Source organism: Variovorax sp. J31P207 (assembly GCF_030316965.1).
Taxonomy (GTDB): domain Bacteria; phylum Pseudomonadota; class Gammaproteobacteria; order Burkholderiales; family Burkholderiaceae_C; genus Variovorax; species Variovorax ginsengisoli_B.
This window is the reverse complement of the sequence record NZ_JASZYN010000004.1, coordinates 553,800-608,161: the sequence shown is the minus strand read 5'-3', so window position 1 is coordinate 608,161 and position 54,362 is coordinate 553,800. Positions and strand designations below refer to the sequence as shown.

The following is a 54,362-nucleotide window of genomic DNA, read 5'->3' as shown; positions in this document are numbered from 1 at the left end:
GTGCTCATTTTCGTGTCAGTTGACGCGCGGCAAGAGGGGCGGACTACATAAGCTTTCCCAACATGCGTCAGCGCTCGATCAACTTGCAAATCCGCTCACTCCCTGCGCAATCTTGCCTAGAATACCCGCTGGATATGCCGCGTTGCGGTGTACAAAGCGACGCTTCTATGAGAGATTCTTCTCAAGAATCTCCCAGCGAAGCGCCTAGTTTTTTGAATGACCGCGGTTTCCCGTCCACTCCGCCAGATCGAAGCCCTTGTGAGTCAATGACTTACAAGGGCTTTTCTCTTTCTGGCGCCGCGAGCGCTCACAGCGCCTTCAGCCGCAAGCGTCCATCCGCCGTCTCGAAGGTATCGGCGCCGGTCCTGTTGACGCTGGCGCCCGTCGTCAGCCGGTATTCGGTTTCGGCCTGTTCCATCCGCTCGCGCTCCGCGCTCGCGGCGCCAGGGTCGACGAGATCGACATATTTCACGACGACGTGCCGCTTCCCGACCTGGTCGGTGACCGAGATGCGTTCCGCCGGCGTCTTCTTCCTGCTCGGCATGGGGGCCTCCTTTGCTGCGATGCAGCAATTTTGGCGAGAAATCGTGACGCCGTGTGTAGGCAAAGCGCGCAGCGCGCATCCCTAGGCCTGGGGAGACGCGGAGGGTGCAACTGTCTCGTGGTTGAAGCACAATGATCAGATGACGTGCGTGCGCACTATCGATGCCGTGGCGGAGGCGTTGGACCGGGGTCCCGGTGCGGCGCTCGCGTACCTCAATGACGGCGTACCTCATCGCTTCAGCGCCGTCTACCGGTTTGCCGGGCCGCTGCTCCACAACGTCCTGCTGCACGACAAGGCGGGTCGGATCCGGCCGGAGTTCCTGGCCGTCGTTCCGTTCAGCCGCAGCTACTGCCAGTACGTGGTCAGGGAAGCCGCCTTCCGAACCGACAACTCGCTCGCCGACCCCCGCCTGTTCGGCCATGCGCTGAGAGGCATCGTGGTCTCGTATCACAGCGTGCCCATGCTCGACCCCGTGTCCGGCCACCTGTGGGGGACGTTGTCCCATTTCGACATGCGCAGCCTGCCACTCGCCGACGAGGAGTTCGAACTCCTCCAGCAGGCGGCCACGGTGCTTGCGCCGGTGGTGACTGCACTCTGACGGGTCTTCTCGAGAGTTCGCGCTCGGGCCGATCAGCCTGTGCGCGGTGGCGATCACGCCTGAGCCGCGGATCAGCCGGCCCGTGCATTCTCGTGGTGCGCGGCCAGGTGGGCCCGGTCGTCGAGTGTCGAGAAGACGAGTGCGAAGGCAATGCCCACCAATGCGCCGAGCATCGTGTCGAGGACGCGCGCCATCGGCATGCCGGCGCTGGCGGATGGCGCCGCGAGCGAGGTCATGAGCAGGGCCATCGGCGTGACGCAGATCAGGCCGAAGACATAGTTGAAGCCGATCACCAGTTCGGTGATGAACTGCAGCACGATCACGGCCGCCAGCAATGGCCAGAACGTTGGCTCGCTCGCAAGAATCCCCCACGCCAGGGCGGCGCCGATCACGGTGCCGACCGTGCGCTGCACCGCGCGATGCATCGTGATGTGCAGGTGGCTGCCTTGCAGCACCGCCGTGGCGCCGATCGCCGCCCACGCAGGATGCGGCCAGCCGGCGGCCAGGGCCAGTAGCGCGGCGCTGGCCGCGCAGAGCGCGATGCGCCCGGCTGCGTTCCATTGATGCAGCAGCGGCCGCTCGCTGCCCGGGGCCGCGGCCATCGGCGCGTCGGAACGCAGCCGGTCGGTCGCACGGCAGATGCACCATGCGACGGCGGCGCCCGCTGCCGTGAAAAGCACGCGCTCGACGACGGTTCGCCACGCATCCACGGGCCCGACCGCGGCGCAGGCCGCGAACACGAAGATCACCGCGCCGGGGCCGCCGAGCCGCCAGTGGTTCGTCAACCAGGTCAGCGCGCCGGCGAGCAGCGCCAGGCAGATCAGCATCGTCGCCGGTGTGGCGCCGGCGATCGAGGCCAACGACAGCACGCCGACCGACGCGGTAAGGAGCAGGCCCGAGAGCAGCACGACGGACATCCGTCGGCCGGCGGGTGCGAAGCGCCCGAAGAGCGCCGCCAGGGCACCCAGCGCGGGAAAGCCTTCCATGTGCGCCCATGGCGACTGGTGGGTGGCCGCCACGGCGATCAGCACCGCCAGGGAGGTCTGCATGCCGGCCACCGCGGCGTTGCGCAACGAGGGCGGCCTCGCGACCGCGAAGCTCTCGCGCAGGCGCGCCGGTGCCAACAGGCGGCGCAGCGATGCGCGGCGCGTGCGGACGAAGTCGTGAGGTGCGTGCATGGGCTGTCTCAGTTCATGGCGGCGATGCGGACCTCGATCTGTTCGAACACCCGCAGCACGACCTGCGCATCCTGCGCGTCGACGTCGGCCAGCAATTCGGATTCGATGGCATGCAGCCGCTTGCGGATCGATGCCACGGTGCGTCGACCGGCGGGGGTCAGGTGGACCCGCTTCACGCGGCGGTCGACCGCGTGCGGACGACGCTCGATCAGCGCCTGTTCGACCAGGATGTCCAGCAGGCGCACCAGGCTGGAGCCGTCGAGGCCGACCGCGGCGGCGAGGTCGCTTTGAGAGATGCCGCTGCCCAGTTCGTGCAGATGCATCAGCGGCGCCCAGGTGGCATCGGTCAATCCGACCGCCGACAGCCGGGAATCGAGCGCCTGACGCCAGCGCCGCGCCAAGCCGACCAGGCGGATGCCGATGCGCTGGTGCGGGTCGGAGGTGCTTTCGTTCTTCATGGAAAGCATTCTATTAAAAAGCATTTGAATTCAAACGAATTGGCGAGGCAATGCTCGGGACATCATCGGCAGCGCGCGGCTGATGACGTCACGCGACCTGCTAGCCGCCGGCGGCGACAAGCTTGAGCACCTGCAGGAATGCGCCGGCCGCCGGCGACAGCGATCGCTCCCGCCGGAAATGAACACCGATCACCCGCTCGATGGTGGGCCGGATGAGCCGCTGCGTCACCAGCTTTGACTCGCGCGCCACGATGGATGGAGGCACCACGACCACGCCGAGGCCGTTCGCCGCCAACGCCACGGCCGTTGCGAGCAGGGAGACCTCATGCGCAATCTTGAGCTCGACCCCGGCTTCCTGCGCGGCGGCCTCGATACGGCCCCTGATGCCGTAGCCCGAGCGGACCGTCACCAAGGGCAGCGCGCTCAGTTGCTTCCATGTCATCGGGATACCGCCGGGGAACGAAGCCGAGGGGAGGGCGGCGGCGACCAGGGTCTCGCGGATCAGCACCTCCTCACGCAGACTGGATCCGGATCCCTCGAGCGTTCCCACACCGAAGTCCACATGATTGGCCTCGATGGCGCTGGCAAAGTCCGCCGGCCCGACTTCGTCGATCTCCAGGCTCACGCCCGGGTGCTGGTCCAGAAACTTGCGCATCGCCGGAGGCAGCAAGGCCTGGGCGACGGCGGCGGTGGCCACCACGCGAACCCGGCCTGCATGAAGGCCGGCCAGTTCGCTCATCGAGGTCGACAGACCTTCCATTTCCGCCAGCGCCCTCTGGGCATAGCCGATGGCGTGGCTCGCGGCATCGGTCCGATGTACCGCCCGGGTGTGGCGATCGAACAGACTCACGCCGAGCTTGGTCTCCAGTTCGCGCAGCAGCATGGTGACTGCGGGTTGCGTGAGAGAAAGCTCCTGCGCCGCGGCAGAGACGCTGCCGGTGTGATACACGGCCACGAAGGCACGCAGCTGCCGGACGGAAGGAAAGGAGGATAAGGGTTGCTTATGAATCGCCATAGAAGGATTCATTTTCCAACGAAAGGCCGTTGGACTTTAATTGATGGCCCTTGCTGACGACCAATCGGCAGTTCCCGGCATCGACCGTCGGCCTGCAACAGAGACATTTTCATGAACAGACGCAAAGCAATCATCCGACTGGCAGGCTCCGTCGCCGCAGCCACGGCGGCGGCCAACGTATGGGCCCAGGGAGACAAGCCGATCACGCTCGTGGTGCCCTATGCCCCGGGCGGCACGACCGACTTGCTCGGGCGCATCCTGGCCAAGGAGATGGCTCCTCTTCTGGGCACCACCATCATCGTCGAGAACAAGCCGGGCGCGGGCAGTGGCCTGGGGGCGACCTATGTCGCACGCGCCCCGGCGGATGGCCGCACCCTGCTCGTGGCGACAAGCACCACGCTGGCGATCAATCCGTGGCTCTACAAGCGCCTGGGCTACGACCCGGTCAAGGATTTCGCGCCCATCGGCATGATCGGCTCCGTACCGCTGGTCGCGGTGGTGAACGCGTCGGTGCCGGTTGGATCGATCGCGGAACTGATCGCCCTGTCGAAAGCCCAGGCGGGCAAGTTGAGCTATGGGTCGGCCGGAAGCGGCAGTCCTCAGCACCTCGCCGTCGAGATGTTCAAGTCTGCCACCGGCGCCGATCTGACCCACGTTCCCTATCGCGGCAGCGCGCTCGCGATGACCGACCTGCTCGGGGGGCAGATCCAGTTGATGTTCAGCGACATCCCACCGGCGCTTGCGCATGTGCGCGGGGATCGTCTGCGGGCGTTGGGCGTCACCTCGCCCAAGCGGCAGATCGCGATGCCCGAGGTGCCGACGATCGCAGAGTCTGGCGCTGCCGGCACCAAGGACTTCCAGGCAGTCGCCTGGCAAAGCCTCGTTGCACCGACGGGAACGCCGCCGGAGCTGATCGCAAGGTTCGCGGCCGCCCTCGAGAAAGTCATGAAGCAGCCGCAGGTCCAGGAGCGCCTTGCCGCCGAGGGTGTCGAGGCGGCAACGCTGCCGCCGCAGCAACTCGCCGTGTACGTGAAGTCCGAGACCACGCGTTGGGGCGCGGTCGTGAAGGCGTCCGGCGCGACGATGGACTAAAGCACCGTGAGAATCCTCTCGATCTCGGCCGGCGTGCCGATGCTGATGCGAACCCAATCGGCCAAGCCGTAGGCCGTGACCGGGCGCACGATCAGGCCTTGCTGCTCCAGCTTGGTGGCGAACGCGGCCCCGCCGCCGACGTCGGCCAGGATGAAGTTGGTGTGAGACCCGATGCATCGATACCCCTTCGCGCCCAGGCCGCCGATGAGCGCGCTGCGGCCCTGGTCGGTCATCGCAACGGTCTGTTCGATGAACTCGACATCGTCGAGCGCCGCTATCGCGGCCACCTGCGCGGCGTCGGAAATCGTGAACGGCGACCGGACCCTGCGCATCACATCCGAGAGGCCCGATTGAGCGATTCCATAGCCGATGCGCAATCCCGCGAGGCCATAGGCCTTGGAGAACGTCCGAGTGACCACGAGATTGGGATGCCGGCGCACCCACGCCACCGAATCGCCACGAAGATCGGCAGGCATGAACTCGAAGTACGCCTCGTCCAGCAGCACGACGACGTGTGCGGGTACGCGGTCCAGGAATGCCGCGAGCGCGTCGGGATCGACCACGGTGCCGGTCGGATTGCCGGGATTGGCGATGTAGACAAGGGCCGTCGATGGCTGGATCGCGTCGGCGAGGCCCTCGAGGTCGACGCGGAAATCGGGCGATGGCACCACGGTCGACGTTGCCCCCAGTTTATGTGCGGCGTTCACATAGGCCTGGAACGAATACTGCGAGTACGCCGTCGAGCGCCCGGGCTGCAGCAAGGTCGAGGCCAGGTTGCCGAGTACGCTCTCGGAACCGGCGCCCACCACGATCCAGTCGCGGGGAACATCATGGAACGCGGCGATCGCGTCGGAAAGCGCTGCACAGTCGCTGTCCGGATAGCGGGAAAGATCGATCGCGGCGTGCGACAGCGCGGCCAGCGCCTTCGGACTGGCGCCCAGGGGGTTCTCGTTCGATGCGAGCTTGACGATGCGGTCCTGTGCGATGCCCGAGCGAGCCGCTACCGCGGAAATCGGAAGACCTGGAACGTAGGGCTTGAGCGCGGCGACGTGCGCCGGATAGGAAATCGGTGAGTTCATCGTGCAATGGTCTTTCAGATCGATATACATTGGCTAGCGCACCTCGCGCTTCGCGATCGCCTTTGGCGATCAGGATCCACGACCTACCCTAGTGCCATGCGACTGCAGCAACTTCGCGATCTTCTGGCCGTGGTGTCCCACGGCGGCTACCGGGCGGCGGCTCGTGCCCTGGACGTCTCGCAGGCCGGCCTGACCAAGAGCGTCGCGAAACTGGAAGAGGAGCACGACATCGTCCTGATCGAGCGCACCTCGCAAGGCGTCGCGCTGAGCGCCGCGGGCGAGGAGTTCGTCTCCTACGCGCGTGCCGTCCTCCAGGAGGCGGACCGGGCGGAGGCGTGGCTCAACCGCGACAGGCGGCCGGTGCCCAAGCAGGTCAAGGTCGGCGCTTCGGTCGAGCCTTCGCTCAGGCTCGTGCCTTCGGTGTTGAAGGACTTCCGCAATGCATTTCCGAAGACGACCATCCACCTGACGCAGCGCTCTTCGAGCGAGCTCGTTGCGGCCGTGCTCGACAACCGGCTGGATTTCGCGGTGATGAGGCTCCCGCAGGACGTGGTCCCGGACGACCTGCAGGTACAGCCGCTCTACTCGACCGCCGCAGCCATCATGGCGCGCCGCGGGCATCCCCTCCGGGACGCCACGACCGTGAGCGAATTGGTGGATTCGCACTGGATCGTGGTTGGCGATCCTGCGCGCCCCGGGCATCAGGACGAGAGCATCCAGGAACTCTTCCTGCAGCATCGTCTGGGTCGGCCCCGATTTGCCGCCGTTTCCGATTCGGTGTTCGGTGCCATTTCGATGCTGCTCGAGTCGGACTGCGTCGCGCGGCTGCCCGCGCAATTGCTGCGGCATCCGCTCACTGCGGGCAGCCTGATCGAGATCCCGGTGCGCGAGCAGTCGATGCTGGTCTACCAGATCGGCATCGTGTCGAAGGCGACCCGCCGGCTCAGCCCGGAGGCGGCCCAGCTGGTCGCGATGCTGCGTTCCTACGCTCGCCTGACAGGGGTCCTCGAACTGGACGGCGTCAGTCGGGCTTGAAGCCGGAATCCCTCACCACAGGCGCCCACTGCTGAAGCTCGGCGGCCTGCAGCCGGGTGAAGTCCGCCGAGTCGAGGTAGGCGGTCTGGAGCACCAGCTTGTTGAGCTTTTCCTTCACCTCCGGGTTGGCCATCGCCTTCGCCATCGCCTGGTCGATCCGGGCGACCACCGGCGCCGGCGTCTTCGCGGGCAGGAAGGCGCCGAACCAGCCTTCGACCGGGGCCATCCTGATGCCTTGCTCGGCAAGCGTCGGAATATCCGGTGCCAGCGCGTAGCGCTTGTCGCTGAAGATGCCGAGCACGCGGATCTTGCCGCCACGCTGTTGCTCGATCTGGTCGACGAGTGCGTCGATCGCCACCGGCAGATGGCCGCCGATCAGATCGGTGACCAGGGGTGCGCCGCCCTTGTAGGCAATGTGCGTCCACTCGATGCCCGTCGTCTTGCCGAATTCCAGCCCGGCGAAGTGCGCGAGACCGCCGGCGCCCGAGGTTCCGTAGTTCGCTTCCTTCGAGCCCTTCATCGCCGCGACGAGCTGGGGTGCTGTCTTGAACGGGCTCGTGGCGGGCACCGCGAGGCCCATCGGAAAGCTCGACAGGCGCGACAAGGGGATGAAGTCTTCCATCACCTTGTAGTCGAGCTGCCCCTCGTACACGAGTGACTGGATGGTGGTCAGAGCATTGGGCGCGATGAGGATCACGCTGCCGTCCGCGGGCGATCGCTTGAGCTGCGACGCCGCGATCCGGCCTCCGGCGCCCGGCCTGTTGTCGACGACCACCGTGGCCTTCAGTTGCTCCTGCAGCGGCTGCGCGATGAGACGCGCAAGTGTATCGGCGCTTCCGCCCGGCGGGTACGGAACGACGAGCTTGATCGTCGGGGGAAGCGCCTGGGCATGCGACACGCCAGCCAGGGCGACGAGGGAGAGACCACAGGCAAGCAGAGCGCGCCGAGCAGAGTTGGGCATGACGACTTTCATTGAGTTGAACCTTCGAGATGCTGTCGGCAACCGGCGCAAACGCCTAACCGATATCCCGAATCGCGATTCCTTTTGGTGATCGGATTTCGAGTGCGGACTACTTTTGCGGCTGCTTGGGCAGGCCGGCGATCACGGTTGCCCAGCGCCTGGACTCCGCCTTGATGAAGGTCTCGAAGGGCTTGGGCCCGAGGTAGGCCGGCTCCGCCGACAGGTTCAGGATCTGGGCCTGCACCTCGGGCTTCTCCAACACCGTCTGGATGCCCTTCGCGAGCTTGTCGCTGACATCGGCCGGCAGTCCGTGCGGGGCAAACATGCCCATCCAGGCAGGCGCGGCGTAGCCGGGGACGGACTCGGAGATGCTTGGAATGTCCGGCGCCAGCTTCGAGCGGTTCGGGCTCGTGACGCCCAGTGCCTTCACGGTGCCCGACTTCAGATGCCCGGCGACGGAGGTGAGGTCGACCATGGCAACCGGAACCTGTCCGCCAATGACATCGGTCACTGCCGGCGCGCTGCCGCGGTACGGAACCGCGGGCAGCCTGGTCTGCGTGGTGCTCGCGAGCAGTTCGGCCGAAAGGTGGTGTGCGGTGTACTGGCCCGCGTTGCCCAGGGGTACCTCGGTGGTCTTCGCTGCGTTGAGCAACGACTGCAGGTTGCTGTAGCCTGAATTCGCGCCCGAGACGAGCACCAGCGGAATGTCGGCGAGCTTCGCCAGTGGCTGAAGCTGCTTTTCCGGATTCAGGGGTGGCGCATCGGGCAGGTGCGGACCGATGACGATCGCTCCCGTGGCACCCATGCCGATGGTGTAGCCGTCCGGATTTGCCTTGGCGACCAGAAGCAGGCCGGTTGCGCCACCGGCGCCGGGCCTGTTGTCGACGATGACCGACTGGCCGAGCACCTGCCCCAACTCGCGTGCCACCACCCGCGCAATGCCATCGGCCGATCCACCCGCCGCGAAGGGCGCGATGATCGTGACCGGTCTGGAAGGGAAGCCTTGTGCGTGTGCGCCAAGGACCACGGTGGCCAGGCCGATCGCACACAGAAATTGTCGGGCAAGGGAAGGGGGCACGGTTGTCTCCGTTGATTGTTGGAATGGGGGATCGGTCAGAACGAGATGCCGGCGCGCCTGAGCATCGTGTCGAAGATGACGCGGTGGACTTCGCCCTTGCCGGCGACGCGGGTCTCGGGCACGGTGCGCAGGATGGCCTCGGGGATCGACCGGTTCGGTCCGCTCGCGGCATCCGACGCGAGCTGGATCTCGCAGGCGCGCTGCAGGACCCACAGGCGGTTGAAGGTGGTCGGTATGTCCGGGCCGACCACCAGCAGGCCGTGGTTGCGCAGGATCAGGTGATTGCGCTTGCCCAGCGACTTGACGAGGCGCGGCTGCTCCTCGAGATTGGTCGTCACGCCCTCGTAGTCGTGATAGGCCACGTCGTCGTACAGCATGGCGCTGTAGAAGTTGTCGTGGCGCAGTCCCGATTCCTTGGAAGCCACCGCGCAACCCGCCGTCGTGTGGACGTGCATGATGCAGTGCGCATCGTCGCGCGCGGAATGGATCGCGCTGTGGATGACGAAGCCGGCGCGGTTCACCTGTCCGGTGCTCCCGGCACGCGGCGCACCATCGACATCGATGCGCACGAGGTTGTCGGGCGTGACTTCGGCGTAGTGCAGGCCGAACGGATTGATCAGGTACTCGGGCTTTTCCCCCGGCGGCGTGGGCACGCGCACCGTGATGTGGTTGAAGATCAATTCCGTCCAGCCGAGCCAGTCGAACAACCGGTAACAGGCGGCGAGGTCTTTGCGGATCTTGGCTTCTGATTCCATCGTGAGCTTTCGTGGTGACTACGACTTGAGTCCGCCGAGGCAGGCTGCGTGGGCGTCGGGCGGGTCGGTGAAGCAGCCGCGCACGCGGTCGACAAGGGCGAGGGCGTCCTCCGGCGCGCGGTCGCCGCGCCATGCGACATGCTGGTCCGGCCGCGAAAGCACCAGCGCGTGGCGATAGGCGTCGGGCACCTCGTCGCACCGCACATCGAGCACGGTCAGCGGCAGGCCCCTGCGGGCAGCGGCCTCCTGAAGCGGACGGACATCGGCCGTCGCGTCGAAGCGCAGCAGCGTGTATTCCGGCCCCATGGCGTCGTAGAGCGATCGACCGTCGGCCAGCCAGAAGTGCGGCGTGCGGCATCCCGGCGCGGTGGATGGCGTGAACTGGTCCATCGCATACGAGGGCGCAGCCTCGCCGTCGTAGGCGATCAGCGGCGACGCGTCGTAGTAGTAGCCGAAGTTGAGGCCAGCGCAGCAATACTGCTTGACGTTGAGGTCGTACAGCGCCCGTCCGGCGACGCTGCGGGCTGCCTCGCCGGCGGGGCCGGGTGCCTCGATGCCGGCCGGCACACCTTCACGCTCCTTCTGGAGTGCGATGGCGTGATTCATCGCGAACCTGGACACCTGCTCGGTGATCGGCTGGCGCTCGGCTTCGTAGGCGCTGAGCACGCCTTCTTCGGCCCATCCGTTCAGGCGCGCAGCCAATTGCCACGACAGGTTCATCGCGTCGGCAATGCCGGCATTCATGCCGTAGCCCGCCATCGGCACCCACAGGTGCGATGCGTCCCCACAGATGAAGACGCGGCGATCGCGGAACTTGTCGGCGACGAGACGGCGGCCGATCCAGTCTTCCTTGGAGAGGATCTCGTACTTGAAGTCCTCACCCACGCCGAGGATGGTGCGAATCGCCCAGTCGCGGTCGACGGAGTCGAACTCCAGTTCGTCGGAGCGCAGGTAGTTGTGCAGCAGGAAGGTCTCGCGGCCGTCGATCGCGTAGACATTGCCGCTGCGGCGCGGATTGAGCGAGAAAGTGGCCCAGGCCGGCGTGTTCCCGGTGCGCGACAGCAGATCGGGTGCGCGGAAGTAGGTCGACTGCACACGGCCCACGACATCGGTGCCGGAGAGCTTGGCGCCGATCGCCTTGCGTACCGCGGAGCGGCCGCCGTCGCAGCCGATCATGTACTGGCTGAAGATCCGGACTTCTTCCCCGGAATCGAGGTCGACGCCCTTGGCGTTCACGCCGTGCTCGTCCTGCGTGAACGCGTCGATGCGCGTGCGGCTGAGGATCGTGACGCCCTGGGTGGCCTCGGCGTGGGCGAACAGCACCGGCTCCAGGTAGATCTGGTTGATGCGGTGCGGTGGTTCCGCGGTGGGCCACCAGCCGTCCGGGCCGCTCTTGTCGGTGTAGCGGCTCGCGCGCGAAGGGATGTGGATGCGTGAGAGTTCTTCGCCCGTGAAGGTCGTGCGGTACGACACGTCGTTGGCATGATCGGCAGGCAGGCCCGACTCGCGCATGGCCTTCGAGACGCCCAGGCGGCGGAAGATCTCCATGGTGCGCGACGAGACGTGATTGCACTTGACGCTTGGCGCCTCGCCGCGGTGCCGTGTCTCGGCCACGATGACGGAAATGCCTCGCTGCGCCAGGTCGGTGGCCAGCGTCAAGCCGACCGGCCCGCCTCCGACGATCAGTACTTGCGTCTCGATGTTCTTGGTCATGCTCTGTTCCGGATGGGGGGTGGTATTTCCGTGATTAGAGTCAAAGCAGCGTCGAAAGAAAAATCAATCTTTCACAGGCGATTCATCAGAAGGTCTTATTCACCCGGGCTCCAGCTATTGCTTCACCAACTCCACCATCTCCTCGCAGTGCACGAGTTCTTCCTCGCCGCTCTCGGGAAGGCGCAGTTGCAGCCAGATGCCGTCGCCGATGTTGTCGACGACCTCGGCCACCGTGCCGTTCTTCAGGCGGATGCTTTGTCCGACCTGGACGTTCATGAGATTGAGCATGTCGAGGTCCTCGCTCAGAAGAAGATGCTGAGGTTCTTCGCCAGAAGAACGTTCTGGTGGATGCGGATCTCGCGCTGGCAGAGCTTCCAGCCCTCGGCGGTCCGGCGCATGCGATCCTTGCGGTCGCCGACGAAGAAGTACTGCTCGTACTCGCAACGGTTCTGGTAGGTGAGGAAGCGGCTGGAGACATCCACTTCGAACTCGCCGTCGTCGTTGGTGCGCATGGCCGTGAGCTGGACGTTGCTCACGAGGCGGCTGACGCGCGACAGCGGCTCCTCGGCCCAATGCACGCCGGTCAGGATCTGCTCGGCGCGCTTGGTCAGGGTCCACTTGCCCTCGTTGAACCAGCTCATCTGCTTTTCGCGCGTCGTGAGTTCGCGGCTGGCGTGCTCGCCGAACTTGACGTTGTATTCCATCGGCATGAAGTACTCGAGGTCGTCGGCCAGCGTGTCCAGCCATTCCTTGAACTGCCGGTCGTCCAGCAAGTTCGCCTCGTCGTAGAGGAACTCCTCGATTTCGCGCTTGACTTCGTGGTACTTGGCATCGCGCGGAAGACGGGCCTGCGCGACGAGGGGTTCTGCGAGTTCAGACATGATTTCTCCTGGATGTGGGGCTCAATGCGTGGGGGAATGAGAAGGGACCGGGCCGCCCTGGTGGGCGAAGCACCCGACGTCGATGACGGTCCCCGAGATGGCGGCGGCGTCGTCGGACAGCAGGAACGCGACGGCGTTGGCAAGATCGCGCCCGGTGGCGGGCCGGCCGGCCACGGTGCCCGGCGCCGGCCTGCTCTTGAAGACATCGACATCGCCGCCTGTGCGGCCGACGCTCATGCCGGAGACGATGCCGCCGCCACCGGGAATCGCCACGTTCACGCGCACGTGGTCGTGGAAGTGGTCGTAGGCCATCGCGGTGCTGAGCGCGACGATCGCCCCCTTGCTGGCGCTGTAGATCGCCATGTTCGGCTTGCCGTAGCCGGCGCCGGAACCGATGTTGACGATCGAGCCGCCACCCGCCTTGATCATGTGCGGCAACGCGGCGCGCGACATCAGGTACGTGCCTTTCAGGTTCACGTCCACGATGCGGTCGAAGGTCTTCTCATCGGTGCTCAGGATCGTGCCCAGCGGACCGATGGCCGCGTTGTTGACCAGCCCGTCGATCACGCCGTACTTGCCGGCGGTGTGCTCGACGACGCGCTGCACATCGGCGGCGTCGGAGACGTCGGCTTCGAGCACGTCGGCCTTGCAGCCTGCGGCTTCGAGCTCTGCGAGCAGGCTGTCGAAGCCCTGTGCGGTGCTGGAGACCTGGGGTTGGGCGAGGCCGAGGGCCACGACCCGATGCCCGCGGCGGGCCAGTTCGACGGTGATCGACTGGCCCAGGCCGAAGGTGCCGCCGGTGACGATGACGACACCCATGCTCATGCGGCGAAGCTCGCCGGCTCCTTGTCCTTGCGTCCGAGCAACGTGTCCCAATCGGCGCCGTTCATGTAGTCGCGCCAGCGGCGGTAGAACTGGCGGGGGTTCTCCTCGCTCACCTGCAGGCTCACGTTGCCGGCCACCGGCCCGCTGGTCTGGACCTTGCCGAGCGATTGCTGGTAGTTGTAGGGGTAGCGCTTGGCGATGACGCCGCGGCTGCCGGCGGTGGCGTAGTTCCAGTTCTCCATGTCGTCCTGCTCGGTCATGCCAGCGGGGCCCGAGTAGCGCATGTAGTAGGTGCGCAGGAAGTCCTTCACTTCCTGCGGCGCGTCCGCATCCACGAGGAAGAAGCGCCAGGCCTCGGTCGACTCCGGGCCGTGCGGATGCCACACGCACAGGTTGCGCGGCTGGTTGCCGTGAAAGGAGACGTTCGGATAGATGGTGCCGACGAAGGGCACGAGCCGGTGCCGCTCGTCGCCCAGCCGTTCCTTGCGCCTGGCATGCGCCTCGCGGAAGTATTCCGCGATGACCGGGTTGTTCTGATAGGTGTCCAGGAACTCCCAGGTCTCCGGCATGATGGCGCTGTGCACGCCGTGGCCGGCCGGGAAGTTCACCCACAGATGCCTGGCCTTCTCCAGCTCGTTGTCGCGCCGTCCCTTGGCGCCCGCTTCGGCTGACGGGCCGATGCCGATCATGTCGACCGAGCGGTGGCTCACGTTGTGATAGGTGTCGCCGAGGAAGTTCTCCGCCGCGAATTTCCAGTTGCACGGGATGATCCACTTGTGCACGCCGATGAGCACTTCAGAGCCGCCTTCGCGGCCGTCGCGGCAATCGAGCGCAAGGTCCAGATGCAGCTTCGCGTCGCCGAGGTAGGTCATGAGGTCGGGCGCATCCTTGTCCCAGCTGGCCCAGACGGTGCCCTTGTAGATCTCCATCTTGGGCACTTCGATCAGCGACCAGTCGTCCTTGTCCAGGCAGCCCTCGTAGAGGTTCTTGAACTGCGGCACGCCGAAGAGCTTGCCCTCGGTGGTGTAGCTCCAGCTGTGGTACGGGCAGGTGAAGAGCTGGGTGTTGCCGTGGTCGTACTGGCACACCTTCATGCCGCGATGGCGGCACGAGTTGAGGAAGACGTGGACCTTTTTCTTCTTGTCTCGCGCGAGGATGACCGACTCGGCCCCCATCCGCGAGGTGAAGAAGTCGCCGGGGTTCGGGACCTGGCTTTCGTGGCCCACGAAGAGCCAGGCGCGCGTGAAGACCTTTTCCAGTTCCTCCTCGAAGACTTCCTTGCTGGAGAAGATCTCGCGACTGATCTCGCCCTTGCGCAGGTTGATCATCGCGTTGTATCGGGATTCGGTAGTGATCGGAATCATGGGGTCTCTCGGTTGAGGGTTGAGCGAGGGCGGGGAATTCAGGCGAAGCGTTCGCAGAGCACGTCGTGGCGGGGCAGACCGGCCGCTTCCGCGGCCTTGCGGCCGGCTTCGACCATGGGGGGCGGTCCGCACAGGTACACGCGAGTGGTCGGGTCGAGGCCGAGATCGGCGATCAGGTCGGTCGCGTAGCCGTGGTGGCATTGGGCGTCGGCATCCTGCTCCACCGCGAGCTTGACCTGCACATTCGGCGAGGCCTGGCGAAGGGCGTGGAGCTCGTCGAGCGCGAACAGATGGCCGGGCGTGCGGGCGCCAATCAGGAAAGTGGTCGGATGCGCGCGTGCCTTCTCGCTCATGCTGCGCAGCATCGAGAGAAAAGGCGCTACGCCGGTTCCGCCAGCGACGAAAAGGCGAGGGCGCTCTTCGTCGCGCAGGAAGAAGGTGCCATGGGGGACGCTCAGTTCGACCTTGTCACCCGCCCCGGCAGAGGCCAGCCAGTTGGAGAACGCGCCATCCGGCACCAGCCGGATGAAGAACTCGAGGTGGTTGCTGCCAGGCACATTGGCCATCGAGTACGAGCGGGAAATGTCCGTGCCCTCGGGCTGGATGCGCACGTACTGGCCGGGCTCGAACTGAACGCCGTCGGGGATCGAGACTTCGAGCAGCATGGTTTCGCTCGCGACCTGGCGCACCGCGACGACCTCGCCGGGAATCGGCGGCGCCTCTTCCGCGAGCGCTTCGGTGGACTCATAAGGGAACTCCACCGCACATGCACCCGTCACGCGGCACACGCAGGGCAGCACGGCGCCCGAGTCCCTGTCATCGTCCGGAAGGACGGAAGCGTCGTAGTCCTCCATCTCGACCGTGCCCGACAGCAGCTGCGCGGTGCAGGTACCGCACTGGCCGTTGGAGCAATCGGTCAGGAGATTCAGGCCGGCTTCGCTCGCCGCCTCGACGATCTTCTTGCCGCAGGGCACGTCCAGGCGGTGCGCGACACCATCGGAAAACAGCAGCGTCACGGGGATGGTTGAACTCATCGTGGTCTCCAAGTGGTGTCCATTGAGTGGACCATGAATCCATTCTATGGACTTCAATTGATTTGAGTCAACCTGTCCGTGTAGTGGACAATCGGGCCTCGACCCTTTGCAAGCTTTTGGAGACGTTCCCTTGGCAACCACAGAGAAAAACGACAACGTGCGCGCCGTCGGTCGCGCGCTGGAGATCCTGCTGGCCTTCACGCCGCAGGATTTCGAACTGACGCCGTCCGAGCTGCTCAAGCGCGTGGACCTTTCGCGCCCGACGCTCTACCGGCTGCTCTACACCCTGGAAGAAAACGGCTTCCTCGTGTCGGTCGGCGAGCCGCAGCGGTTCCGCCTCGGGCCTGCCGTGGCGAGGCTGGCCCATGTGTGGACATCGAGCCTCGATCTCGCGGCGCTAGCCGAACCGGTGCTGCGCCGCATCTGGCAGACGACGAACGAGACGGTCGCCATGTTCCTGCCGCAACGCGAACTGCGCCTGTGCGTCGCCGAGTTGCCGAGCCCGCAGCCGCTGAACTTCAAGCGGGGCGTGGGCTACACCGAGCGCATCGTCCGTGGCGCCACCGGGCGCGCGATCCTCGCGTACATGGGATCGAGCGATGACGAACTGCGCGCCTTCGCGCAAGGCACCAACATCAACGTGAAGGAGTTGCAGAACGAACTCGCGCAGACACGCAAGCGTGGCTATGCGAGCAGTCACAGCGAACTCATTCCCGGTGCCGTGGCGGTGGCGGTGCCCTTCTTCGACCGGCATGCCGCGGTGGCCGGCTCGCTCGGTGTATTCGGTCCGGAAGTCCGGCTGGATGCTCCGCGGCTGAAGCACATCGCCAAGCTGCTCCAGGAAGAGTCGAAGAATCTTTCGGCGATGCTGGGCTACGGAAGCGCCGACATGCCTGCCAAGTAGGCTCGATCGGCGGATCGCTGGATTGTCCGCCAGACGGACTCAATGATCAAAATTTGACGCGGATCAAAGGTTGTCCATAAAATGGACTCGTGATCCGAGGTGTGGACTCGGATCGCAGCCACGTCGAACCCACCGACCGATCACGGAGACACCGCCCATGCACACGCCATCGGCCCGCTCGCGCAGGTTCGCCCTGCGCGCACTCAGCGCCGCCTTCGCCGCCACCCTCATCTCGTTCGCGCCCCAGCACGCTTCTGCGCAGGACTACCCTGACAAGCCCGTCAAGATCGTTGTCGGATTCGCGCCCGGCGGCACCAACGACATCCTCGCGCGCCTGCTGGCTGCCAAGCTGCAGGACAAGCTGAAGCAGACCTTCATCGTGGAGAACAAGGCCGGCGCGAACTCCGCGATCGGCAACGACTTCGTCGCCAAGGCGCAGCCCGACGGCTACACGCTGCTCGTGTCGTCCAGCGGCGGACTGACCACCAATCCGATCCTGATGAAGAACCTGCCGTACGACCCGGTGAAGGACTACGAGCCGATCGCGCTGCTGGGCTCGTTCCCGCTCGTCGTGACGGTTTCGTCTTCGCTGCCCGTGAAGAACTTTGCCAACCTCGTGGCGTTCTCCAGGACGACGAAGGACGGCAAGCTGGACAACGGCACGCCGACGACTTCGTTCGTGCTCGTGGCGGAGACGATCTCCGCCGTCTCGGGCGTGAAGTTCAATCACATCCTCTACCGCGGCTCCGGTCCAGTGGTCTCCGGCGTGCTTGGCGGCGAGATCCAGACGGGTGTGCTCGACAGCCCCGCGGTGATCCAGCAGGTCAAGGGCGGCAAGCTCAAGGCACTGGCGGTGACCACGGCCAAGCGCTCCGCCGCGCTGCCCGATGTGCCCACCATCGCCGAACTGGGCTACCCGGGCTACGACGCGCCGATCTGGACCGCGTTGATGGCGCCCAAGGGCACGCCCGCGCCGGTGCTCGGCAAGCTGCGCAGCGCGGTCGGCGAGATCCTGAAAGACAAGGACATGATCGAGAAGATGCATGCGCTCGGCATGGATCCGGGCGACGCCGATGCCGCCGCGCTGTCCAGGCGCATCGCAACCGACATCGCCCGCTGGGGGCAGGTCGCGAAGGCCGCGAACATCCAGTCCGAATAATGGCCGGGGACACTGTCATGACCAGACGGAACGCAGCCGCAATGGCAATGGGACTTCTGCTGGGATCCACCCTCGCATCGAGCGTAGGTGCCGAGGAGTGGGCCCCGACCAGGCCCATCAAGATCGTGGTGCCGATCGTCGGCAGCACCAACGATGCGTTGGCGCGCCTCCTCGCGCCGAAGCTGCAGGAGGCCCTGGGCCAGCCTGTGGTGGTCGAGAACAAGCCAGGTGCAGGCGGCAATATCGGCGCCGACTTCGTCGCCAAGGCGCCGCCTGACGGGCACACGCTTCTGGTCGGCTACAACGGACCGTTGGCGATCAACAAGTCGTTGTTCGACAACATGCCTTTCGATCCTCAGAAGGATCTGGCGCCGATCACCCTCGCGGTGAAGTCACCCCAGTATCTCGTAGCGGGTCCGGCGGCGGACTTCAGCACCGCGAAGGAGTTCATCGCCATGGCCAAGGCGAATCCGGCCAGGTACTCCTATGCCTCGGTCTCGATGGGCAGCGCATCGCACCTGACGATGGAAATGTTCAAGGCCGCCGCGAACATCAAGGTCACGCATGTGCCGTACAAGGGTGCGACGCCGGCGATCACCGATCTGCTCGGCGGCAATGTGCACATCGCGTTCATGGTGCCGGGGAACGTCCAGCAGTTCGTGGCCCAGGGTAGGTTGAAGCTTCTTGCCACCACCGGTGACAAGCGGTTCCCGAGCGCACCTGCCGTTCCGACGCTCATCGAACTCGGCTATCCGACCATGGAAGCGACCGGCTGGGTCGGCCTGCTCGCGCCGGCTGCAACGCCCAAACCGATCATCGAGCGCTATCACCGCGAGCTGGTGAAGATTCTGAAATCGCCGGACATCACGTCCCGCCTGCGCGACATGGAGTTCGAAGTGGTGGCGAGCACGCCGGAGCAGTTCCGTGACTGGATCGCCGCCGAGTCCGGCAAATGGGGAGCGGCGGTCAAGGCCACTGGCGCCAAGGCTGAATAGTCTTGGGGGGCAGCGAAATGGGTGCTGACCGTGGGCACCTCGCGCCATGAAAAAAGCCCGCTCGAGGCGGGCTTTCAGGAATGTGGCCGTGGGCACTTACGCGGCCCACGTTACGGCAAATGTTCACTTGCGGAAGTCACCTGTAGTTTTTCTCGTCGTGGTGGCTTCGACGCGCCGGCGTGAGATGCGGCTTGCCTGCGCAGGCAACCGAAAGAGGCCAGGGCATTTCGGGGAGGGCGGATTATAGCAGAGTCGGCTTGGGGTTAAGCTCGGGCTTCGATCAATGGCCGGAGGTGCGGGTGAAAGAGGGCAGGCAGGACAGCGAGGACGGGCCGCTGGGCCACTCCCGGGGCGAGTCCGGACGGCTGCTGAAGCTGCTCTGGCTGGCCGCCGGCTGGCTGAGCCTGGCGGTCGGTTTCATCGGCATCTTCCTGCCGCTGCTGCCAACCGTTCCCTTCGTCCTGCTCGCGGCCTTCTGCTTTTCGCGCGGCAGTGCGCGCTGCGAGCGCTGGTTGCTCGGGCATCCGCGCTTCGGGCCCTGGATCGAGGACTGGCGCGCGCACCGCGCGGTGCCGCTGCGCGCCAAGCAGTTGGCCACCGCGATGATGGCCGTCGGCTCGGTGGTGGCCGGTATCCAGTTGCCGCCGGCCTGGTGCTGGGTACCGGCGGCGTGCTGCGCGGCGGTCGCAGCCTGGCTCTGGCGGCTGCCGACCAAGGGCGCGACCGCTCCCACAGACGCTGCAAAGCCACCCTGACAGCGGAAAAAAGGCGCATTTCCAGGGGGAATGAGGAGAAGGCGCATGGAGTCCAAGTAGAGGGGCTTGTAACCAAAAGTGTTATTAGTCATAATGCCTTACATGCACTCCACCCGCTCATCCCAATTGCAATGGTCCACCAAGGGACTGCTGGGCATTCTCCGGGCCACCCGGGGGGCGCCCGCGCCGCGTTCCGCCCGAACGGTGGAAGATCCGCCGGAGCCCTTGAGTGCCGAGGAGTTGAGCGAGGTCGCCAAGAACTGGCGCAGCCGCTCAGGCCAGGACGAGGGTCGGGCGGACACCGTCGCCCAGGCGCTCGAATCGTTGGCGGAGCAGCGCCGGGCGGCCGCCGCACGCAGCCGCGCCCAGATCGTCGGCCAGCGTATCTCCGCGTTCATGAAGATCTGACCCGAAGGGGTCAGCCCATTCCTTTGCTCTTCCTGCCTGGCCACGCCGCGTGAACCAACGCCGGCGCAAATAAGAAGTCCTCCTCACTGTAGTTTTCCGTTCGACGGTCGATATCCAGTTGCAACCCTGGATATCGAGCGCCGACGTGGCGTCCGGTCCTCGGGCTGTGCGGGGTGGAAGCGTTCCTCCTCGCAGAACCGTGCAACGAGGAGTAGAAGATGCGCTGCAGATCACGGGCGGAATCGCCGTGGAGCGCGGCCGCCATGCTGGCGGTCGCCATGTCCCTGTCCGCCTGCGGTGGTGGCGGTGGCGGGGGCGGTGGCGGCATCGCGATGCCGGTCGCGGCCGCGCCGCCCGCGAAGCCCGCGGATGGCGCACCGGTTTCGACCTCCTGCAGTTCCTGCAGCCAAGTGGAAGTCGCCACCTTTTCAGGTTCGGGGACCAGCATCTGGCAAGGCGTCAACAAGTCGCAGGTCTCGGCGGACGTGCCGGTGTCGATTTCGGGCCTCGACGGCCAGACCGTGACGCTGGTGCTGACCAACGAGAGTGCGGCCGACCAGTCGATGAGCGGCCTGGTCGTGCGATCGAACAGCGAACGCAGCAGCGTGGCCAGCAAGGCGGTCGTGCAGGCTGACGATGGCGCCGAAGCGCAGAACATGGCGATCGGCGAGTTCAATCGGGCCGGCTTCGACAAGCTGCTCGGTGCGCCGTCGAAGGACTCGATGGCGCTGTCGAAGTCGGTGGCGGCTTCCCCGCCCTTTGCCGTCGCCGACCAGCGCCTGATCTACCTGTACGACCATTCGCAGCGAACCGTGAAGCTGGTGACCCAGCGCAGCGCGAGCGACGGCACCATGGTCAACCTCTGGGTCGAGGTCAGCGAACTGAGCTCGTCGCGCATCACGGCCGAGCTGGCCCAGCGCATGGAAGACAAGTTCGCCGCGCCGGGCGGCATCTACGACCTGCTGGTGCGCACCGGTGGTCCGCTGTGGGGGGAGCATCCCTATGGCGAGCTGATCGCGGGCAGCGGCCAGCCGGTGGACATCTTCCTGGTCAACTTCGACGGCAACGGCAAGCCCTACGGCACCATCGGCTATTTCTGGGGCATGAACAACTTCAAGAAGGACGCCGGCGACCGGACCTGGAGCAATGAATCGCTGAGCCTCTACCTCGATACCGAGTCGCTCTATCTCGACGGTGAAGCCGGCGTGAAGCAGATCGCGACGACGATGGCACACGAGGGCATGCACATGCAGAACTTCTATCGCCGCAGCGTGAAGATGGGTTCGAAATACGCCTTCGCCACCTGGCTGGAAGAAATGTCGGCACTGATGATGGAGGATTGGGCCAGCTTCAATATCGACCCCAGCCACAACGCGATTCGCGACTCGCGCTTTCCGTACTACCTGGCCTACAACGGCGCCGGCAGCTACAACTGCATGCTGTCCGAGTGGACGCCGATGGGCGCCAACTGCGAGAGCTATGCGCTGACCGGCTCGTTCGGCGGTTTCCTGAATCGCCAGCTGGGCCTCGACTTCTACAAGTCGCTGCTCAACAGCACGGGCATCGAGGACTCGACCGCCATCCTCGAGGCCGCCATCAAGTCGAAGCGTCCGGACTCGGGCACGGGGCAGGAACTGCGCCGGTTCTCGGCCACCGCGGCCGGTGTCATTCCGCTCGGCGCGGGCCTGGCCGAGTACAGCATGCCGGCTCGCAGCGAAGGCGGCTTCAGCCTGCCGGCGATCGACCCGTCGAGCCTCGGCCGCGACAAGCGGGCCCTGCCGCAGGCGGTGCCGGACTGGTTGCGCAAGACGGGCAGCTTTCCGGTGGCGCGCCCCAACGTCAAGGGCACCTACACCGAGACGGTGCGCGTGCCGGCCGGAACCACGCTGTCGGTGGTGGTCAACTAGGGGGACGCCGGGCGCGGGTCAGATCGCGGCCCCGACCCGGACCGGCCGGCCCCAGCCGCGCGGCAGCGCATGCAGCACCGCCCGCGCATCCAGCGAGGCGATCGCCACCCCGGTGTCGGCCGGGATCCGGCCCTGGGCCAGCAGCGCTTCATAACGAAGCGCGCAGACCCGCAGGAAGGACGCGAAGTTGCCGACTTCGCCGCGCGCGGCGACCAGCTCGTCGTAGAGCTTCTCGATCAGCTGCACCACGCCCATGCCGTCGCGCCCGGCGATCTCCTCGAGCACCTGCCAGAACAGGTTCTCGAGCCGGATGCTGGTGACCACGCCGTGCAGGCGGATCGAGCGGGTGCGGCTGTCGTAGCTTTGCGGGTCGGCGCTGATGAACACTTCGCACATGGCCATCTCCTGGTGGTGCGGGTATCGACTGTAGTGCCCTCAGCCCTCGATGCGGGTGCCGAGCACCCGAAGGAACTGGGCGATCCAGGCCGGATGCGCGGGCCAGGCGGGCGCGCTGACCAGGTTGCGATCGGTCACGGCCTGGTCGACCGGGATGTTCATGTACTCGGCACCGGCGAGTTCGACCTCGGGCTGGCAGGCCGGATAGGCCGAGACCTTGCGGCCCTTCAGCAGTCCGGTGACCGCCAGCAGCTGGGCGCCGTGGCAGACCGAAGCCACTGGCTTGTCGGTGGCCAGGAAGTGCCGCGCGATCTCGACCACGCGGGCGTTCAGGCGCAGGTATTCGGGGGCGCGGCCGCCGGGGATCACCAGGGCGTCGTAGGCCTCGGGCCGGACGTCCGAGAAATTCGCATTGAGCGTGAAGCGGTGGCCCGGCTTCTCGCTGTAGGTCTGGGCGCCCTCGAAGTCGTGGATCGCGGTGTGGACCCAGTCGCCGGCCTTCTTGTCGGGCGCGACGGCGTGCACCGTGTGGCCCACCGCCTGCAGCGCCTGGAACGGCACCATGGTTTCGTAGTCCTCGGCGTAGTCGCCGCAGAGCATGAGGATCTTGCGCGTCATCGTTTGTCTCCATCAGGGATTCTGGAGACGCCATTGTTGGGAAGGTCAGGCTGCCGGTGGTAGCAATCGGCTGTGATCCTGCGGTCGGGCGCTACGAACCCAGCAGGTTGCGGCGCACGTGCAGCAGGTGGTCCCGGGTGCAGGCCACGGCCCGCGCCAGGTCGCGGTCGGTCAGCGCACCGACCAGCTGGCGGTGTTCGACCTGGTAGGAGCGGCGCCGCTCCGGCGTCAGGCTGTGGCGCTTGAGCGCACCCCAGTCGTCCTGGGCGCGCGCCTGGTTGATCAGCTGGAAGATGTGGGTGACGAGCGAGTTGTGGGCGGCCAGTGCGATGGTTTCGTGCAGTTGACCGTCCCAGAGCTCGAACGCTTCCATGCTGTCCGCGGCCTCCGCCATGTCGCAGCAATGCGTCATCTTCGCGAAGTCGCTCTGGGAGGCGTTGCGGATGATCATCTCGACGATGCTCGGCTCGATGGCGAGCCGGGCCTCCATGAGTTCGGCGGGGCTGACCGAACCCGAAGCGTTCGCCAGGGTCGCGGCCGCTTCAAGGGGCGAACCGTGGCCCAGGCTGTCCGGCGCGAAGTCTTCGCTGACGTAGGTGCCGCTGCCGACGGTCTGGGTGATGAGCCCCGCCGCCTTGAGCTGCGCCAGCACGCGGCGCACGGTCGAGCGGCCGATCCCGAATGATTCGCTGAGCTGGCGCTCGGTGTCGATCCGGTGCCCCTGGCGCCATTCGCCGGACTTGAGCTTGCCCAGGATTGCGTCCCTCAATACCGCCGCGTGGTCCATCGTTGTTCCCTTGAATCGGCGAAATCATACCAATTACGCCCAATTATTTGAGTGTCTTATCAATGAATCTCGTCGAAATGTAAGACCAATTTGGTTCTAAAATCAACCAATCGAGTCGAATTGGGTCGACTCACTGAACCAATTGGAGTGTCATGAAAATCGGACGTGTTTCCCATCAGGGTCGGGTGCGGATGGTGGTGGTCGACGAGGCGAACCGCCAGGTCGCGTTCATCGGCGGCAGCTTGTCGAACCACCCGAATCCGGTCCAGGCCGTGATCGAGCGCCGCATCACGGCGAGCGAACTCGACGCGCTCAAGGAGGGCGAGGCCTCGTTCTCGGAAGTCGGCTTTCTGGCGCCGATCTCGGTGCCGGTGCGCAACATCTTCGCGGTCGGCAAGAACTACACCGAGCATGCGGCCGAGTTCGACAAGAGCGGCTTCAACGCCACCAACAGCGGCGCCGCCGCCGTGCCGGCCTTTCCGCAGATCTTCACCAAGGCGACCACCTCGCTGGCCGGCCCGACCGACGACATCCGCTTCGACCCGGCCCACACGGCGTCGGTCGACTACGAGGGCGAGATCGGCGTCGTGATCGGCGCCGAGTGCCGCAACGTCGCGCCGGCCGATGCGCTCGGCAAGGTCTTCGGCTTCATCGCCCTCAACGACGTGACGGCGCGCGACCTGCAGAAGAACCATGCGCAATGGTTCCTGGGCAAGTCGCTCGACACCTTCTGCCCCCTGGGGCCATGGATCTCGACCGCGGACGAATCGCCGGTCGAATCGCTCGAAGTCCGCACCTGGGTGAACGGCGAACTGCGCCAGACCGGCGTGCTGACCGACCTGATCTTCGACGTCCCGACCTTGATCGCGACCTTGTCGAAGGCGATGACGCTGCTGCCGGGCGACATCATCGCCACCGGCACGCCGGTCGGGGTGGGTATCGGCCACACGCCGCCCAAGTTCCTGCAGGACGGCGACCTGGTGCGGGTGGCGGTCAGCGGACTGGGTGAGCTGAACAACCGCGTGCGCACCCGCTGAGTGGCGGATTCCAAGAAGAACGGAGACAACCGATGACCGATTGCAAAACGCCCTGGGGGCTGCTCGCCCTGGCGGCGGCGGCACTGCTGGCGGCCGCGCCGGCCGGCGCCCAGGACGCCTATCCCGCCAAACCGATCACGATGATCGTGCCCTTTCCGCCTGGTGGCGCCGCCGACATCGCGGCGCGGCCGGTGGCGGAAGCCATGGGGCGTTACCTGAAGCAGCCGATCGTGATCGAGAACAAGGCCGGCGCGGGCGGCGGCATCGGCATGGCGCAGGTCGCCAAGGCCAGGCCCGACGGCTACACCGTGCTGATGGCCCTGTCCTCGATCGTGGTGCTGCCCGAGGCCGACGCCATCCTCCAGCGGCGGCCGATGTTCGAGCTGTCGCAGTTGCGGCCGGTGGCGCGCTTTACTGCGGACCCGGTGGTGCTGGTGGTCCAGGCCGACAGCCCCTGGAAGGACTTCAAGCAATTCACGGCCGCCCTGCGGCAGAAACCGGGCGGCTACACCTTCGGCTCGTCCGGCAACTACGGCACCATGCATGTGCCGGTCGAGCAGATGAAGGCCGCCACCCAGACCTCCATGCTGCACATCCCCTACACCGGCGCCGGTCCGGCGGTGGTGGCGCTGCTCGGCGGGCAGGTGGATGCGGTGGCGACAGGGCCGTCGACGGTGGCGGCCCACATCCAGGCCGGCAAGCTCCGTCCGTTGGCGCAGTGGGGCGAAGGGCGCATCCCGACACTGCCCGACGTACCCAGCCTCAAGGAGCTGGGGGTGCCGGTGAGCTACTCGCAATGGACGGGTGTGTTCGTTCCCGCGTCGACGCCGGATGCCGTGGTGGCCAGGCTGCGGGAGGCGGCGAAGTTCGCTGCCGGCGATGCGCGTGCGGCGCAGTCGCTGCAAGCCGCCGGGACCTACTTTCAGTACCTCGATGCGCCCGAATTCGAGCCCTTCGTGACCCGGGACGCGCAGTCGATGGCCAAGGTCGTCCAGCGGATCGGCAGGGTCGAGTAGGGGCCGATCTCGGCGCCCCGTCGGCCGCTGCCTATTGCGCGGAGGCGAGCGAGGTCGTGCCGCCGGTCGGCGTGGTCGGCGCCGTGGCGTCCGCCACGGCGGTCACGGCCTCGACCAGGCGAAGCTCGCCTTTGGCGGCCTCACCGCTGACGATGCCTGCCGCCGATGCCAGGGTCACTGCCCCGGCCAAGATGAAGTTCCATGTCGTGTTCATTGCTGCCTCTGTAGGCATCGATTGTGCGACTGACAATAGGCGCTGAAACGGCACAAAGAGAACAGCAGTGTTCGCTCGATAGAAACAATGACAGGGTGACGCGGCGGCTCACTCGGTCGGCACCGCCAGCTTGGCGCAGGTGTACCCCGGCTCGACCGAGCGGAAGCGCTCGACCACCATCTGCTCGCGCGCCGGTCCTTCCATGGCTTCTCGGACCTCGAGCCGGCCGTCGAAATTGACCAGCAGCGGGGCCGCGGGCTCCGGGCGCCATGCGAGGTAGCTGCGCTGCAGAGCGGCCGCGTCCGCCGTCATCGCCAGCGGCCAGCGCTGGCCGCTGGCGCAATCGGTGAACAGGGCGGCATCCGCGAAGTAGACCAGGTCGCCGCGCCAGTGCGCGGGTTCGGCATGCAGGCTCGCCGCCAGCGACAGGAGGGCGCCGGCGGTCCAGGCCGCGATCGGGTGGGGTCGGGTCATCCGGATCTGCCTTTCTGGTTGCGTGCGCAAGGTTTTGCGCGAACAGCGCAATTTACCCCCGAGCGCGGACACCGGCGATGCGCGGGAAAATTCGACGGCGCGCCGTTGTTGCGGCGCGCCGTCAGGCGGATGATGCCGTTCGAAGGAGCCCAGGCGATGAGACATGGATGGGACCACAGTGCGGCGCCCCGCGCGCCGTCGAGCAGGCCATGAGCGCGGCGGCTGGCGATCTCGGGGGGCTCGATGCGCCCGACCCGACCGATCGCGCTCGTGCGCTCGCCACGCTGGTGGTCGCCGGCCGGGCGTCGACGGCGGTGCTGCTCGACGCGCTTCGAAGCGGCGATGCCCGGGTGCGCGAGAAGGCGGCGCAGGGCCTCGCCGAGATCGCCGACCCGCGGGGCGCCGACGCCCTGCGCGCCGCGCTGGCCGATAGCGATCCGCTGGTGCGCGGTCGCGCCGCCCAGGCGCTGGCCGCGATCGGTACGCCCGATTCGCTCGACGCGCTGGCCCGGACCTTCGACGACCATCCCGACGAACTGCGGACCCCGCACACGCTCGCCACCTACGTGCTGATGGCGCGCGGCGCCGATGCGCTGCCGGTGATCGCCCCGCTGCTGGATGCGCCAGCGCCGCTGACCCGCCAGCGCGCCTTCGCGGTGCTGCAGGCGGTGGTCCCCATGCTGCCCGGCGTCGATGAATGGGGCCTGCTCTGGCGCTCGCTCGGCGCCTTCGACCCGACCGACCCCGACGCCGCCGCGCGCAGCGCCGCCGCGGCGCAGTGGCGGCGATGGATCGAGGCCCGCGAACCCTAGCGCCGCCCAAGCAGCAGGGGTGGCGGGTACATTGCGTGATCCACCATCGAAGCCGAAGGCCAACGCATGCGTCGTGTCGCGTCCCTGATCCTGGTCGTCCTGCTCGCCGCCTGCACGACCATCGCCCTCCAGCGCTTCGACGAACTCTACGGGCCGGCCGACCCGACGCGCTTCGACCACCCGCTGGCCCCGCTGCCCGGCGAGTCCTATGCGCAGACCGTGCAGCCGATCCTCGACCGCCGCTGCGTGGTCTGCCATGCCTGCTACGACGGCCCCTGCCAGCTCAAGGCGACGGCCTGGGAGGGGCTGGCGCGCGGTGCCAGCAAGACCCCGGTGTATGACGCCTCGCGCCTCTTGGCGGCGCAGCCGACGCGGCTCTTCGTCGATGCGCAGCAGCCTTCCGAGTGGCGCGATCTGGGCTTTTTCCCGGTGCTCAACGAGCACACGCCCACGCCCGAGGTCAATCGCACGGCGGGCCTGATGCACCGCCTGCTGATGCTGAAGGAAAAACACCCGCTGCCGACCCGCGGCACGGTGGGCGGCGGGCTCGATTTCTCGATCGACCGCGCCGCGATGTGCCCGGCGGGCGCCGAGATCGGCGACTACGAGCGCAAGACGCCGCTCGGCGGCATGCCCTTCGGCCTGCCGGGACTGAGCCCGTCCGAGCTCGGCGTGCTGACCCGCTGGATCGAGCGCGGCGCACCCTTCGAGGGCGCGCCGGCGCTGCCGCCGCTGGCTCGGCAGCGGATCGCGATGTGGGAGCGCTTCTTGAACGGCGATTCGCTGAAGGAGCGGCTTTTCAGCCGCTACGCCTACGAGCACCTGTTCCTCGCCCACCTGTATTTCGACGACGATCCGCAGCGGCAGTACTTCAAGCTGGTGCGCTCGGCCACGCCGCCGGGCGAGCCGGTGCAGTTGATCGCGACCCGCCGCCCGGTCGACGACCCGGGCGTCGAGCGCGTCTACTACCGCCTCGTGCCCGAGCGCGAGACCATCGTCGCCAAGACCCACATGCCCTATGCGCTCGGGGCTGCGCGCATGGCCCGCTGGCGCTCGCTGTTCCTCGACGCGCCCTACACGGTCGATCGGCTTCCGGGCTACAGCGCCGACACCGCGGCCAATCCCTTTTCGACCTTCGCCGCGCTGCCGGTGAACGCGCGCTACCGCTTCATGCTCGACGAGGCGGAGTTCACGATCATGGGTTTCATCAAGGGTCCGGTGTGCCGCGGCCAGATGGCGCTCGATGTGATCGAGGATCGCTTCTGGGTGGCCTTCCTCGCGCCCTCGGAGAGCAACGACCAGGCACAGGCGGACCTGCTCGCGCGCGACGCCAACCTGCTGCGGCTGCCGACCGGCCGCAGCACCGAAGAGGTGGTGACGCCGTGGCTGCACTATGCGCGGCTCGAGAACGAGTACCTGCGCGCCAAGTCGGCGTTCCTGGCCCGCAGCCTGGGCAGCCCGCAGAACCTCGACCTGCGCCTGCTGTGGGATGGCGATGGCCGCAACGACAACGCCGCGCTCACCGTGTTCCGGCACTTCGACAGCGCCAGCGTGGTCAAGGGGCTGGTCGGCGAGCCGCCGAAGACCGCCTGGGTCATCGGCTATCCACTGCTCGAACGCATCCACTACCTGCTGGTCGCCGACTACGACGTCTTCGGCAACGTCGGGCACCAGCTCAACTCGCGCCTCTACATGGATTTCCTGCGGATGGAGGGCGAGTTCAATTTCCTGGTCCTGCTGCCGCAGGCGCAGCGCATCGCGACCCGCGACCTCTGGTACCGCGCCGACAGCCAGGCCACGCGCGAGCAGGTCTATGGCGGGCCGTCGACCACGCTGGCGCTCGACAGCGGCATCCGCTACCAGAGCGCCGATGCCCGGCTCGAACTGCTCGGCATGATCAAGGCGCGGCTGGCGCCGGTGCTGGACCGGGGCTTCGAACTCGACCGCGCGCCGCCGGCGTGGCGGGCGCCGCTGCACGAACTCGGCGCGGTGCGCGGCGCGTCCCTGCAATGGCTGCCGGAGGACGCCGCACTGGTGGTCGAGGCGCCCGGCGGCGCGCCGGCCACCTTCAGCCTGCTGCGCGACACCGGGCATGCGAGCGTGTCGCACCTGCTCGGCGAGCGCAAGGAGCTTCGCCCCGACGAGAACGCATTGACCCTGGTGCCCGGCGTGATCGGCGCCTATCCGAACGTGTTCCTGCGCGCCAGCCCGGCGCAGCTGCCGGCCATGGCGGAGGCGATCCGCGGCCTGAAGTCCGAGGCCGACTACGCGGCCTTCGCCGAGCGCTTCGCGGTGCGGCGCACCAACCCCGGCTTCTGGGACGTCAGCGATGCGCTGGTCGAGCGCTACCGGCGCGACCAGCCGCTGCAGGCGGGCGTGCTCGACCTCAATCGCTACGAGAACCGCTAGCGCCCAGTTCGTCGAGGATCGGGCAGTCGGGCCGATGGTCGCCATGGCAGCAGTCCGCAAGGCGCTCCAGCGTCCGCTTCATCGCCGTCATCTCCTCGATCCGCCGGTGCAGGTCGGCCGCATGGTCGAGCGCGATGCGCTTGACGTCGGCACTGGCGCGGCCTTTGTTCTGCCACAGCTTCAGCAACTCTGCGATCTCGGCCATGCTGAAGCCCAGGTCGCGCGCCCGCCGGATGAAGCGCAGCGTGTGCACGTTGCTGTCGGTGTACTGCCGGTAGCCGGCGTCGGTGCGGGCCACGTCGGGCAGCAGGCCGAGCGATTCGTAGTGCCGCACCATCTTGGCCGACACCCCCGAGCGGGACGCCGCCTCGCCGATGTTGAAGGGTTCCATGGCTACCTGACCTGTCCTTTCCAGCGCCGCAGCAGCAGCGCGTTTCCGACCACGCTGACGCTGCTGAAGGCCATCGCGGCGCCGGCGATGACCGGGTTCAGCAGCCCGAAGGCCGCCAACGGAATGCCGACCACGTTGTAGGCGAAGGCCCAGAACAGGTTCTGGCGGATCTTGGCGTAGGTGCGGCGCGAGATGTCGATCGCATCGCTGACCAGCGCCGGGTCGCCGCGCATCAGCGTGATGCCGGCGGCGTGCATCGCGACATCGGTGCCGGTCGACATCGCGATGCCGACGTCGGCCGCGGCCAGTGCCGGCGCGTCGTTGATGCCGTCGCCCACCATGGCGACGCGTGTGCCTTCAGCCTTCAACTGCCCGATGATGGCGGCCTTGTCCTCCGGCAGCACCTCGGCGCGCACCGTGTCGATCTTCAGCAGCCGGGCCACCGCCTCGGCGCTGCCGCGGTTGTCGCCCGACACCAGCGCGGTGCGGATGCCTTGCGCATGCAGCCGCTCGATGGCGGCCGCGGCGCTGGCCTTGGGCTGGTCGCCGAAGGCCAGCAGGCCGACCAGGGTGGGGCGGTCGCTCAGGTCGGCCAGCCAGGACACGGTCCGCCCTTCGGTCTGCAACTGCTGCGCCCGCTGGCCGAGCTTTCCCAGCGGCACCGAGAGTTCGCGCATGTAGCGGCCGCTGCCCAGCCGCAGTTCGCGCCCGCCGACCTCGGCCGAGACACCGCGCCCGGCCACTGCGCGTACCGCGTTCGCGCGCCCCGGTTCGATGCCGGCCTCGCGGGCCGCCGCCAGCACCGCGCGGGCGAGCGGATGCTCGCTGCCCGCCTGCAGTGCCGCGCTGGCCCGCAGCAGGCCATCGCGATCGCCGTCGACCGCCTCGCAGGCCACGAGTTCGGGCCGGCCCTCGGTCAGGGTGCCGGTCTTGTCGAAGGCGACGACGCCGACCCCGTGCGCCACTTCCAGCGCCTCGGCGTCCTTGATCAGCACGCCATGGCGGGCGGCGACGCCGGTCCCGGCCATGATCGCAGTCGGCGTCGCCAGCCCGAGCGCGCAAGGACAGGCGATGACCAGCACCGCCACCGCGTTGAGGATGGCGCTTTCCCACGCGCCGGTGCCGAGGCCCCAGGCCAGGAAGGTCAGCAGCGCGATGCCGATCACCACCGGCACGAAGACGCTGCTCACGCGGTCGACCAGGCGCTGGATCGGCGCCTTCTTCGCTTGCGCCGACTCGACCAGCCGGACGATCCGCGACAGCGTCGTCTCGGCGCCGATCGCGGTGGTTCGCACCAGCAGCAGCCCTTCGCCGTTGACCGAGCCGCCGGTCACGGTGTCGTCCACCTGCTTGGCGACCGGCAGCCCTTCGCCCGTGATCAGCGATTCGTCGACGTCGCTCCGGCCTTCGACCACCCGGGCGTCGACCGGCACGCGCTCGCCCGGCCGGATGACGACCAGGTCGTCGATGCGCACTTGCGCCAGCGCGACATCCTGCTCGACGCCGCCGCGGCGCACGCGGGCGTGCTCGGGGCGCAGCGCGTGCAGCGCGCGGATCGCCTCGGTGGTCTGGCGCTTGGCCCGCGTCTCGAGCCACTTGCCGAGCAGGACCAGGGTGATGACCACCGCCGAGGCCTCGAAGTACAGGTGCGGCGGCATGCCATGGCCGGCATGGGCGAAGAGCAGGTACACGCTGAGCCCGTAGGCGGCGCTGGTGCCGAGGGCCACCAGCAGGTCCATGTTGCCGGCACCGGCCTTCAGCGCCTTCCAGCCGGCACGGTAGAAGCGCGCGCCGAGCCAGAACTGGACCGGTGTCGCGAGCACCAGCTGCATCCAGGCGGGCAGCATCCAGTCGCCGCCGAAGAGCAGCCCGGCCATCGGCAGCACCAGCGGCGTCGACAGGATCGCCGCCGTGGCGACCCGCCAGCCTTCGTTGCTGCGGCGTGGCGGCGCGGCCGCGGCCGCGCCATCGTCGGATGTCGGCGCTTCGCCCTCGAGATGCGCCTGTCCGACGCCATAACCGGCTTTCTCGATGGCGGCACGCAGGCTGGCGAGTGCCACCGAGCCGTCGGTGTGCACGCTCGCCTCCTCGGTCGCCAGGTTGACGCTGGCCTCGGTGACGCCGGTCACGGCGCCCAGCGCCTTCTCGACCCGTGCCACGCAGGATGCGCAGCTCATGCCCTCGATCGGCAGCGACCATGCCTGCAGGCCGGTCGCGGCGGCCGGCATCGCCAGGGTGGTGTTCATTCGGAAATCCTGTCCTTCACAAGCCGCCTTCGCGGGATGAAAGGAGTGTCAACCTTACCATGATGGGAGGGTCAAGCGGAGAGGGCGCTGGCATCCACCTTTTGGCGTAGTCCGATAAGAAACTAGTAGGTTTTAGTTACGTGATGTATCGTGACGTCCACTTGACGAAGAGGGGGCCTCATGGGCGCAAGCGAAATCGACAAGATGGCGAACCTGACGGCCGATTGCCGCCTCTGGGTGGACGATCCGGCCGGCTTCACCACCAGCAAGGTGGGCAGGCTGCATCACACCTATCACCAGCATCCGCTGTTCCAGCTGCCCGAGCTCGAGGCGTTGGCCGAGGAGCTGATGCCGCTGAAGCAGTGCCGCTTCGTCAGGCCGGGCATCAAGCAGTCGTCGGCCTTCGCGCACGCGCCCGAGCACCCCGAGGGGCGCAGCATCGCCGAGGTGTTCCGGCGCATCGAGGAGCCGGGTTCATGGATCGCGCTCTACGACATCGAGGTGATTCCGCGCTACAAGGCCCTGCTCGAGACCATCCTGGGCAATGTGCAATCGGTCATCGACCGGGAGCAGCCCGGCATGTGCCTCGTCACCGGCTTCATCTTCATCTCGGCGCCGCCTTCGGTGGTGCCCTTCCACATCGACCGGGAGAACAATTTCTGGCTGATGCTGCGGGGACGCAAGGTGATGAACGTCTGGGACCGCACCGACCGCGTGGTGGTGCCGGCGAAGACGGTGGAGGACTACATCGTGGCCCACGTGGCCCGCGACGTCCGCCTGAAGGACGGATTCACCGAGCGCAGCCACGAGTTCGAGACCCGGCCGGGCGACGGCGTCTACTTCCCGAGCACCTCGCCGCACATGACGCGCACCGACCCCGGCTGGGCCGAGGCCGGGGAGGGCGTGGCGATTTCGGTCGGCGTCAACTTCTACACCTCGGTCACGCGCCGGACGGCGCGCCTGCACCAGGTCAACCGCCTGCTGCGCAAGTTCGGGCTGACGCCGAGCTATCCCGGCGAGTCGCCGCGGGTCGATGCAATCAAGGCGCCGATCGGCAGGCTGGTCGGCGCCACGCGCTGGCGCCTGCTGCAGCTGCGCAGGCCGGAAGCAAGAGGCGAGCTGCCGCCCCCGTGCTCTTTCTGACTCAGCGGCGCATCATTTCGCGCGCGCCGACCGCCGGCGCGTCGTTGCCCCACGAGCCGCGCACGAAGGTCAGCACCGCGGCGACCTCGTCGTCGTCCAGCGCCTGGTTGAAGGGCGGCATGCCGTAGGGGCGCGGGTTGCCCGCGGTGGCCGGCAGGAAGCCGCCGTGGCGAACCACCTGGATCAGGTTGGCGGTCGATGCCATGAGCACGGCCCGGTTGCCGGCCAGCGGGGGATAGGCGCCCAGGGCGCCCTGGCCGACGTCGCCGTGGCAGTAGGCGCAGCGCTGGTCGTAGATCTTGCCGCCGCGTTCCATCACGCGGGCGTCGCGGCGGATGGGCGCGCCGCCCGCCGTTGCCGCCTCCGACGCCGGCAGCTCCTTCAGGTAGACGGCCATCGCGTGCAGGTCCGCTTCGTCGAGGTACTGGGTGCTGCGGAAGACCACGTCGGCCATCGGCCCCATGACCGAGCCGCGCGCCGACGTCCCGGTCTTGAGCAGCGCCACGATGTCGCGCGGGTCCCAGTCGGCGACGCCGGCTTCGCGTTTCGAGGTGAGCGAGGGCGCATACCAGTTCTCGACCGGGATCAGCCCGCCCGAGAGGCCGAGCTTTTCTTCGGTGGCGCCGAGCACGTTGCGCGTGCCGTGGCAGGCGATGCAATGGCCCAGGCCCTCGACCAGGTAGGCGCCGCGGTTCCATTCGGCCGGCCGCGCCGGATCGGCGACGAAGCCGCCCGGCGTGAAGGACAGCGCCCGCCAGACCGCCAGCGCGGCCTGGGTGTCGTAGGGGAATCGCAGCTGGTGCGCCAGGTTGGGCGTCGGGGCGGGCGCGACGCTTCGGAGGTAGGCGAACAGGGCGTCGGAATCCTCCCGCGTGACCCGCGTGAAGTTCGGGTAGGGGAAGGCGGGGTAGAGCAGGCGCCCGTCCTTCGAGCGGCCGTTGTGCATCGCGCGCCAGAAGTGCGCGGCATTCCAGCTGCCGATGCCGGCCTGGGGGTCGGGCGTGAGATTGCTCGAGAACACCGTGCCGAACGGCGTCTCGATGCCGACGCCGCCGGCATAGGCGGCGCCGCCGCGGGTCGTGTGGCAGCCGGCGCAGTTGCCGGCCAGGGCCAGGTAGCGGCCACGCTCGACCTGCGCCGCGCTTGGCGCGACCGGGGCGGCCATATCGGCGGGCAGCGGATCCTCGCCGCGCGTGTTGAGTGCCACCACGGCCACCACGCACAGCAGGGCGAGGCTTGCGAGGAGGGCCAGCAGGATGAAGAGGCGTCGCATGGCGGGCTTCATCGGTCGAGCGCGCTGCAGGGGGTCGGCAGGGGGCCCGGGAGGGTGGCCGCCGGATGGCTGTCGGCCGGCACCGGCTGCAGCGCCAGCCAACTGGTCACGGCATTGATGTCGGCGGTCGTGAGTTTTCTGCCGACCTCGGCCATGCAATCGGGCGCCAGCGCGTGGCGGTCGTTGGTGAGCCAGGCGCCGAGCTGGGACGAAAGATAAAGGCGCGGCAGGCCGAGCAGGCCGGGGATGCCCGGCAGGACGCCGGTCAGCGCCTGGCCGTGGCATTGGGCGCAGGCCGGGATGCCGCGCGCCGCGTCGCCCTGGAAGGCCAGTGCCAGCCCGCGCGCCAGCATCGCGGGGGTGGCGTCGGTCGCGGCCGGCGTCGGCGGGTAGGGCAGGTCGAGCCCGGCGAAGTAGGCCGCGAGTTCGCGCAGGTAGGCGTCCGACAGGTGCTGCACCATGTGCGTCATGTCGGTGTTGAAGCGGCGGCCGTCCCGAAAGCTCCGCAGCTGGTTGAACAGGTAGACCTCGGGCTTGCCCGACAGGCGCGGGAAATAGCCGTCGGCGCTGGCGCCCTCGCGGCCGTGGCAGGCGATGCAGGCCGCGGCCCGCTGGGCGATGGTGTCGGGAACCTGCATCGGGGGCGTGGCGGCGGATGCCGCCAGGCTCCAGGCGGCAAGCAGCAGGCTTTGCAGGAGGCGGGGGAGTTTCATGCGTGGCGGTCTTATTCTCAGCCCCCGACTGTCGGCGATCGGCACCAAAAAGAACAGGCTCAGTGCGACGCCAATCGATCGGATCAGTTGAGCCGCTACAGTCGGCGCATGCGATGGCGATACCTTCAGATGCCAGGGTGGCTGCGGCTGCTGTGCGGCGCCGCGGCGGGCGTGGTGGTCGGCTTCGGGCTCGGCCTGCTGCCGAAGCCGATCGACGGCGTCGCGCGCGGGCTGCTGGGCTGGTGCGTCGGGGCCGCGGCCTACCTGCTGCCCGCCTGGTGGCTGGCCGAGACCTGCGACCCCGATCGCACCCGGGCGCGGGCCCAGGCGCAGGATCAGCCCAGCGCCCTGATCCTGGCCATCATGGTGAGCGTGATCGGCGTCAGCATGGTGGTGATCGCCATGCTGCTGCAGAGCGTGCCGCAGCTGAGCGGCGCCCAGCGCGTCGGCCACATCGCGCTCGGCCTGGTGGCGCTGACCGGCTCGTGGCTGATGATCCATACGATCTACGCCTTTCACTACGCGCACCGCTACTACCAGGCGGAACTCGCGCCGAAGCCGCAGGGGCCGGGCCTCAAGTTCCCGGGCAAGCTGGCCCCCGACTACTTCGACTTCCTCTATCACTCCTTCGTGGTCGGCATGACCTCGCAGGTGTCCGACGTGCAGGTGACCTCGCGCGAGATGCGCCGCATCACGCTGGTGCACGGCGTGCTGTCGTTCGGCTTCAACATGCTGGTGCTGGCGCTGTCCATCAACGTCGTGGCCTCGTCGATGCAGACCGGCGCGGGCGACGCCGCCTCAGCCGGCAGCCACGCGGCGACGGCCCAGCTTGACCAGTCCAGTCGATAGCGCGACGCCGCAGACGATCACCAGCGCGCAGATGAGCATCCACTGGGTGATCCGCTCGCCCAGGAACACCGCGCCGTAGAACAGCGCGAACACCGGCACCAGGAAGGTCACGGTCAGGGCGCGTGCCGGGCCGGCCCGCTCGATCAGGCGGAAGAACAGGACGTAGGCCAGGCCGGTGCAGGCCGTGCCGACCGCCACCAGCGCCAGCCAGGCCTTGAAGCTCGGCATCTGCGCCGGCCACAGCCAGGCGGCGGGCAGGGCCAGCGCCAGGGTGGCGCCGACCTGGCTGCCGGCGGCGGTCGCCATCACCGGCACGCCGGTCAGGTACTTGCGCGTCAGGTTGGCCGAGAAGGCATAGCAGATGCAGGCCGCGAGGCAGGCCGCGATGGCCCAGCGCGCGGCGCCCTCGTCGGCGCCGGAATGGAAGCCGGCGGTGCGGCCGGCCAGCATCGCCACCCCGGCGAAGCCGATCACCAGGCCGAGGATGCGCGAGCCGTCGGGCCGGTCCTTGAACCAGCCCCAGGCCACCAGCGCACCGAACATCGGCACCGTGGCGTTGATGACCGCCGCCAGCCCGCTGTTGAGGGTCAGCAGCCCGAAGGCGAAGAAGGCGAAGGGCAGGCCGGAATTGAGGACGCCGATGCCGAGCGCGGGTTTCCAGTGCTGCTTGAAGGCCGGCCACTGGCCGCGCAGGAACATCAGCGGCAGCAGGCACAGCATCGCGATCCCGACCCGCACCGCGGCGGTCGGCAGCGCGCCGAACTCGGCCGCGCCGATGCGCATGAACAGGAACGATGCGCCCCACAGCGCGCCGAGCAGCAGCAGGTCGACCAGCCAGGCGCGGCTGGCGGTCGGGGAGCTGGCGGTCTGGGTGATCGTGGGAGTCGCCGCGGTCGTTCCGCCTGCCGTGCATTCACCTTCGCTCACAGAGCCCCTTCCAGTTCCAGCAGCGCCGTCTTGCGCTCGAGCCCGCCAGCATAGCCGGTGAGCGAACCGTCGGCACCGAGCACCCGGTGACAGGGCACGATGACGCTGATCGGGTTGCGCCCGACTGCCGCGCCGACCGCGCGCACCGCGGCCGGCTTGCCGACGCCGGCGCTCAGCGCGCCGTAGCTGGTGGTCTGGCCGGGCGGGATCGCGCGCAGCGCCTGCCACACCGACTGCTGGAAGGCGGTGCCGTGCGACAGGTCCAGCGGGAGCTCGAAACTGTCGCGGCGGCCGGCGAAATAGTCGTCGAGCTGGGCCGCGGCCTGGCGCAGCACCGGGTGGGCATCGTCGGTCCGCCAGCCGCGGGTGTCGGGCCAGTGGCGCTGGTGGTCGAACCAGGCGCCGGCCAGGCCCTGGTCGGTGGCCGCCAGCGTGATGCCGCCGAGCGGGCTGTCGATGTGGGTGGTGTAGAGGGTCGAGGTCTTGAACTTCATGGCAGTCAGGCGATGGCGCCGGTGCGGGTTCTGGGTTCTTCTGCGGGCGGAGGGGCCGCCGGGGCGGGCGTGGGGCGGTGCCAGGCGCGCAGCACGGCATAGCCGCGCCACGGCCGCCAGGCCTGCGAGGCGTCGGCCGCGGCGCGCGCCGAACCGACGCCGAGGGCTTTCTGCAGCGCCACGTCGCCGGCCGGGAAGGCATCGGGCCAGCGCAGCGCCCGCATCGCGATGTATTGCGCGGTCCAGTCGCCGATGCCCGGCAGCGCCTGCAGCGCCGCCAGCGTGGTCGGCACGTCGGCGCCGGCGTGGAGCGTGAGCCGGCCGGCGAGCATCTCCTGCGCCAGAGCGAGCAGCGCGGCCTGCCGCTGGCGCACGATGCCGAGCCGGCCGAGTGCGTCGCCGCTGGCGCCGGCGATGGCCGCCGCCGTGGGAAACAGGCGATCGAGGCCGTCGATCGGCGTCGCGATCGGCTCGCCGAAGGCCTCGACCAGGCGCGAGCCCAGCGTGCGCGCGGCGGCCACCGTGATTTGCTGGCCCAGCACCGCGCGCACCGCGAGTTCGAAGCCATCGACCGTGCCGGGGACGCGGAGTCCGTCGCCGTCGGGAAAGCTGGCGTGCAGCACGCTGTTGATCACCATCGGCTCGGCATCGAGGTCGAACAGCGCGCGGACCCGGCTGATGACCGTCGGCAGCACCGCGGCGAGCGACTCGCCGACCTGCAGCAGGACCTGCTCGCGCGCGGGGTCGGAGCGCAGCTGCAGCCAGCCCGCGTGGCTGCGGCCGCCCTGGGCGACGCGCAGGGTCCGCGCGAACTGCGGCTGGCCGGCGCGCTCGGTCATCTGCTCGACGCCGCGCAACGCCCGGCGGCCGAAAAAGCCGAGCATCGCCTCGCTGTCGCAGGGCGGCCGGTAGCCGAGCCGCACGCTGACCGAATCGCCTTCGCGCCCGCCGCTGGCGGCGCCGGCGCGGCGCAGGGCGCTCGGGTTCAGGCCGTAGTGGGCGACGAAGGCGGCGTTGAAGCGGCGCACGCTGGCAAAGCCGCTGGACATCGCCACCTGCGTCATCGGCAGGCGGGTGTCGGCGATCAGCTGCTTGGCGGCCAGCAGGCGGCGGGTCTGCAGGTATTGCAGCGGCGAGACGCCGAACTGCGTCTCGAAGATGCGACGCAGGTGGCGATCGCTGACGCCGAGCCGGGCCGCGATGCGTGCGGCGCCCGGTCCGTCGTCGCTCCAGGCGTCGGGCTCGTCGATCAGGCGCGCGGCCTGCAGCGCCAGGATGCGCGAGGCGTCCTCGGTCGACCAGCTCGCGGCGCGCGGCGCCAGCTCGGGACGGCAGCGCAGGCAGGGCCTGAAGCCGGCCGCCTCGGCCTGCGCGGCATGCCTGAAGAAGCAGCAGTTCTCGCGCCGCGGCAGCTTGACCCGGCAGACCGGCCGGCAATAGACGCCGGTCGAGGTCACGCCGGTGAAGAAAGAACCGTCGAAGCGTGCATCGTGGGCCTTCATGGCCAGGTAGCAGGCATCGCTTTCGAGTCCGGCGGAAGAGGCGGGGGCGGCTGGCATGCGGTGATGATAGGCCTGCGCTTGCGCAAGAGTAGCCGTTTCCGGACATCTGGCTCGCTGGGGCCATGCCTACAATGTTCGACGTTTTAGGAACTTTCAGGGGATATCCTTCATGCAGCTCAGTGCGTCGATCTTCAAGGCCTATGACATCCGCGGCGTCGTGCCAGCCACGCTCGACGCGGAGGTCGCCGAGGCCCTCGGCAGGGCCTTCGGCAGTGCGGCGCGCGCGGCCGGCGAGACGACGGTGGCGGTGGGCCGGGACGGACGCCTGTCGGGCCCTGCGCTGGCCCAGGCACTGATCCGAGGCCTTGTCGCCACGGGCATCGAAGTCATCGATGTCGGAGCGGTGACCACGCCGATGCTTTATTTCGCGGCCCATACGCTGTGCCGCAGCGGCATCCAGGTGACCGGCAGCCACAACCCGAAGGACTACAACGGCTTCAAGATGGTGCTGGCCGGCCGTGCCATCTACGGCGACGAGATCCAGGGCCTGCGCCAGGTCATGGAGGCGGGCAGCGCGGCACTGGCCGATGGCGGCAGCGTGCGCAAGGTCGACGTCACCGAGGCCTACACCCGGCGCATCGTGGGCGACATCAAGCTCGCGCGGCCGCTGAAGATCGTGGTCGATTCGGGCAACGGCATCGCCGGCGCGTCGGCACCGGCGATCCTGCGCGCCATCGGCTGCGAGGTCACCGAGTTGTTCAGCGAAGTCGACGGCAATTTCCCCAATCATCATCCCGACCCGAGCAAGCCCGAGAACCTCAGAGACCTGATCGCCGCGCTGAAGGCCGGTGACGCCGAACTCGGCCTGGCCTTCGACGGCGACGGCGACCGCCTGGGCATCGTCACCAAGGACGGCAGCAACATCTACCCCGACCGCCAGATGATGCTGTTCGCGCAGGACGTGCTGTCGCGGGTGCCGGGCGGCACCATCGTCTACGACGTCAAGTGCTCGCAGCGCCTGGGCCCGGCGATCGCCGCCGCGGGCGGCCAGCCGCTGATCTACAAGACCGGCCACTCGCTGATCAAGGCCAAGATGAAGGAGATCGATTCGCCGCTGGGCGGCGAGATGAGCGGCCACATCTTCTTCAAGGAGCGCTGGTTCGGCTTCGACGACGGCACCTATGCCGGCTGCCGGCTGCTGGAGATCCTCAGCAAGAGCCCGAACGCGAGCGACGTGCTCAACGCGCTGCCGACCAGCTTCTCGACGCCCGAGCTCAACGTTGCCTGCGCCGAGGGCGAGCCGCATGCCGTGGTCGCCAAGCTGGTCGAGAGCGCGAAGTTCGCGCCGCCGGCGCAGGTCTCGACCATCGACGGCGTGCGGGTCGACTGGCCCGACGGCTTCGGCTTGGTCCGGGCATCGAACACGACGCCGGTGCTGGTCCTGCGTTTCGAGGGCCAGACCGAGGCCGCGCTGCATCGCATCGAGGGCGAGATGCTGGCGCTGCTGCGCAGTGTCAAGCCCGACGCGAAGCTGGCCGAGGCCGCGCACTGAGGCCGGCCCGAGCGTGCGTTCGCTGCTGCTGCGCCTCTACGGCGCCTTCACCACCCTGGCCCAGCCGCTGGTGCGGCGCAAGCTGCGGCGCCGCGCCGCGGCCGAGCCCGGCTACGCGCAGGCCGTCGAGGAGCGCTTCGGCCACTACGGCGCCGAGGCCGTCGGCACCGGCTGGTGCTGGATCCACGCGGTGTCGCTGGGCGAGGCGCGGGCGGCCGGCATCCTGATCGAGGAATTGCGCCGGCAGTACCCGGGCATCCCGATCCTGCTCACCAACGGCACCGCCACTGGTCGCGAGGAGGGCGCCAAGCTGCTGCAGCCCGGTGACCTGCAGGTCTGGCAGCCCTGGGATTCGCCGGGCGCGGTGGCTCGCTTTCTCGATCGCTTCCGGCCGCGCATCGGCGTGCTGATGGAAACCGAAGTCTGGCCTGAGATGACGGCCGCCTGCACCGAGCGCGGCATTCCGCTGGTGCTGGCCAATGCGCGCCTCAACGAGAAGTCGCTGGCCGGGGCCGAGCGGCTCGCCTGGCTGGCGCGGCCCGCTTACTCGGCGCTGGCCGCCGTGTGGGCCCAGACCGAGGCCGATTCGCATCGGCTGGTGTCGCTGGGCGCCAAGGTCGCGGGCGTCTACGGCAACCTCAAGTTCGACGCCACGCCGGACATGCGGCAGCTCAGCGCGGCGGCCAAGCTTCGCGGGCAGCTGCCCAAGCCGATCGTGGTCTTCGCAAGCTCGCGCGATGGCGAGGAGCGGCAGCTGCTCGAGGTGCTCAAGCGCTTTGGCGCGCTGGCGCCGGTGCCGCCCGAGCAGGAAGCCGTTCGATCGATCGCCCGCCGCGTGCACGACGTGCAGTGGATGATCGTGCCGCGGCATCCGCAGCGCTTCGACGAAGTCGCGGCGCTGGTCGAGTCGCATGGCTTCGCGGTGGCGCGGCGCAGCGCCGCCGGCGCCCCGGCCGAGTCCGAGATCTGGCTCGGCGATTCGCTTGGCGAGATGGCGCTCTACTACGGGCTGGCCGACGTCGCGCTGCTGGGCGGAAGCTTCGAGGCGCTGGGCGGCCAGAACCTGATCGAGGCCGCGGCCTGCGGCTGCCCCGTGATCATGGGTCCGTCGACCTTCAACTTCGCGGAAGCGGCTGAGCTGTCGCTGGCGGCCGGTGCCTCGCAGCGGGTGCCCGACATGGAGCACGCCGTGACGGCGGCGCTCAAGCTGACCGAGAACCCCGAGCGCCGCGAGGCGATGTCGCAGGCCGCGCTGGCCTTCGCCAACGCCAATCGCGGGGCGGCCGAACGCACCGCCACAGCACTGCTGGCGATCGCGGAGGCGGCCTCGCCGGTGGGCGAGGAGCGGGCGGAGCCGCGGCTGGAGTAGGTCGCCGACCTGGCGGGCGTGGTGAAATCCTGATTCAACGCAGCGAGCTCCTCATCGTTCGCTGCGATCACTGCCCCACAGGACGCCGTCATGCGCATCGAACACATCGCCCTCTGGACCCAGGACCTCGAGCGCTTCAAGCGCTTCTACGTCGACTACTTCGGTGCCGTCGCGGGCAGCGGCTACGTCAATCCCGCGAAGGGCTTCGCGTCCTGCTTCCTGAGTTTCAGTGACGGTGCGCGCATCGAGGCGATGACGACCGCCACGCTGAAGCCGGTGGTTATCGAGCCGGGCGCCCAGCGCATGGGCCTGACGCATTTCGCCGTGTCGCTGGGCTCCGAGAGCGCGGTCGACGAACTGACGCAGCGCCTGAAGGCCGACGGCTACCCGGTGCTCGACGGGCCGAGGCGGACCGGCGACGGCTACTACGAGAGCGTGGTGCTGGATCCGGATGGCAACCGGATCGAGATCACGGCATGATTCGAGCGGGGCAATTGACGAGCCTGAGTTCCGCCGTGTGGAGGGGCTGTCGGTCGAGAACTGGGTGACAGCGCCCTGACCCTCAGCGTCCCGGCAGCTCGACCCGATGCGCCGGCGGCAACAGGTAGCCGTCGCGGTACACGCCCTGGATCAGTCCGCTGACGCGGTCGTTCGAGCGGGCCGTCACGAATTCCCGCTCCGAGGTCTGGTAGACCACGATCGTGCAGGGAATGCGCTTGCTGAGGGTGCGGGCGACACCGGTCGCCTGGCTGGAGGTGGGATAGGTGTTCATGAGAACCATATCGGCAGCGCATCTGAATGCTGAAGGGCTGCGCCGCCGTATCGATCTCAGGCGTCGCGACCCTTGAAGAACGCGTTCAACTCGTTCCCCGATGCAGCCTCCGCGAAGCCGTCGAAGCGCCCCTCGTCGGCGAGGCCGCGTGCGGCGCGGATGAACCCGCCCCACGCCGCGCGCGCGAGCGCGCCGCCGACGCTGACCCGCCGCACGCCCAGCGCCTCGATGTCCTTCATCGTCAGCTCGCTGCTCGAACCGACCAGCAGGTTGACCGGCTTCGGCGCCACCGCGGCGACCACGGCCGCGATCTGCTCGCGGGTGCGGATGCCCGGCGCGTAGAGGCAGTCGGCGCCGGCCTCCGAATAGGCCTTCAGGCGTGCGATGGCGTCGTCCAGATCGGGCCGGCCGGCGAAGAAGTTCTCGGCCCGCCCGACCAGCAGCACGTCGCCGCCGGCTTCGTCGATGGCGGCGCGGGCGGCGCGCAGGCGCGCCACCGCAACGTCGATGTCAAACAGCGGATGCGCGGGATCGCCGGTCGAATCCTCGATCGAAAGACCGGCCACGCCGGTGTCGATCGCCAGCCGGACGCTCTGCGCGACGCCTGTGGGATCGGAGGCGAAGCCGCTCTCGAAGTCGGCATTCACGGGCAGGTCGGTGGCCGCCACGATGGCGCGCAAGTGGGCCAGCACGGTCTCGCGCGACAGCGCGCCGTCGGGCCGCCCGAGCGACCAGGCGCAGCCCGAGCTGGTGGTGGCCAGGGCCTTGAAGCCGAGGCCTTCGAGGTAGCGCGCGCTGCCGATGTCCCAGGGGTTCGGGAGCACGAAGGAGCCCGCGGCGTGGAGCGCGCGGAAGTCGGCGCATTTCTGGGCAACGGTGCGTGTCATGGGGGACCTCCAGGAGCCGCATTCTGCACCCTACCGCCCGGTAGGAGCGCGAGTCTCCAAGGCGACGCCGCCTCCGGACAAACCTTAGTCGGCGCCGCCGCGCCTGCTTCCACAATGGCCCGGCGCGTTCGATGCAGCCGCGGCTGCATTGCCTGGGTCACACCGAGGAATCATGTGGAAATGTTCTTTCAGCAACTCCTGAACGGCCTGACCGTCGGGGGTGTCTACAGCCTGGTGGCGCTGGGCCTGACACTGGTCTACGGCATCCTGCACGTGCCGAACTTCGCCCATGGCGCGTTCTACATGGCGGGCGCCTTCGCGGGCTACTACCTGATGGCCAAGCTGGGCCTCAACTACTGGCTCGCGATGGCCGGCGCTGCCGCGATCGTGGCGGCGATCTCGATGCTGACGCAGCGGCTGGTGTTCCACCCGCTGCGCAACGCGCCCGAACTGCACGACATGATCGCCGCCATCGGCGTGCTGCTGTTCCTCGAGGCCGGCGCCCAGGCGCTGTTCGGCGCCGACTTCCATCGCATGCCGACGCCCTACGGCCAGGTGGTCGAGGTCTTCGGGCTGACGGCGCCGCTGCAGCGGCTCCTGATCATCGCCGGCGCCTTCGGCCTGATGGTGCTGCTGCACCTGTTCCTGAACCACACGGTGATCGGCTCGACCATCATCGCGATGGCCCAGAACCGCGACGGCGCCGCCCTGGTGGGCATCGACGCCACGCGCGTGACCCTGCTGGTGTTCGCGATCTCGGGCGCGCTGGCCGCGGTCGCGGCAGTGCTCTATGCGCCCATCAACCTGGTGTACCCGGCGATGGGCAACCTGGTCATCACCAAGGCCTTCGTGATCATCATCCTGGGCGGCATGGGCAGCTTCCCGGGGGCGATCGTGGGCGGGCTGATCATCGGCATGGCCGAGAGCTTCGGCGGCTTCTATTTCTCGACCGACTACAAGGACATCATCGCCTTCGTGCTGCTGGTGGTGATCCTGTCGTTCCGCCCGCAGGGCCTGTTCACCGCCAAGGGAGCGCGCTGATGAACTGGCTGCAAGCCAAGTCCGGCTGGGCGCTGCTGGCCGCGGCGGCGCTGGTGTTCCCGCTGTTCGCGCAGAACAACTACCTGATCTCGGTGGCGACGCAGGCCTTCATCATGGCCATCGCCGCACTCGGCATGAACCTGATCACCGGCTACGCCGGGCAGTTCAATCTCGCGCACGGCGCCTTCATGGCGGTCGGGGCCTACACGGTCGGCATCCTCACGGTCGACCACCAGGTGCCGTTCTGGATCGCCTTCCTGGCGGCCGGCGGGGTGACCGCGGTGCTGGGCTACTTCATCGGCCTGCTGTCGCTGCGCCTGCGCGGCCACTACTTCTCGATCTTCACGCTGTGCGTGAGCTACATCATGTTCCTGCTGATCGAGAAGTGGGAAAGCCTGACCCACGGGCCGGTCGGCATCATGGGCATCCCGGCGCCGACCGGCATAGGCCCGCTGCAGTTCGGCACGCCGCTGTCGCAGTACTACCTGGTGCTGGCCTTCCTGGTGCTCGGCCTGTGGATCATGGCGCGCATCGTGCGCTCGCTGCTGGGCCGCAGCTTCATGGCGGTGCGAAACAGCGACGACCTGGCCGAGGCACTCGGCATCGACCTGATGCGCACCAAGACGCTGTCCTTCGTGCTGTCGGTGGTCTACGCCGGCTTCGCGGGCGCGCTCTATGCGGGACAGGTGCGCTTTCTCGGCCCCGACCTGGCGAGCGAGGCCGTGACCTTCGACCTCGTGATGTTCGTGCTGGTCGGCGGCATCGGCACCTTGCTGGGGCCGCTGCTCGGCACCTTCCTCGTGACCTGGCTGACGCAGAGTCTGCAGTTCCTGCAGGACTACCGCATGGTGGTGTTCGGCCCGGTGCTGATCGCGTTGATCATCTTCCTGCCGGACGGCATCGTCGGCACCTGGCTCAAGCGGCGGGCCCAGCGCGCGGATGCGGCGCAGGCCGCGAAGGCGGCCACCCCGGGCGCCGCGGCGCAGGAGGCGCAAACCAATGCTTGAAATCGAATCGCTGACCAAGCAGTTCTTCGGCCTCACCGCGGTCGACGACATCTCGACCCGCTTCGAGCGCGGGCAGGTGAGCGCGATCATCGGGCCCAACGGCGCCGGCAAGACCACCTTCTTCAACCTCGTGGCCGGCACCCACAAGCCGAGTTCGGGGCGCATCCGCTTCAACGGGCAGGATGTCACCGGCCTCAGGCCCGACCACGTGGCCAAGCTCGGCATCGCGCGCACCTTCCAGACCACGCACCTGTTCGACAACGCCACCGTGCTCGACAACCTGATCGTCGGCCACCGCCTGCGCACCAGGTCGGGCCTGTGGGACGTGCTCGCCAACACCCGCCGGCTGCAGGAAGAAGAGCGGCTGTGCCGCGAGAAGGCGCGCGAGGCGCTCGACTTCGTCGGCCTGTCGCATGTGGCCCACCGCATTGCCGCCGACATCACGCAGGAGGAGCGCAAGCGCGTCGCCTTCGCGCTGGCGCTGGCGACCGACCCCGAGCTGCTGCTGCTCGACGAGCCGGCCGGCGGCGTGAATCCCGAAGAGACCGTGGGCCTCGCGGCCCTGATCCGCAAGCTGGTGGACCATGGCAAGACCGTCTGCCTGATCGAGCACAAGATGGACATGATCATGCGACTGGCCGACAAGATCGTCGTCCTGAACAACGGCGCCAAGATCGCCGAGGGCACGCCGGAGCAGATCCGCCGCGACCCGCAGGTGATCGAAGCCTACCTGGGAGCCGACCATGTTGCGGTTTGATGGCGTCGACCTGCACTACGGCAGCTTCCGCGCGCTCTCGGGCGTGACGCTGCATGCGGCGCCGGGGGAACTGGTGGTGCTGCTCGGCGCCAACGGCGCCGGCAAGACCTCGATCTTCATGGCCGCCAGCGGCATCCACAAGCCGAGCGCCGGCAGCATCCGCTTCGGCGAGCGCGAGCTGGTGGGCCAGCGGCCGGCCCAGATCGTCGCCTCGGGCCTGGTGCACTGCCCCGAGGGACGCAAGCTGTTTCCGATGATGTCGGTCAAGAAGAATCTCACGCTCGGCGCCTACGTGCACCGGCGCGATGCGGCCGGCATCCAGCGCTCGCTCGACGAGGTGTTCGCGCTGTTTCCGGTGCTGGCGCAGAAGCAGGACCATCCGGCGGGTTCGTTGTCGGGCGGCCAGCAGCAGATGGTGGCGATCGGCCGCGCCTTGCTCGGCCGGCCCAAGCTGCTGCTGCTCGACGAGCCCTCGCTCGGCCTCGCGCCGCTGATCGTCAAGCAGGTGTTCGAGGTCATCCAGCGCATCAACCAGGCCGGCACCACGGTGCTGCTGGCCGAGCAGAACGCCTACTCGGCCCTGGCGATCGCCGACCGCGCCTATGTCATCGAGCGCGGGCGCATCGCGCTCGAGGGCGACCGCGATTCGCTGCTGCACAACGAGGCGGTGCGTGCGGCATACATCGGCGCCTGAGACCTCATTCCTTTCCTGCATCGTTCAACCACCCGGAGACACCCGTATGAGCATCACAACAAAAGCCTTGCCTCTCGTCGCCGCCCTTGCCGCGGCCTTCGGCGCCGGCAGCGCCTTCGCACAGGAAACGGTCAAGATCGGCTTCACCGGCCCCTTGAGCGGCGGTGCCGCGCTCTACGGCAAGAACGTGGTCAACGGCATGGAGATGGCCATCAAGGAGATCAATGCCGCGGGCCTCGAGGTCGCCGGCAAGAAGGTCAAGCTCGAACTGGTGGCGCTCGACGACAAGTACGCGCCGGCCGAGGCGGCGATCAATGCACGCCGCCTGGTGCAGCAGTACCAGAGCCCGGCGGTGTTCGTGCCGCACTCGGGCGGCATCTACGCGATGCAGGCCTTCAACGAGCAGGAGAAGTTCATCGTGATGGCGTACTCGAGCACGCCGAAGATCACCGAGACCGGCAACAAGCTCACGATCCGCATCCCGCCGACCTTCAACTCCTACATCGAGCCCTTCACCAGCTACGAGATGAAGAAGTTCGGCAAGAAGGTCGGCATGCTGCCGGGCGACCACGAGTACGCGAAGAACTGGACCCAGCTCTTCGGCCCGGCCTGGGAGAAGGCGGGCGGCACGATCGCCTCGAACAACCCGATGTCCTACAACCGCTCGGCCGACTTCTACAGCGGCGTGAGCCGGGTGCTGGCCGAGAAGCCCGACGTGCTGTTCGTCGGCGGCCCGTCGGAGCCGACCGCGCTGGTGGTCAAGCAGGCACGCGAGCTCGGCTTCAAGGGTGGCTTCCTGATCATGGACCAGGCCAAGCTCGACGAGATGGCCAAGGTCACGGGCGGCCTGGCGCCGCTGGAAGGCTCGATCGGCGTGCTGCCGGTGTCGTACGACGAAAGAGTCGGGCCCAAGACCTTCGCCGCCGCCTACCGCAAGGCCTACGGCGCCGACAAGGACCCCACCACCGAGTCTTCCTACAACTACACGCTGACGCACGCACTGGCCAGCGCGATGAAGCTCGCCGGCACCACCACCGACGCGGCCGCGATCCGGGCCAAGATCGGCGAGGCGCTGACCAAGCTGCCGAAGGAAACCAACGCCGGCGAATTCAAGGGCGTCGACGCGGTCGGCGGCACCATCGTCGATCCGCTGGTCGCCACGGTGGAGGGCGGCAAGATCAAGCCGGTCAACCTGAGCGAACTCGCGAAGTAGGCGCCGGCGGCCTGCTGCATCAGGGCTCGACGACGTTGAACATCGGTTCGAACTCGTCGAGCATGCCGAGCAGGGCGTGGACCTTGCCGGCGTCGCCGTCGACCGCGATCCGCCCGGCCTCGATGCCACTGGCGATCGCGGCGGCGATGCCGGCTTCATTGGCCAGCAGCTTCGCCAGGCCGTCGCGGCTGACCGCGATCGACGCATCGGCGGCGCCCGCGGCATGGGCGTCGCAGGGCCGGTAAGTGAGGGCGGCGTTGGCCAGCGTCAGGGCCCAGTGCTCCGGCGCGTCGACGAGATGCCAGGCCAGGCTCATCCGGTGGCCGCTGGCTCGCTCCGCGACCAGTCGGATCGCCAGGCAATCCAGGAACATCTCCATCGGCACCGCCTTGAGCAGGTCGTAGCTCATGCTGCGGCGCCTGGCCGCCGGCACGCCCACCCGAAGCTCGCGGGCGGCCAGCAGGTAGGCATTGCGCCAGGTGGCCGATTCGCTCGCGAAGCCGAGCGCCTCGAGCGCTGCGGCGCACAGGGTGCGCGCGGCCTGGTTGCCGGGGTCGGCGAACACCAGGTGGCTCGCGACCTCGGCGACCCAGCGATGTTCACCGCGCTGGAAGTCGGCCTGGGCGCGTTCGAGCAGCGCGTCGGCGCCGCCCATGTAGGCCACGTAGCGCGCGCCGGCTTCGACCGGCGGCAGCGCGTGCAGCCGCGACGGGTTGCCGTCGTACCAGCCCAGGTAGTGCTGCACCACGGCCTTCACGTTGTGGACCAGCGTGCCGTAGTAGCCCTGCGCATGGGCGACGTCGATCAGTTCGGGCGGCAGCCGCAGCAACTCGGCGATCTCGACCGCGGTATGGCCCTGGTTCATGAGCCGCACGGTCTGGTCGTGCACGTACTTGTACAGGTCGCGCTGTTGGGCGATGAAGCGGGTCAGCGTCTCCTGGCCCCAGGTCGGCCAGTTGTGCTGCGCGAAAACGACGTCGGCATGGGGCGCGAACTCGTGCAGCGCCTCGTCGAGGTAGCGCGACCACAGGCGGGCGTCGCGCACCTGGGCGCCGCGCAGCGGACACAGGTTGTGCATCGTGTGCTGGCCCAGCTCGGCGAGGTTGAGCGCCCGCAGCTGCGGAAAGAAGAAGAACATCTCCGAGGGCGCCTCGCTCTCGGGCGCCAAGGCAAAGACGATCTCGATGCCGTCGACCATGTGGCGCTCGCGCTCTTTCTCGATCGTGCGGGTCGGCGGGATCAGCGTCACGGTGCCGTTCGGCAGGCTCTTGCCGAGGCCGCAATCGACCTGGCCGCAGGCGCCGCGCTGCAGCGTGCTGCCGAACTGGAACTGCGAGCGCCGCGACATCGCGTTGCCGGCGATCATGTTCTCGGCCACCGTGTGCCAGAGGAAGCCGGCCGGCGCGATGATTGGCACACCGCGGCGGATCGCGTCCTCTTCGTCGATGACGCCGCGCACGCCGCCGAAGTGGTCGACGTGGCTGTGGCTGTAGATCACCGCCGTGACCGGCCTGTCGCCGCGCTGCTCGCGGTACAGCGCGAGCGCCGCCGCCGCCGTCTCGGCGCAGGTCAGCGGGTCGATCACGATGACGCCGCGCTCGCCTTCGATGATCGTCATGTTGGCGAGGTCGAAGCCGCGCACCTGGTAGATGCGCTCGCACACCTCGAACAGGCCGTGCGCCATGTTGCGGCGGGCCTGCTGCCAGAGGCCGGGGTGGACCGTGGACGCAGGCTCTTCGGCCTCGAGGAACTCGTAGCCGGCCAGGGTCCAGACGATGCGCCCGGCGGCGTCGCGAATCTCGGCGTCGGGCCAGCTGGCGATGAAGCCGCGGGTGGTGGGGTCGGGGTTCTGCATCATGGTCTCAATCAAGTTTTGCACCGGAGACTTTCACGAGCTTCTCCCAGACCGGCCAGGCGGCGTCGTAGCTCTGGTGGAACTGTTCGGGCGTGGTGCCCATCGGCACCATGCCCAGCATCTCGAAGCGCTTGACCAGTTCGGGCGAGCCCATCGCCTGCTGCGCGGCCTGCTGCAGCCGTGCGATCACCGGCTTCGGCGTGCCGTGCGGCACCGCCAGGGCGAGCCAGCCCGACATGCGGTACTCGGCGTCGGCGAAGCCCGACTCGGCGAAGGTCGGCAGGGCGGGGAACTGCGGCATGCGCTGCTCGCCGGTGATCGCGATGGCCCGCAACTTGCCGCCGTCGAGGTAGGGCTTGGCCGAGACGATGCTCGCGAAGGTGAAGCCGAGCTGCCCACCGACCAGGTCCTGCAGCATCGGCGCCTCGCCCTTGTAGGCCACGTGCGTGATGGCCGTCTTCCACGACTGCGCCATGTGCGCGCACGCCAGGTGCGGGTAGGAGCCCGCGCCCCAGGAGCCGCAGTTGCCGCCGGCCGCCGTGGCCCGCAGCTCGCGCTGCAGGTCGGCGACGCTCTGGATCTTCGAGGCCGCCGGCACCACCAGCATCAGCGGGGCGGTGGCGACCTGCGTCACCAAGCCGAGCTCCTTGCGCGGGTCGTAGGGCAGCTTCTCGTAGAGGAACTGGTTGGTCAGCAGCGACTGCGTGAGCCCGACCAGCACGGTGTAGCCGTCGGGCGCGGCCTTGGCGACCGCGGCGGTGCCGAGGATGCCGCCGGCACCGGGCTTGTTGTCGATGATCACCGGCTGGCCGAGCAGCCGGGTCATCTGTTCGGCCAGCGAGCGTGCCACCACATCGGTGCCGCCGCCGGCCGCATAGGGCACGACCATCGTCACCGGCTTGCGCGGATAGTCCTGGGCCTGGGCCGCCGCCTGCCAGCCCACAGCGGCCAGCAGGATGCCGGCCATCCCCCACCTGAATGGCAACTTCATTGCGTCTCCTTGAATGTCTAGCTGCCGCTCATTCTGGGCAACCGAGAATCTGATGGCCAATGCAAAATAAGGCTTTCAATTTGTACTAATACGCAAAATGCAGTTGCGCCAGCTCCAGCATCTGGTCGCCCTGGCCGAACAAGGCAGTTTCGGCCGCGCCGCCGAGGCCGCGCACCTGACGCAGCCGGCGCTCTCGCGCAGCATCGACAAGCTCGAGGAAGACCTGGAGGCGCGGCTGGTCGACCGCGCCTATGGCCAGGTGCGCTTCACCGCCGCGGGCGAGCTGGTGCTGGCGCGCGCCCGCGAGCTGCTGGCCGATGCCAGCCAGGTGCGGCGCGACGTGCGCATGCTGCAGGGCCTGTCGACCGGCAGCCTGCAGGTCGGGCTCGGTCCCTTCGCCGCCGGCATGCTGGGGCGGCCGGCGTTGTCGCTGATGGCGCAGCGCCACCCGCAACTGGCGGTGCGCATCGACGTGGCCGACCCGAATTCACTGAGCGAGCGCCTGCACCGGCGCCAGCTGGACCTGTTCATCGCCGACACCCGCGATCTCAAGAAGCAGCCCGGCCTGCAGTTCAAGCGGCTGCCCAATGTGGCCGTGTCTTTCTTCGTGCGGGAGGGCCATCCGCTGCTCGAACACGAGGGCGTGACGCTCGACGAGGCGATGGACTATCCGGTGGCGAGCCCGAACCTGCCGGCCGCCGTGGCTTCGCATTTCGACAAGCAGGTCAAGCGGGTCGACCGGCCGGTGTTCAACATGGTGTGCGACGACCTCGGCACGTTGCGGCATCTGGCGCTGACCGCCGACGCCGTGATCCTGGCACCCGACGCAGTCGGCCTGAATCACGGCACCGAGTCATTGCTGCGCCTGAGCCTGAAGCGGCTCACCCGCATGCAGACGCACTACAGCATCGTGATGCTCGCCAACCGCACGCTGTCGCCGGCTGCGCTGGCCTTCACCCGCCTGGTCCACGACATGATGATGGACCCAGCGGGTGCATCCGGGCCTAGCGGGTCGGCAGCTGCTCGATCACCGGCGGCGGGGGCGGCACCGGCATCGCCGGCGGCTGCGGATTGAAGGGCGGCGTGACCACCGGCGGCACCACCGGGACGGCCGAGGTGCCCGGGCGCGGCAGCGAGGCCGGCGGCACCGGCACCGGGCTTTGCGTGGCGGCCGAGGGCTGGTACGGCGAGGCTTCGCTCTGGACGCTCGCGCGCCCGCCGATCGCCAGCGTGTCGTTGATGGCCTGCAGGTCGTCGGCGCTCAGCGTGCCGTTGGCCTGGCGCAGCTTCAGGTTGCCCACCAGCACGCCGTAGCGCGCCACCGCGAGGTCGCGCTTGGTCTGGAACAGCTGCGCCTGCGAGTTCAGCACGTCGATGTTGATGCGCACGCCCACCTGGTAGCCGAGCCGGTTGGCGTCGAGTGCGCTCTGGCTGGAGGCTTCGGCGGCTTCGAGCGCCTTCACCTGGCCGGCGCCCGAGATCAGTCCGAGGTAGGCCGAGCGCGTGGCCTGCGAAACGCTGCGGCGGGTCGACTCCAGCGTCTGGCGCGAGTTCTCCTCGAGCGCCAGCGTCTCCTTGACCCGGTTCTCGGTCGCGAAGCCCGCGAACAGCGGCATGTTGAAGACCAGCGCGATGCTCGCGGCATTGACGCGCACCTTGCCGGTGGTGGTGCTGGTGGTGCTGCCGTTCGGGTTGTTCGTGACGTTGTAGCCCAGCTGTGCATCGAGCGTGGGCTTGTGGCCGGCCTGGGCCTTTTCGACCTCGAGCTTCGCGACTTCCAGGCCCAGCCGCGCCTGGTCGATCGCGGGATGGATGTCGTCGGCCTGCGTGACCCAGGCATTGATATCGGCCGGCTGTACCGCCGGCAGCGCCACCGGCGCCGCCAGCGGGATCGGCTGGGTGCCGGTGCGGCCGACCAGCTGGTCGAGCACGATCTTCTTGACCTGCAGGTCGTTCTCGGCCGCGATTTCCTGTGCCAGCACCAGGTCGTAGCGGGCCTGGGCCTCGCGGGTGTCGGTGATGGTCGAGGTGCCGACCTCGAAATTGCGCTTGGCCGAGGCCAGCTGTTCGGCGACGCCGATCTTCTGCGCCCGCACCAGCGCCAGGCTGTCCTGGCTCGAAAGCACGTCGAAGTAGGCCTGGCTGACGCGCACCACGAGATCCTGTTCGGCGATCTTGAGGGTGTCCTCGGCGATGCCGAGCTGCCGCTTGCTCTGCTCCCAGACGGCCCAGTTGGCGGGCCGGTAGAGCGGCTGCGTGGCGTTGATGCCGGCGGCCTGTGTCGGGATGCCGCGGTTCAGCGAGAGGCTGTCGGTCGACAGCTCCTGGTGGGTGGCGGTGGCGTTGGCCGACAGCCCGACCGCCGGCAGGATGCCGGCCTTGGCCTGCGCGGCCCGCGCCAGATTGGCGTCGTACTGCGCCCGTGCACCCTGGTAGGTGGCGTCGTAGCCGCGCGCGGCATCGTAGAGTTCGATCAGGCTCTGGCCATGGGCCGGCAGCGCGATCGCCGCTGCGAACACGGTCGCGAGCGCTGCCGAAAGAGGAAGAGGCCTGGGCACGGGCATGAAGCGTCCTTGGGGATACGAAAATCGGGGCGGGGCGGCGGCGCGGGCCGCTCAGTAGCGCGGAACGGAGGGGTCGTGCTGGGCCGACCAGGCATCGATGCCGCCGGCGATGTTCGCCACCTCGTCGAAGCCGTTCTGGGCCAGGAAGGCGGCCACCCGCTGGCTGCGTGCGCCGTGGTGGCAGAGGCAGGCGATGCGCTGGCCCGGATCGAGTTCGCTGACGCGAGCCGGGATCTCGTTCATCGGGATCGTCGCCAGCGTGAAGCCCATCGGCGCCACGCTCGCGGTCTGCAGCTCCCAGGGTTCGCGCACGTCGAGCACCACCGGCCTCGCGTTCGGATTCCTGGCGAACCAGTCGGCAAGCTCGGTCGGGCGGATTTGATCGATCATGAAGGGCAGGGGGTCAGAAGTTGAAGCGCGAGGGCGCGGGGAAGTTCAGGAGCCGCGGCGCCACGGTGTCCCAGGGCTGCAGCACGTCCCACTTGCCTTCGCCGGTGCGGGTCACGAAATGGGCGCGCATCATCGGTTCGTCGCCGACCACGGCCGCCAGCCGGCCGCCGATGTTCAGCGAGCCCAGCAGGCCCTGCGGGATGCGCGCCACCGAGCCGCTCAGCACGATGA

General features: G+C 68.2%; 57 protein-coding genes (1 of these 57 only partly in view). 24 read left to right on the top strand and 33 right to left on the bottom strand.

The genetic code is table 11. From position 1 onward, the window contains the following. Window positions 1-307: 307 nt before the first annotated feature. On the bottom strand, window positions 308-544 hold the full coding sequence (locus tag QTI68_RS17520; RefSeq protein ID WP_286523079.1) for a hypothetical protein: 237 nt from the start codon (window positions 542-544) through the stop codon (window positions 308-310). A gap of 148 nt (window positions 545-692) precedes the next feature. Between QTI68_RS17520 and QTI68_RS17515 the strand changes: the two genes are divergently transcribed. Next, window positions 693-1,142, top strand: a complete 450-nt coding sequence (locus tag QTI68_RS17515) for a GAF domain-containing protein (protein WP_286523077.1) — start codon at window positions 693-695, stop codon at window positions 1,140-1,142. A 71-nt stretch (window positions 1,143-1,213) separates the two neighbouring features. Here the strand turns inward: QTI68_RS17515 and QTI68_RS17510 are convergent, their stop codons facing one another. The 3 genes from QTI68_RS17510 to QTI68_RS17500 form a co-directional block, all read right to left on the bottom strand. Continuing rightward, window positions 1,214-2,320 carry an FUSC family protein gene (locus QTI68_RS17510; RefSeq protein WP_286523075.1) on the bottom strand — a complete coding sequence of 369 codons (1,107 nt, stop codon included), beginning with the start codon at window positions 2,318-2,320 and terminating at the stop codon, window positions 1,214-1,216. An 8-nt stretch (window positions 2,321-2,328) separates the two neighbouring features. Next, on the bottom strand, window positions 2,329-2,778 hold the full coding sequence (locus QTI68_RS17505; RefSeq protein WP_286523073.1) for a MarR family winged helix-turn-helix transcriptional regulator: 450 nt from the start codon (window positions 2,776-2,778) through the stop codon (window positions 2,329-2,331). A gap of 100 nt (window positions 2,779-2,878) precedes the next feature. Next, entirely contained in the window at window positions 2,879-3,793 is a 915-nt protein-coding gene (locus QTI68_RS17500; protein ID WP_286523071.1) for a LysR family transcriptional regulator, read from the bottom strand. A gap of 111 nt (window positions 3,794-3,904) precedes the next feature. On the opposite strand from QTI68_RS17500, the gene QTI68_RS17495 reads away from it, so the two are divergent. Continuing rightward, a complete protein-coding gene (locus QTI68_RS17495; protein ID WP_286523069.1) occupies window positions 3,905-4,885 on the top strand; it encodes a Bug family tripartite tricarboxylate transporter substrate binding protein in 981 nt (326 codons plus the stop codon). Here the strand turns inward: QTI68_RS17495 and hisC are convergent. Next, window positions 4,882-5,964, bottom strand: coding sequence for a histidinol-phosphate transaminase (hisC, locus tag QTI68_RS17490; protein WP_286523068.1), 1,083 nt, complete (start codon window positions 5,962-5,964; stop codon window positions 4,882-4,884). The two genes, QTI68_RS17495 and hisC, sit on opposite strands and share 4 nt — an antisense overlap. A gap of 6 nt (window positions 5,965-5,970) precedes the next feature. Between hisC and QTI68_RS17485 the strand changes: the two genes are divergently transcribed. Beyond that, window positions 5,971-6,999 carry a LysR family transcriptional regulator gene (locus QTI68_RS17485; RefSeq protein ID WP_286523066.1) on the top strand — a complete coding sequence of 343 codons (1,029 nt, stop codon included), beginning with the start codon at window positions 5,971-5,973 and terminating at the stop codon, window positions 6,997-6,999. On the opposite strand, the gene QTI68_RS17480 is transcribed toward QTI68_RS17485, so the two are convergent. The 9 genes from QTI68_RS17480 to QTI68_RS17440 all read right to left on the bottom strand — a co-directional run bounded on the left by QTI68_RS17480 (window position 6,986) and on the right by QTI68_RS17440 (window position 15,622). Further along, entirely contained in the window at window positions 6,986-8,011 is a 1,026-nt protein-coding gene (locus QTI68_RS17480) for a Bug family tripartite tricarboxylate transporter substrate binding protein (RefSeq protein ID WP_286523063.1), read from the bottom strand. The genes QTI68_RS17485 and QTI68_RS17480 overlap by 14 nt on opposite strands. A gap of 58 nt (window positions 8,012-8,069) precedes the next feature. Next, entirely contained in the window at window positions 8,070-9,038 is a 969-nt protein-coding gene (locus QTI68_RS17475; protein WP_286523062.1) for a Bug family tripartite tricarboxylate transporter substrate binding protein, read from the bottom strand. 35 nt (window positions 9,039-9,073) lie between these two features. After that, on the bottom strand, window positions 9,074-9,793 hold the full coding sequence (locus QTI68_RS17470) for a class II aldolase/adducin family protein (RefSeq protein WP_286523060.1): 720 nt from the start codon (window positions 9,791-9,793) through the stop codon (window positions 9,074-9,076). 18 nt (window positions 9,794-9,811) lie between these two features. Next, a complete protein-coding gene (locus QTI68_RS17465; protein WP_286523058.1) occupies window positions 9,812-11,506 on the bottom strand; it encodes an FAD-dependent oxidoreductase in 1,695 nt (564 codons plus the stop codon). A gap of 114 nt (window positions 11,507-11,620) precedes the next feature. Continuing rightward, window positions 11,621-11,794 carry a hypothetical protein gene (locus tag QTI68_RS17460; protein ID WP_286523057.1) on the bottom strand — a complete coding sequence of 58 codons (174 nt, stop codon included), beginning with the start codon at window positions 11,792-11,794 and terminating at the stop codon, window positions 11,621-11,623. A 14-nt stretch (window positions 11,795-11,808) separates the two neighbouring features. Continuing rightward, on the bottom strand, window positions 11,809-12,387 hold the full coding sequence (locus QTI68_RS17455; RefSeq protein WP_286523056.1) for a 3-phenylpropionate/cinnamic acid dioxygenase subunit beta: 579 nt from the start codon (window positions 12,385-12,387) through the stop codon (window positions 11,809-11,811). Between the two features lie 21 nt (window positions 12,388-12,408). Further along, complete coding sequence (locus QTI68_RS17450; protein ID WP_286523054.1) at window positions 12,409-13,212, bottom strand: SDR family NAD(P)-dependent oxidoreductase; 804 nt, start codon at window positions 13,210-13,212, stop codon at window positions 12,409-12,411. Beyond that, the gene (locus QTI68_RS17445; RefSeq protein ID WP_286523053.1) at window positions 13,209-14,576 is read right to left on the bottom strand and encodes an aromatic ring-hydroxylating oxygenase subunit alpha; all 1,368 of its coding nucleotides are present in this window, start codon (window positions 14,574-14,576) and stop codon (window positions 13,209-13,211) included. Before QTI68_RS17445 ends, QTI68_RS17450 begins: the two co-directional genes overlap by 4 nt. Before the next feature lie 38 nt (window positions 14,577-14,614). Then, window positions 14,615-15,622 (bottom strand): 2Fe-2S iron-sulfur cluster-binding protein, encoded by a 1,008-nt coding sequence (locus tag QTI68_RS17440; RefSeq protein ID WP_286523052.1) that lies wholly within the window; start codon window positions 15,620-15,622, stop codon window positions 14,615-14,617. A 118-nt stretch (window positions 15,623-15,740) separates the two neighbouring features. On the opposite strand from QTI68_RS17440, the gene QTI68_RS17435 reads away from it, so the two are divergent. From QTI68_RS17435 to QTI68_RS17410, 6 genes are all read left to right on the top strand, one after another. Next, window positions 15,741-16,514, top strand: coding sequence for an IclR family transcriptional regulator (locus QTI68_RS17435; protein ID WP_286523051.1), 774 nt, complete (start codon window positions 15,741-15,743; stop codon window positions 16,512-16,514). Between the two features lie 157 nt (window positions 16,515-16,671). After that, window positions 16,672-17,673, top strand: coding sequence for a Bug family tripartite tricarboxylate transporter substrate binding protein (locus QTI68_RS17430; protein ID WP_286523050.1), 1,002 nt, complete (start codon window positions 16,672-16,674; stop codon window positions 17,671-17,673). Between the two features lie 17 nt (window positions 17,674-17,690). Beyond that, window positions 17,691-18,668: a Bug family tripartite tricarboxylate transporter substrate binding protein gene (locus QTI68_RS17425; protein ID WP_286523049.1), complete on the top strand. Its 978-nt coding sequence runs from the start codon at window positions 17,691-17,693 to the stop codon at window positions 18,666-18,668. 299 nt (window positions 18,669-18,967) lie between these two features. Continuing rightward, window positions 18,968-19,423 carry a YbaN family protein gene (locus QTI68_RS17420; protein ID WP_503011710.1) on the top strand — a complete coding sequence of 152 codons (456 nt, stop codon included), beginning with the start codon at window positions 18,968-18,970 and terminating at the stop codon, window positions 19,421-19,423. Between the two features lie 102 nt (window positions 19,424-19,525). Further along, window positions 19,526-19,831 carry a hypothetical protein gene (locus QTI68_RS17415; RefSeq protein WP_286523048.1) on the top strand — a complete coding sequence of 102 codons (306 nt, stop codon included), beginning with the start codon at window positions 19,526-19,528 and terminating at the stop codon, window positions 19,829-19,831. Between the two features lie 218 nt (window positions 19,832-20,049). Further along, the gene (locus QTI68_RS17410; protein WP_286523046.1) at window positions 20,050-21,738 is read left to right on the top strand and encodes a M30 family zinc metallopeptidase; all 1,689 of its coding nucleotides are present in this window, start codon (window positions 20,050-20,052) and stop codon (window positions 21,736-21,738) included. Between the two features lie 18 nt (window positions 21,739-21,756). Here QTI68_RS17410 and QTI68_RS17405 read toward each other — a convergent pair whose 3' ends face one another. The 3 genes from QTI68_RS17405 to QTI68_RS17395 all read right to left on the bottom strand — a co-directional run bounded on the left by QTI68_RS17405 (window position 21,757) and on the right by QTI68_RS17395 (window position 23,539). Continuing rightward, complete coding sequence (locus tag QTI68_RS17405) at window positions 21,757-22,134, bottom strand: ribbon-helix-helix domain-containing protein (RefSeq protein ID WP_286523044.1); 378 nt, start codon at window positions 22,132-22,134, stop codon at window positions 21,757-21,759. A gap of 39 nt (window positions 22,135-22,173) precedes the next feature. After that, window positions 22,174-22,752, bottom strand: coding sequence for a DJ-1/PfpI family protein (locus QTI68_RS17400; RefSeq protein WP_286523043.1), 579 nt, complete (start codon window positions 22,750-22,752; stop codon window positions 22,174-22,176). Between the two features lie 91 nt (window positions 22,753-22,843). Continuing rightward, a complete protein-coding gene (locus QTI68_RS17395) occupies window positions 22,844-23,539 on the bottom strand; it encodes a FadR/GntR family transcriptional regulator (protein ID WP_286523041.1) in 696 nt (231 codons plus the stop codon). Between the two features lie 152 nt (window positions 23,540-23,691). On the opposite strand from QTI68_RS17395, the gene QTI68_RS17390 reads away from it, so the two are divergent. Together QTI68_RS17390 and QTI68_RS17385 are read left to right on the top strand one after the other, a co-directional pair. After that, window positions 23,692-24,576 (top strand): fumarylacetoacetate hydrolase family protein, encoded by an 885-nt coding sequence (locus QTI68_RS17390; RefSeq protein ID WP_286523040.1) that lies wholly within the window; start codon window positions 23,692-23,694, stop codon window positions 24,574-24,576. Between the two features lie 32 nt (window positions 24,577-24,608). Beyond that, window positions 24,609-25,592: a tripartite tricarboxylate transporter substrate binding protein gene (locus QTI68_RS17385; protein WP_286523039.1), complete on the top strand. Its 984-nt coding sequence runs from the start codon at window positions 24,609-24,611 to the stop codon at window positions 25,590-25,592. 31 nt (window positions 25,593-25,623) lie between these two features. Here the strand turns inward: QTI68_RS17385 and QTI68_RS17380 are convergent, their stop codons facing one another. Beyond that, a complete protein-coding gene (locus tag QTI68_RS17380; RefSeq protein WP_286523037.1) occupies window positions 25,624-25,806 on the bottom strand; it encodes a hypothetical protein in 183 nt (60 codons plus the stop codon). A gap of 108 nt (window positions 25,807-25,914) precedes the next feature. Then, complete coding sequence (locus tag QTI68_RS17375; protein WP_286523035.1) at window positions 25,915-26,280, bottom strand: hypothetical protein; 366 nt, start codon at window positions 26,278-26,280, stop codon at window positions 25,915-25,917. A gap of 167 nt (window positions 26,281-26,447) precedes the next feature. Here QTI68_RS17375 and QTI68_RS17370 point away from each other — a divergent pair, with 167 nt between their 5' ends. After that, entirely contained in the window at window positions 26,448-27,092 is a 645-nt protein-coding gene (locus tag QTI68_RS17370) for a HEAT repeat domain-containing protein (RefSeq protein ID WP_286523033.1), read from the top strand. A gap of 66 nt (window positions 27,093-27,158) precedes the next feature. Continuing rightward, window positions 27,159-29,501, top strand: coding sequence for a fatty acid cis/trans isomerase (locus QTI68_RS17365; protein WP_286523032.1), 2,343 nt, complete (start codon window positions 27,159-27,161; stop codon window positions 29,499-29,501). Here QTI68_RS17365 and cueR read toward each other — a convergent pair. Together cueR and QTI68_RS17355 are read right to left on the bottom strand one after the other, a co-directional pair. Next, on the bottom strand, window positions 29,479-29,892 hold the full coding sequence (cueR, locus tag QTI68_RS17360) for a Cu(I)-responsive transcriptional regulator (RefSeq protein WP_286523031.1): 414 nt from the start codon (window positions 29,890-29,892) through the stop codon (window positions 29,479-29,481). The genes QTI68_RS17365 and cueR overlap by 23 nt on opposite strands. A gap of 2 nt (window positions 29,893-29,894) precedes the next feature. Continuing rightward, window positions 29,895-32,138: a heavy metal translocating P-type ATPase gene (locus QTI68_RS17355; protein WP_286523030.1), complete on the bottom strand. Its 2,244-nt coding sequence runs from the start codon at window positions 32,136-32,138 to the stop codon at window positions 29,895-29,897. 180 nt (window positions 32,139-32,318) lie between these two features. Here QTI68_RS17355 and QTI68_RS17350 point away from each other — a divergent pair, with 180 nt between their 5' ends. Then, entirely contained in the window at window positions 32,319-33,281 is a 963-nt protein-coding gene (locus QTI68_RS17350; RefSeq protein WP_286523028.1) for a cupin domain-containing protein, read from the top strand. A 1-nt stretch (window position 33,282) separates the two neighbouring features. Here QTI68_RS17350 and QTI68_RS17345 read toward each other — a convergent pair whose 3' ends face one another. Then, a complete protein-coding gene (locus tag QTI68_RS17345; protein ID WP_286523027.1) occupies window positions 33,283-34,554 on the bottom strand; it encodes a c-type cytochrome in 1,272 nt (423 codons plus the stop codon). A gap of 8 nt (window positions 34,555-34,562) precedes the next feature. Continuing rightward, window positions 34,563-35,267 carry a c-type cytochrome gene (locus QTI68_RS17340; protein WP_286523025.1) on the bottom strand — a complete coding sequence of 235 codons (705 nt, stop codon included), beginning with the start codon at window positions 35,265-35,267 and terminating at the stop codon, window positions 34,563-34,565. Window positions 35,268-35,396: 129 nt separating this feature from the next. On the opposite strand from QTI68_RS17340, the gene QTI68_RS17335 reads away from it, so the two are divergent. Beyond that, window positions 35,397-36,116 (top strand): DUF1345 domain-containing protein, encoded by a 720-nt coding sequence (locus QTI68_RS17335; protein WP_286523024.1) that lies wholly within the window; start codon window positions 35,397-35,399, stop codon window positions 36,114-36,116. Here QTI68_RS17335 and QTI68_RS17330 read toward each other — a convergent pair. From QTI68_RS17330 to QTI68_RS17320, 3 genes are read right to left on the bottom strand one after another with little or no spacing between them, the layout of a single operon-like run. Further along, the gene (locus QTI68_RS17330; protein ID WP_286523203.1) at window positions 36,066-36,992 is read right to left on the bottom strand and encodes a DMT family transporter; all 927 of its coding nucleotides are present in this window, start codon (window positions 36,990-36,992) and stop codon (window positions 36,066-36,068) included. The two genes, QTI68_RS17335 and QTI68_RS17330, sit on opposite strands and share 51 nt — an antisense overlap. A gap of 47 nt (window positions 36,993-37,039) precedes the next feature. Beyond that, on the bottom strand, window positions 37,040-37,537 hold the full coding sequence (locus tag QTI68_RS17325) for a methylated-DNA--[protein]-cysteine S-methyltransferase (RefSeq protein WP_286523022.1): 498 nt from the start codon (window positions 37,535-37,537) through the stop codon (window positions 37,040-37,042). A gap of 5 nt (window positions 37,538-37,542) precedes the next feature. Then, window positions 37,543-39,096 (bottom strand): DNA-3-methyladenine glycosylase 2 family protein, encoded by a 1,554-nt coding sequence (locus QTI68_RS17320; RefSeq protein ID WP_286523020.1) that lies wholly within the window; start codon window positions 39,094-39,096, stop codon window positions 37,543-37,545. A gap of 112 nt (window positions 39,097-39,208) precedes the next feature. Between QTI68_RS17320 and QTI68_RS17315 the strand changes: the two genes are divergently transcribed. From QTI68_RS17315 to QTI68_RS17305, 3 genes are all read left to right on the top strand, one after another. Then, window positions 39,209-40,591 carry a phosphomannomutase/phosphoglucomutase gene (locus QTI68_RS17315; RefSeq protein ID WP_286523018.1) on the top strand — a complete coding sequence of 461 codons (1,383 nt, stop codon included), beginning with the start codon at window positions 39,209-39,211 and terminating at the stop codon, window positions 40,589-40,591. Window positions 40,592-40,604: 13 nt separating this feature from the next. Further along, window positions 40,605-41,960: a 3-deoxy-D-manno-octulosonic acid transferase gene (locus QTI68_RS17310; protein WP_286523016.1), complete on the top strand. Its 1,356-nt coding sequence runs from the start codon at window positions 40,605-40,607 to the stop codon at window positions 41,958-41,960. A 90-nt stretch (window positions 41,961-42,050) separates the two neighbouring features. After that, on the top strand, window positions 42,051-42,440 hold the full coding sequence (locus tag QTI68_RS17305) for a VOC family protein (protein WP_286523015.1): 390 nt from the start codon (window positions 42,051-42,053) through the stop codon (window positions 42,438-42,440). A gap of 82 nt (window positions 42,441-42,522) precedes the next feature. Here QTI68_RS17305 and QTI68_RS17300 read toward each other — a convergent pair whose 3' ends face one another. Together QTI68_RS17300 and QTI68_RS17295 are read right to left on the bottom strand one after the other, a co-directional pair. Continuing rightward, a complete protein-coding gene (locus QTI68_RS17300) occupies window positions 42,523-42,732 on the bottom strand; it encodes a hypothetical protein (RefSeq protein WP_286523014.1) in 210 nt (69 codons plus the stop codon). A gap of 56 nt (window positions 42,733-42,788) precedes the next feature. Next, entirely contained in the window at window positions 42,789-43,619 is an 831-nt protein-coding gene (locus QTI68_RS17295) for an isocitrate lyase/PEP mutase family protein (RefSeq protein WP_286523012.1), read from the bottom strand. Between the two features lie 174 nt (window positions 43,620-43,793). Here QTI68_RS17295 and QTI68_RS17290 point away from each other — a divergent pair, with 174 nt between their 5' ends. From QTI68_RS17290 to QTI68_RS17270, 5 genes are read left to right on the top strand one after another with little or no spacing between them, the layout of a single operon-like run. Further along, a complete protein-coding gene (locus QTI68_RS17290; protein ID WP_286523011.1) occupies window positions 43,794-44,660 on the top strand; it encodes a branched-chain amino acid ABC transporter permease in 867 nt (288 codons plus the stop codon). Then, window positions 44,660-45,667, top strand: a complete 1,008-nt coding sequence (locus QTI68_RS17285) for a branched-chain amino acid ABC transporter permease (RefSeq protein ID WP_286523010.1) — start codon at window positions 44,660-44,662, stop codon at window positions 45,665-45,667. Before QTI68_RS17290 ends, QTI68_RS17285 begins: the two co-directional genes overlap by 1 nt. Beyond that, entirely contained in the window at window positions 45,660-46,424 is a 765-nt protein-coding gene (locus tag QTI68_RS17280; protein WP_286523009.1) for an ABC transporter ATP-binding protein, read from the top strand. The genes QTI68_RS17285 and QTI68_RS17280 overlap by 8 nt, the downstream gene beginning before the upstream one ends. Next, entirely contained in the window at window positions 46,411-47,118 is a 708-nt protein-coding gene (locus QTI68_RS17275) for an ABC transporter ATP-binding protein (RefSeq protein WP_286523008.1), read from the top strand. The genes QTI68_RS17280 and QTI68_RS17275 overlap by 14 nt, the downstream gene beginning before the upstream one ends. Window positions 47,119-47,164: 46 nt before the next feature. Next, window positions 47,165-48,331: an ABC transporter substrate-binding protein gene (locus QTI68_RS17270; protein WP_286523007.1), complete on the top strand. Its 1,167-nt coding sequence runs from the start codon at window positions 47,165-47,167 to the stop codon at window positions 48,329-48,331. A 19-nt stretch (window positions 48,332-48,350) separates the two neighbouring features. On the opposite strand, the gene QTI68_RS17265 is transcribed toward QTI68_RS17270, so the two are convergent. Both QTI68_RS17265 and QTI68_RS17260 read right to left on the bottom strand, forming a co-directional pair. Then, complete coding sequence (locus tag QTI68_RS17265; protein WP_286523006.1) at window positions 48,351-50,210, bottom strand: alkyl/aryl-sulfatase; 1,860 nt, start codon at window positions 50,208-50,210, stop codon at window positions 48,351-48,353. Next, a complete protein-coding gene (locus QTI68_RS17260) occupies window positions 50,194-51,177 on the bottom strand; it encodes a Bug family tripartite tricarboxylate transporter substrate binding protein (RefSeq protein WP_286523005.1) in 984 nt (327 codons plus the stop codon). The genes QTI68_RS17265 and QTI68_RS17260 overlap by 17 nt, the downstream gene beginning before the upstream one ends. 97 nt (window positions 51,178-51,274) lie before the next feature. Here QTI68_RS17260 and QTI68_RS17255 point away from each other — a divergent pair, with 97 nt between their 5' ends. Beyond that, window positions 51,275-52,252: a LysR family transcriptional regulator gene (locus tag QTI68_RS17255; protein WP_286523004.1), complete on the top strand. Its 978-nt coding sequence runs from the start codon at window positions 51,275-51,277 to the stop codon at window positions 52,250-52,252. Here QTI68_RS17255 and QTI68_RS17250 read toward each other — a convergent pair. The 3 genes in view from QTI68_RS17250 to QTI68_RS17240 are tightly spaced (at most 51 nt apart) and all read right to left on the bottom strand, a layout consistent with a single transcriptional unit that may run on beyond the window. Further along, window positions 52,182-53,741 (bottom strand): TolC family outer membrane protein, encoded by a 1,560-nt coding sequence (locus tag QTI68_RS17250; protein WP_286523002.1) that lies wholly within the window; start codon window positions 53,739-53,741, stop codon window positions 52,182-52,184. The genes QTI68_RS17255 and QTI68_RS17250 overlap by 71 nt on opposite strands. 51 nt (window positions 53,742-53,792) lie before the next feature. After that, entirely contained in the window at window positions 53,793-54,131 is a 339-nt protein-coding gene (locus tag QTI68_RS17245; RefSeq protein WP_286523000.1) for a rhodanese-like domain-containing protein, read from the bottom strand. A gap of 13 nt (window positions 54,132-54,144) precedes the next feature. Continuing rightward, window positions 54,145-54,362: the final stretch of a protein-L-isoaspartate O-methyltransferase family protein gene (locus QTI68_RS17240; protein WP_286522999.1), read on the bottom strand. 469 nt of this gene lie beyond the right edge of the window; 218 of the gene's 687 nt are visible here — the last part of the coding sequence; its start codon lies beyond the right edge, outside the window — the gene reads right to left on this strand; its stop codon occupies window positions 54,145-54,147.

Bases quoted from the DNA above. Each gene is read 5' to 3' on its own strand.
- QTI68_RS17505 (WP_286523073.1), bottom strand. From the start codon at position 2,778: ATGAAGAACGAAAGCACCTCCGACCCGCACCAGCGCATCGGCATCCGC.
- QTI68_RS17305 (WP_286523015.1), top strand. From the start codon at position 42,051: ATGCGCATCGAACACATCGCCCTCTGGACCCAGGACCTCGAGCGCTTC.
- QTI68_RS17365 (WP_286523032.1), top strand. From the start codon at position 27,159: ATGCGTCGTGTCGCGTCCCTGATCCTGGTCGTCCTGCTCGCCGCCTGC.
- QTI68_RS17335 (WP_286523024.1), top strand. From the start codon at position 35,397: ATGCCAGGGTGGCTGCGGCTGCTGTGCGGCGCCGCGGCGGGCGTGGTG.
- QTI68_RS17450 (WP_286523054.1), bottom strand. From the start codon at position 13,212: ATGAGCATGGGTGTCGTCATCGTCACCGGCGGCACCTTCGGCCTGGGC.
- QTI68_RS17380 (WP_286523037.1), bottom strand. From the start codon at position 25,806: ATGAACACGACATGGAACTTCATCTTGGCCGGGGCAGTGACCCTGGCA.
- QTI68_RS17495 (WP_286523069.1), top strand. From the start codon at position 3,905: ATGAACAGACGCAAAGCAATCATCCGACTGGCAGGCTCCGTCGCCGCA.
- QTI68_RS17395 (WP_286523041.1), bottom strand. From the start codon at position 23,539: ATGGACCACGCGGCGGTATTGAGGGACGCAATCCTGGGCAAGCTCAAG.
- QTI68_RS17295 (WP_286523012.1), bottom strand. From the start codon at position 43,619: ATGACACGCACCGTTGCCCAGAAATGCGCCGACTTCCGCGCGCTCCAC.
- QTI68_RS17320 (WP_286523020.1), bottom strand. From the start codon at position 39,096: ATGCCAGCCGCCCCCGCCTCTTCCGCCGGACTCGAAAGCGATGCCTGC.
- QTI68_RS17350 (WP_286523028.1), top strand. From the start codon at position 32,319: ATGGGCGCAAGCGAAATCGACAAGATGGCGAACCTGACGGCCGATTGC.
- QTI68_RS17315 (WP_286523018.1), top strand. From the start codon at position 39,209: ATGCAGCTCAGTGCGTCGATCTTCAAGGCCTATGACATCCGCGGCGTC.
- QTI68_RS17510 (WP_286523075.1), bottom strand. From the start codon at position 2,320: ATGCACGCACCTCACGACTTCGTCCGCACGCGCCGCGCATCGCTGCGC.
- QTI68_RS17415 (WP_286523048.1), top strand. From the start codon at position 19,526: ATGCACTCCACCCGCTCATCCCAATTGCAATGGTCCACCAAGGGACTG.
- QTI68_RS17445 (WP_286523053.1), bottom strand. From the start codon at position 14,576: ATGATTCCGATCACTACCGAATCCCGATACAACGCGATGATCAACCTG.
- QTI68_RS17275 (WP_286523008.1), top strand. From the start codon at position 46,411: ATGTTGCGGTTTGATGGCGTCGACCTGCACTACGGCAGCTTCCGCGCG.
- QTI68_RS17385 (WP_286523039.1), top strand. From the start codon at position 24,609: ATGACCGATTGCAAAACGCCCTGGGGGCTGCTCGCCCTGGCGGCGGCG.
- cueR (WP_286523031.1), bottom strand. From the start codon at position 29,892: ATGGAACCCTTCAACATCGGCGAGGCGGCGTCCCGCTCGGGGGTGTCG.
- QTI68_RS17485 (WP_286523066.1), top strand. From the start codon at position 5,971: ATGGTCTTTCAGATCGATATACATTGGCTAGCGCACCTCGCGCTTCGC.
- QTI68_RS17285 (WP_286523010.1), top strand. From the start codon at position 44,660: ATGAACTGGCTGCAAGCCAAGTCCGGCTGGGCGCTGCTGGCCGCGGCG.
- QTI68_RS17390 (WP_286523040.1), top strand. From the start codon at position 23,692: ATGAAAATCGGACGTGTTTCCCATCAGGGTCGGGTGCGGATGGTGGTG.
- QTI68_RS17500 (WP_286523071.1), bottom strand. From the start codon at position 3,793: ATGGCGATTCATAAGCAACCCTTATCCTCCTTTCCTTCCGTCCGGCAG.
- QTI68_RS17465 (WP_286523058.1), bottom strand. From the start codon at position 11,506: ATGACCAAGAACATCGAGACGCAAGTACTGATCGTCGGAGGCGGGCCG.
- QTI68_RS17250 (WP_286523002.1), bottom strand. From the start codon at position 53,741: ATGCCCGTGCCCAGGCCTCTTCCTCTTTCGGCAGCGCTCGCGACCGTG.
- QTI68_RS17430 (WP_286523050.1), top strand. From the start codon at position 16,672: ATGCACACGCCATCGGCCCGCTCGCGCAGGTTCGCCCTGCGCGCACTC.
- QTI68_RS17375 (WP_286523035.1), bottom strand. From the start codon at position 26,280: ATGACCCGACCCCACCCGATCGCGGCCTGGACCGCCGGCGCCCTCCTG.
- hisC (WP_286523068.1), bottom strand. From the start codon at position 5,964: ATGAACTCACCGATTTCCTATCCGGCGCACGTCGCCGCGCTCAAGCCC.
- QTI68_RS17470 (WP_286523060.1), bottom strand. From the start codon at position 9,793: ATGGAATCAGAAGCCAAGATCCGCAAAGACCTCGCCGCCTGTTACCGG.
- QTI68_RS17255 (WP_286523004.1), top strand. From the start codon at position 51,275: ATGCAGTTGCGCCAGCTCCAGCATCTGGTCGCCCTGGCCGAACAAGGC.
- QTI68_RS17370 (WP_286523033.1), top strand. From the start codon at position 26,448: ATGGGACCACAGTGCGGCGCCCCGCGCGCCGTCGAGCAGGCCATGAGC.
- QTI68_RS17340 (WP_286523025.1), bottom strand. From the start codon at position 35,267: ATGAAACTCCCCCGCCTCCTGCAAAGCCTGCTGCTTGCCGCCTGGAGC.
- QTI68_RS17405 (WP_286523044.1), bottom strand. From the start codon at position 22,134: ATGTGCGAAGTGTTCATCAGCGCCGACCCGCAAAGCTACGACAGCCGC.
- QTI68_RS17260 (WP_286523005.1), bottom strand. From the start codon at position 51,177: ATGAAGTTGCCATTCAGGTGGGGGATGGCCGGCATCCTGCTGGCCGCT.
- QTI68_RS17280 (WP_286523009.1), top strand. From the start codon at position 45,660: ATGCTTGAAATCGAATCGCTGACCAAGCAGTTCTTCGGCCTCACCGCG.
- QTI68_RS17325 (WP_286523022.1), bottom strand. From the start codon at position 37,537: ATGAAGTTCAAGACCTCGACCCTCTACACCACCCACATCGACAGCCCG.
- QTI68_RS17355 (WP_286523030.1), bottom strand. From the start codon at position 32,138: ATGAACACCACCCTGGCGATGCCGGCCGCCGCGACCGGCCTGCAGGCA.
- QTI68_RS17520 (WP_286523079.1), bottom strand. From the start codon at position 544: ATGCCGAGCAGGAAGAAGACGCCGGCGGAACGCATCTCGGTCACCGAC.
- QTI68_RS17300 (WP_286523014.1), bottom strand. From the start codon at position 42,732: ATGAACACCTATCCCACCTCCAGCCAGGCGACCGGTGTCGCCCGCACC.
- QTI68_RS17425 (WP_286523049.1), top strand. From the start codon at position 17,691: ATGACCAGACGGAACGCAGCCGCAATGGCAATGGGACTTCTGCTGGGA.
- QTI68_RS17400 (WP_286523043.1), bottom strand. From the start codon at position 22,752: ATGACGCGCAAGATCCTCATGCTCTGCGGCGACTACGCCGAGGACTAC.
- QTI68_RS17345 (WP_286523027.1), bottom strand. From the start codon at position 34,554: ATGCGACGCCTCTTCATCCTGCTGGCCCTCCTCGCAAGCCTCGCCCTG.
- QTI68_RS17410 (WP_286523046.1), top strand. From the start codon at position 20,050: ATGCGCTGCAGATCACGGGCGGAATCGCCGTGGAGCGCGGCCGCCATG.
- QTI68_RS17245 (WP_286523000.1), bottom strand. From the start codon at position 54,131: ATGATCGATCAAATCCGCCCGACCGAGCTTGCCGACTGGTTCGCCAGG.
- QTI68_RS17270 (WP_286523007.1), top strand. From the start codon at position 47,165: ATGAGCATCACAACAAAAGCCTTGCCTCTCGTCGCCGCCCTTGCCGCG.
- QTI68_RS17460 (WP_286523057.1), bottom strand. From the start codon at position 11,794: ATGCTCAATCTCATGAACGTCCAGGTCGGACAAAGCATCCGCCTGAAG.
- QTI68_RS17455 (WP_286523056.1), bottom strand. From the start codon at position 12,387: ATGTCTGAACTCGCAGAACCCCTCGTCGCGCAGGCCCGTCTTCCGCGC.